Origin of the sequence: Actinomycetospora sp., from assembly GCF_036497585.1 — a bacterium.
GTDB lineage: Bacteria > Actinomycetota > Actinomycetes > Mycobacteriales > Pseudonocardiaceae > Actinomycetospora.
Genome location: NZ_DASXJD010000133.1, coordinates 1 through 54,724, shown reverse-complemented (window position 1 = coordinate 54,724; position 54,724 = coordinate 1). Strand labels below are relative to the sequence as shown.

Below are 54,724 nucleotides of genomic sequence, written 5' to 3'. Positions count from 1 at the left end.
ACCCCTCGAAACGCCCCGACGGTCCGCCCTGCGGCCGCCGTGGCAGGTACCGCGGCGTTCACCGCAGAGCCCTCGGTGCTGAGACGGCTGATCGACGGACTACGTCGTCTGTCCTGACCCCCGTCGTCCTCCGGCACCGGGGACGGCGGCGGGGGCACGACGACGACGGACGCGAACAGGCTGCCCGGCAACCGCGGGGCCGGGACCGCGGGCGCGGGCCGGTCCTCGGTCGAGGTGCGCGCCGCCGGGAGGTCGGGCGCCGGCACGACCAGGTTGGGCCCCGTGGGCGGCCCCAGCTCGGCCATGTCCGCCCGCTCGCCGCGCCCGGACCACCAGGTCGCCTGCCGCACCGTCAGGGGCAGACGCCGCGACGACGGCGAGTCGGCGGTGCCGCGGTCCGGGTCGGCGTCCACGGGGTCCGAGCGGCGCGCCTCGGGCCCCACTCCCCCGCGCTCGCGCTGCGGCCGCTCGGACGGCCCGGACCCCCGGCCCGGGTCGGCCGCGGCATCCCGGTCGTCGCGCCGCGGCGCCGGCACGTCGGCGGGCCGGGCGTCGACGCTGCCGGCGGGCGCCGGCATGGCCGCGGGGAACCCGCCGGTGGCCGGGCCCGCCGCCGGGCTGTCGGGTCGAGCCGGTCCGCGGGACGAGGAGTCGGACGAGGCCCCGGACCCCGAAGTCGGCGAGAACCACGACGACGGCGCCGAGGGTCGCCGGGCCGGCCGCTCCGGGGCGGGCGAGGACGATCCGGTCGCCGAGGAGAAGGGCGTGAACCAGGCCCGGCCGGACGAGGGCTCGACCGGCTCCATCGGCTCTGGCTCCAACGGCTCCGGGCCCGCCGGCGACGACGCCGCGGGCGACGGCCGGGACGGGCCGGTGGGCATCGCCGCGGACGCCCCGGACGTGGGCAGCGACGCCCCGGGCCGGGACGCCGTCGGGGGCACGGAGCGGGCCGGTCCCGACGACGGAGCCGGAACGGTGCCGGCCGGGGTGCGGATCGGGGCGAACGGCTCGGGCGGGGTGGACGGGCGCGACCCCGGGGTGCCGATCGGGGCGAACGGCTCGGCCGGGGTGGACGGGCTCGACGGCGTGGACGGGCGCGACGGCGTGGACAACTGCGGGCCCGCCGTGATCGCCCGCGGGCCGGGCACCGTCCCCGGCGCCCCCAGGCCCGCCAGCGCCCGCCGCGACCACGCGAGGTTGCCGCGCGACCGGTCGACGCGCACGCTCACCCAGAGCGGCGCGGGGTCGCGCTGGTCGTCGGCGGCGGGGGGCGCGACGAGGCGGACCAGGTGGAAGGCCGTGTCCGTCGTCAGGACGAGATCCTCCAGCTCGTGGCGCCGCCCGTGCGACACCTCCGCGACGCGACGCGCCCAGTCGATCACCGCCATCGCCGGTCCGGGCGGTCCGCCCCACTCGCCGCGCACCCGCTCGCCCCCGGCGTCGACCGCGAGGACGTACTCCGCACCCGGCAGGGCGGCCAGCCCCTCGAGGAAGCGGGTGATCGGCTCCGGGACGGATTCGCGCTCGGGCTCGACGGCGGCAGGTGCCGCCCACCCGTGTGCGACCAAAGCCATGCCTCACTGCTCCCGGGGTCGTGGACCGGGGAACGGTAAGGATCGCACCCCGTGACCGGCAACGGGCCCGTTCAGCCCAGCGCGGTACCGTTCCTCCGGGCTGGACATGACTGCCTGTTCTTGCTTCGTGTCGCTTGCAGACACGCCGTGCAGCTGCACCGAACGTCGGCATGTGCAAGGCGTCCGGGTGTCACCCCCGCCGGGCAACCGCCGAGTAGATCGAGCCGAAGAACGCAGCGATCGTTGGCCGGAAAGCGCACGATCCGCGTCCGGACGGCAGGGTCATCCCAGCGTGATCACGCCGCCACCGTTCGCGAAATGCACCGGTTCGGAGCATCGATGTTCAACCGGACGCCGCGTCGAGAACCGCCACTCGTCGTGATCAGCCCGCTCCGGGCGGTCGATTGTGCACGTTCGATGGACAGCGGGAATACGTCAGCGGGCCAGCGGCGAGCACGCGACCTCGGCCAGCACCGGGTCGCGGGGGAAGCGCAAGGCGGTCCGCGCTGGGGCGCCGACGAGATTGTCATGGAATCGTGACCAGGACAGCGGGGCCGACACCGAGTCCTCGAGCTCGCGGATGGCGGGACAGCGCAGGGCCCGCGCCGCGGCCGCGACGTCGTCGGACCGCACCGCCCGGTCGTCGGGCGCCACGCCGCCGCCCCGGGCCACGGACCAGGCCGCGGGCAGGTTCTTGTCGTGCCCCACCCGGCCGTCGGGGACCATCACCGTGTGGGCCGCGAGCGGCTCCGCGAGCCCGACGGTGTCGGTCACCCGCACGTCGAGCGGGGTGAGCGCGCCGGCCGCCCCGAGGTTGAGGAACACCATCCCGCTGGGCTGCCCGGGCGCGAGCGGCACCGTCTCCCACTCCGGGCCCGCCGGGCCCTTCCCGCGGGCCTGGAGGGCCAGGACGGGCACCGGGCTCTGGGCGATGAGCTTGGCGCCACCGGCGACGTAGGGGTGCCCGCGGTAGTCGTCGGCCGTCAACGGGTGGGGGGTGCCGAGGAGCTGCACGTAGAAGTCCCGCTCGTCGGCGATGCCGGACGCGGAGATGCCGTCGTAGCCGATCCGGGCGTGGGTCCCGACGGCGAGCCCCCACACCAGCAGGGCCGCGAGCGGCAGCACCGTGCGGCGCCGCACCGGCAGGGCCATCACGGGCAGGAGCAGGCAGAACACCGACGGGAGCAGCATCCGGGCGTGCATGAAGTCGCCGCCGACGCGCACCACGTACAGCGTCGTCGCCAGCCCGCCGACGACGGGGGCGAGCGCGACCGCCGCGGTCCCGGCCCGGTCCCAGGCCCGCGTCGCGCGCACCGATGGGTCGGGCGCGTCGGACACGGGTGGCTCACCGTCCCCGGCCCGGCCCCGCTGCCGGGCCCACCACGCGCTGCGGGCCAGCCGCGGGCCCGCGACCCCGGCCGCCGCCGCCAGCAGCAACAGCGCCGCGACCGGCAGCCAGTACGTGGTGACGGTGTCGCGCAGGTACGAGTAGCCGCGGGCCCAGAGCGCGACCCCGGCCTCCTTCGCCAGCGCCGTGGAGGGCAGCAGCAGGCCGTAGTAGCCGGCGCGGAACACCTCGTACCCGGCCGCCGGCGCGACGCAGAGCGCGCCGAGCCCGACCACCCGCAGCCACCCGCGGCGGTCCCGGGGCTGCTCGAGCACCGCGAGCGCGAGCCCGGCGGCGGCCGAGACGAGCGCCAGGTCGGGCCGCACGAGCGGGCCGAGCCCGACGACGAGGGCGGTCGGCCACGCGGGCCCCGGCCGCCGGCGGGCCCCACGTGGCGCGAAGAGCCGGGGCTCGCGCTGGGAGCGCCGCACGAGCAGCCACCAGGTGAACGCCAGCCACCAGAACGCCAGCCCGGTCTCGAGGCCCGAGGTGCCGAAGTCCCAGAAGGGCGGCATCGCGAGCACGACGAGCCCGCCCGCGGGCACCACGACCCGCCCGAGCCCGGTCAGCCTCCGGGCGCCGTCGAGCGCGAGGCCCAGCGCGGCGGCCGAGAGCACCATCCCGGCACCGATCGAGGCGTACTCGAGCCGCACCGGCAGCCAGGCCAGCCCGAGCAGCACGACGGTCCACAGCGTCGAGGTGTTCGTCTCCACCCGTTCGCCGACGTTGAACACCGGGCCGTTCCCGGCGAGGATCTGCCGCACGGTCCGCAGGAAGATCAGCCCGTCGTCGGACATCCAGCGCCGCTGCCACATCACCACCAGGTCGAGCACGACGGCGAGGCCGAGCACGACCGCGGTCGTCGTCACCGGACGGCGCCGGGCGCGGCCCGCGAGGTCGCCGGTGAGCTCGGCGGCGCGGGTGGTGGCGGGGTGCCCGGGGCGGCGGGCCGCCCCGGGCACCTGGGTGGTCCCCGACACGCCGGCCGTCACCGGTCCTCCCCCCGCCGCTCCTGACCTCATCCCGGTACCAGCCGGCGCGGCCCGGCTCCGTCCGACGCGAGCCGCTCCGACCACGAGCGGGCCTGCGCGTCGGTGAGGACCGCGACCTGGTCGACGGCGACCCGCAGCCTCGCGGCGGCATCCCCCGCAGCGTCCCACGCCGGGCGGAAGGCCGGGCCGAGCGCGCCCGGCGCGCCGTCGTGCAACCGTCCGACCAGGTCGGTCAGCAGGGCCCGCTCCCGCGCCTGCGCCTCGAGCCGGACCGGGTCGGACATCACCCAGCGCACGGCCGCCGCCTTGAGCAGCGTCACCTCCGCCCGCGCCCACGCGGGCACCACGAGGTCGTCGTCGGGACCGGGCGTGTCCCCGGTGACGTCGAGGGTCGCCTCCACCGCGGCCGAGACGAACCGGCCGACGAGGTCGCTGGTCAGGCGCTTGAGCGCCACCTGCGCGGCGAGCGTCCCCGGCTCGCCGCGCCGTCCGGCCTCGCGGGCGACGGTCCGCAGCGGCGGGTGGTCGGCGAGGCGCCCGGCCGCGCCCTGGAGGTCCGCGGTGGCGGCGCCGAACGCGGCCGCGGCGAGCGCGACGAGGCCGTCGTCGGGGCGGGCGAGCAGCGCGGGGTCGATGCGGCCGGCGAGGACGGCGTCCTCGACGTCGTGCACCGAGTACGCCACGTCGTCGGCCCAGTCCATGGTCTGGGCCTCGAGGCACGGCACCCGGGCGCGCTCCGCGGGGACGCCGGCGCGCACCCAGGTGAACACCTCGGCGTCGTCGTCGTAGACGCCGAACTTGCCCGGGCCGCGCCCGTCCCGGGGCCAGGGGTACTTGGTGCAGGCGTCGAGGGTGGCGCGGGTGAGGTTGAGCCCGCGGCAGCGCTCGTCGTCGAGGGTCTTGGGCTCGAGGCGGGTGAGCAGCCGCAGCGTCTGCGCGTTGGCCTCGAATCCGCCGGCGTCGGCCATGACCTCGTCGAGCGCGTGCTCGCCGTTGTGCCCGAACGGCGGGTGCCCGATGTCGTGGGCGAGCCCGGCGGTGTCGACGACATCGGGGTCCAGGCCCAGGTCCTCGGCCATCCCACGGCCGATCTGCGCGACCTCGAGGGAGTGGGTCAGCCGGGTCCGCGGTACGCCGGTGACCTCGGCGTCCTCGCCCGGGCCGACCACCTGCGTCTTGCCGGCCAGGCGGCGCAGCGCCGCGGAGTGCAGCACCCGGCCCCGGTCGCGGGCGAACGGCGAGCGCCGGTCCCGGCCGCCCTTGGGCTCCTCGGGGAAGAACCGTTCGCGGGAGTCTCGCCTGACGGTGGTCACTGCAGGCTCGGGTCGGAGAAGTCCGACGAGGCGTGGGCGAGGTGGTAGTAGAGCAGCCCCGCGGTCTCGCGGACGATGTAGAAGAACTGCGTGCGCCGGGTCTGCGACACCGGGCCGCCCTTGGCGGGCGAGGTGGTGGCGTCGAGCCCGACGTCGCGGGCCATCGTGCGCGACCGCAGCGAGTGCCATGGGTCGGAGACGATCACCGCGGACGTCCAGCCGTGCTGGGCCGCGACCGAGCCCACGGCCTCGAAGCTCTCCAGGGTGTCGCGGCCCTCGTCGATCGGGAGCACGTTGCGGTTGGGGACGCCGTGCTCGGTGAGCCAGCGGTCGCCGCTCTCGGCCTCGGAGAACTGGTCGCCCTGGGCCGCCCCCCCGACGGTGACGATCCGCGGCGCCACGCCCTGCTGGTAGAGCGTGAGCGCGTGCTCCAGCCGGGCCTGCAGCACCGGGGAGGGCCGGCCGTCGTACTGGGCGGCGCCCAGCACCAGGATCACGTCGGCGGGGGCGCGCTCGTCGACGCGCCCGAGCTCCCACACCCGGAACGCGGTGCCGCCGACGAGCAGCAGCCCGACCACGATCGCGCCGACGACGACACGGGGCGCCCAGGTGAGCGCGGCACGGGGGCGGCTGTGGGTCCGGGTGGGGGCCGGTCCGCTCCGGGTCATGCGCCGATCTGCCCCCGCCCGACCGAGAGCGCCGCGGGTTCGCGGTTGCTGCGGGCGGCGATGACCTCGGCGACGATCGACACCGCGGTCTCGGCCGGGGTGCGCGCGCCGAGGTCGAGGCCGACCGGGCCGTGGATGCGCGCGAGGTCGGCCTCGGTGACGCCGGCGGTGAGCAGGCGCTCCCGGCGGGCGGCCTGGGTGCGCCGCGACCCGAGCGCGCCGAGGAAGCCGCGCCCGCCGCGCAGTCCGGCGAGGAGGGCCTCGTCGAACCCGGGGTCGTGGTCGAGCAGGACCAGTACGTCGGCGTCGGTGAACGCCGCGACGGCAGCCGTGGTCTCCTCGATGGTCGACACCTGCCGGTGGCCCCAGCCGAGGACGCCGGCCTGGGCCTCGAGCGCGTCGGCGATGGCGCCCGCCCCGACGACGAGCAGCGAGGGCACCGGCACCCACAGGTCGACCAGCACGTCGGTGCCCGCGAGCTCGGCACGGTCGGTGGTGGTGGCGCCGCGGCGGGCCAGCCTGCGGACGTGCGCGAGGACGGCCTCGTCGAGCGCCGCGTCGCCGAGCGAGCCATGGACCTCGTCGAGGTCGGTCCCGACGACGGCGAGGGCCGCGACCCCGTCGGCGGTCGAGACCAGCGCGGCGGGGACGCCGGCGGCGAAGGCCTGCGCGAGCGCGCCGGCCGGGTCGGTGCCGAGCGGGTGCGCGAGCAGGGTGGCCCCGCCCGCGCACGCGAGCCCGGCGGCCACGGCGTCGTCCTCGGCCACGTGGGCCTCGGTGGTGCCCGGGGCGGAGAGCGCGCTGCGCGCGAGGTCGGCCGCCGGGGCGTCGAGCGCGCCGCGCAGCAGGTCACCGGCCGTGACGACCTCGCCGAGCAGCGTGCCGCGCGCGGCCAGCAGCTGGCCCGGTTCGACGGTGCCGAAGCCGTGCCGTGCGAGGACCCGCACCACGCTGACCGGAGCAGCCGGATCGTCTCCTCCGGCGAGGACGTCGCTCAGCTGACTCACGGGCTCCAGGGTAGGCGGTCGGGCTGACGCCCTCGTGCGCCGCTAGGCGCGAACGGTGGCGTGTCGTGGCTGCCGGGGGCGGCGTCGCAGGGCGCCGCGGACCCGGAGGGCCGCCCGTCCGGCCCGGCGTGCCACCGGGCTCGACGACGTGGCCCGGCGGGAGTTCGCGAGCGACCGCCGCACAGCCGCGTACCCCCAGTCCCGCATCTGCGCCTCGTAGGTCGCGATCGCGGGCACCAGGGGGGCGCCGTCGCGGGCGGCGAGGAGCTGGTCGGCGAGAGCGGCGGCGTCGCGGAGGGCGCTGTTCGCGCCGAGCCCGCCGACCGGGGGCATGTTGTGGATCGCGTCACCGAGCAGGGTGACGATGGTGCTGGTCCAGGGGCCGACGAGGGTGGAGTGCCGGAACCGCATCACCCCCGTCGAGGCAGGATCGGAGTCGGCGATGAGCCGGCGCAGGGCCGGGCTCCATCCCCGTGTCAGGTCGAGGGCGGCGTCGCGAAGGGCGCGACCGTCCGCGGCGTCGTCGGGGAGGACACGGGGGTCGGCGATGACGCTCCACAGCACGTAGTCGTCGCTGTGGTCGAGCAGCGTGTCCTGGTCGAGACCGCGGCCGTCGAGCCCGACGCCGTCGGAGATCGCCGCCGTCAGCGCGTCGCGGCCGGGGAAGGCCGAGGTGAACATCGAGGCGGGGCCCGACGGCGGCATCACCAGCGTCATCCCCTCGGTGAGCGGCCTGGGCAGCCAGGCGCGGGTCCCGTCGTCGAGCGGGAGCCGGGCGCCGATCCCGCCGGCGTCGGCCGGGACCCGCTCGGCGTGGGGCAGGTACTGGCGGCGGACGCGGGAGTTCGCGCCGTCCGCGCCGACGAGGACGTCCGCCGCGATGGCGGCGCCGTCGGCGAAATGCGCGGTGACGGTGCCGTCGGCGGCCACGGTGTAGCGCTCGAACTCGGCAGCGAACCGGATGCGGTCCTCGAGGCCGGTGAGCAGCAGCGTCCGCAGGACCCGCCGGCTGACGCCGTACTGCCCGTCGGCGGGATCGGTGGAGCCGCGGATCATGTCCTCCCGGGTGACGGTGAACAGCTCGCGCAGCTGCTCGGTGCGGAAGGAGATGCCGCCCGGTGGGGTCGGGGAGGTGGCCACGAAGGCCTCCCACAGCGGCGTCGGGAGGCACCGGTGCAGGGCCCGCGAGCCGTCGGGGTTGATGTTGAGGCGGTAGCCGTCGAGCCAGGCGGCGGCGTCGGGGTTGCGCTCGGCGATCCGGACGTCCACACCGCCCGCAGCGACGAGGGCCTGACCGAGGGCGAGGCCCCCGATCCCGGCACCGACGATCAGGACGCGCAAGGGGTGGTCGGTCATCACAGGGTCTCCTGGTCAGCGGGGGTGAGCGCGGTGGGCAGCTCGGCGAGGACGTGGTCGTGCCAGGCGATCTCGGCCTCGAGGCGCATCGTGAGGTGGTCGAAGCTGAGGGGCTCGGTGCCGCGCATGTGGGGCCCGGCCTCGGCGCGCAGGTGCCGCCACGACTCGAGCTCGGCGGCCAGCGCGGCCCGGCGGTTGCTGAAGGCGGCGACGAGTGCGTCGACGCCGAGGGCGGCGCTGTACTGCAGCGCCAGGTCGACGGGGTCGGGGCGCAGCCGGACCTCGCGCAGGGCGTCGCCGCGCAGGACGGCGAGCTCCTGGCGGCCGATGTCGGTGATCGCATAGACGGTGCGGGCCGGCATGCTGCCCGCCCGCTCGGTCCGGACGGCCTCGATGATGCCCTCGTCCGCCATCCGACCGAGGGCGGCGTAGAGCGATCCGACCTTGACGTCGGCCCAGAGCTCGGTGCGGTTGGTCTGGGCCTCGCGCCGGATCTGGTGGCCGTGCATCGGCCCCAGCTCGGCGAGGGCCCCGAGGATGTACAGCCGGACGCCGCTCATGGGCACCACTCAAGCACGAGTACTCGTTCTAGCTCAAGAGGTGAGTACTCGCGCTTGAGTAGGTGGCATTCGGCCTCGTGAGCACTTTCCGGGGCGATAACCCCTGAAAGTGCTCACGGGCCGCTAGGCACCTATGAGCCGGGCCGCCAGGTAGCCCTCGAGCTGGTCGAGCGCCACCCGCTCCTGGGTCATGGCGTCGCGGTGGCGCACCGTGGCGGCCTGGTCGTTCAGCGAGTCGAAGTCGACCGTGACGCAGAACGGCGTGCCGATCTCGTCCTGGCGCCGGTAGCGGCGGCCGATGGCCCCGGCGTCGTCGAAGTCGACGTTCCAGTGTTGTCGCAGCGTCTTGGCCACGTCACGCGCGACCGGCGAGAGGTCGGCGTTGCGGCTCAGCGGCAGCACCGCGGCCTTGACCGGCGAGAGGCGCGGATCGAGCTTGAGCACCGTGCGCTTGTCCACCCCGCCCTTGGCGTTCGGGGCCTCGTCCTCGGTGTAGGCCTCGAGCAGGAACGCCATCATCGGGCGCCCGACGCCGGCCGCGGGCTCGATGACGTAGGGCTTGTACCGGGAGTCGGTGGTCTGGTCGTAGTAGGACAGGTCGACCCCGGAGTGGTTCGAGTGCGTGGTGAGGTCGAAGTCGGTGCGGTTCGCGATGCCCTCGAGCTCGCCCCATTCCTGCCCGGCGTTGAACTCGAACCGGTACTCGACGTCGACGGTGCGCTTCGAGTAGTGGGAGAGCTTCTCCTTGGGGTGCTCGTAGTGGCGCAGGTTGTCCCGGGAGATGCCCAGGTCGGTGTACCAGCGGGTGCGCTCGTCGATCCAGTACTGGTGCCACTGCTCGTCCGAGCCGGGCTCGACGAAGTACTCCATCTCCATCTGTTCGAACTCGCGCGTGCGGAAGATGAAGTTCCCGGGCGTGATCTCGTTGCGGAAGCTCTTGCCGATCTGGCCGATGCCGAACGGCGGCTTCTTGCGGGCGGTCGACATGACGTTCGCGAAGTTCACGAAGATGCCCTGCGCGGTCTCCGGGCGCAGGTAGTGCAGGCCCTCCTCGGACTCCACCGGCCCGAGATAGGTCTTGAGCATCATGTTGAACTCGCGCGGGGGGGTGTACTGGCCGCGGTTGCCGCAGTTCGGGCACGGCACCGTCGAGAGGTCGTAGACGACGTTGCCCTCGGCGTCGGTGGATTCCAGCGACGGGCCGCCGGTGCGCTCGGAGAAGTCCTCGGCGAGCTGGTCGGCGCGGAAGCGGCGGTGGCAGTTCGTGCACTCGACGAGCGGGTCGGTGAACACGTCCACGTGGCCCGAGGCGACCCACACCTGCTTGGGCAGGATCACGCTGGAATCGAGCCCGACCACGTCGTCGCGAGCCGTCACCATGGAGCGCCACCACTGGCGCTTGATGTTGTCCTTGAGCTCGACGCCGAGGGGCCCGTAGTCCCAGGCCGACCGGGTACCGCCGTAGATCTCCCCCGAGGGGAAGACGAACCCGCGGCGCTTGCACAGGTTCACCACGGTCTCGATGCGGGCGCTTCCGGTGGGGGTCGGCACTTCTGTCTCCCGACGGCGGGCGCGCGCCCGCCGGACTCGCTGGTCGTCTGGCCTACCCAGCGTAGCGAGCGGACCTCGTCACCCCAGGATGCTGGGGCTCTCCACGATCTCGCCGTCGTCGCCGGGGCCGTGCAGCCGGCGCTCGAAGGTCGCCGGGGCGTCGGTGCGGGCGGCGGAGAGGAAGGGCACGACGTGCTCGCGGACGTCGAAGGGCTGCAGCGCACGACGGTAGTCGGTGAGCGAGGCGAACACCGCGACGAGGACCCACTGCCCCGGCTCCTCGACGGCGCGGCCGAGCTCCACCCGCTCGCACCCGGCTTGCGCGGCGAGCAGCGCGACGGGGTGCCGGGCGCGCTCGAGGAAGTCGTCCCCGGCGTCGTCGAACCGGCACACGAGCAGCACGACGCCGACCTTATCGACACCGGCTGTCAGTATCGGGAGGAGGTGGGAGACTGGTGGACGGCGCCCGGCGGACCGGCCGGCGCGGTGGAGAGGCGGTGGACGACGGTGCCGACGCGAGGCGGCGGGTCCCCGGGCGGGGCGGGTGCCCGCCGGGGTTTCCGGCGGGGCGACATGCGGCGTCCGCTGCTGCCCGGGTCGGGCCCGCTGGCCGGGGTGTCGCCGGTGCTGGCGTTCCTGGTGGTGGCCGCGGTGTTCGTCGTCGCGGTCGTCGTCGGCGGGATGGTCGGGACGGTGCTGCTGGCGCTGCTCGCCGTCGGGGTCGCGGTCCTGCTCGCGACGACGTGGCAGCGGCTCTCGCCGCCGGAGCGGCTGGCCCGGACGCTGGTGCTGGCCGTGCTCGTGGCGGTGACGATCGGGGTGGCGCTGCGATGAACCCCGCCACCGTGGACCCCGCCACCGTGGACCCCGGTGCCGGGGTCGCCGGTTCTGATGAGCTCCCCGGGGACCACCCGCCCGTGGACGCCCCCGCCCCGCCGCCCGGGGAGACGCTGAGTGCCGCCGGGGAGCTGCTGCGGGCCCTCGCCGCGCCGGTCCGGATCGCGGTGGTGCTGCAGCTGCGCTCGTCGCCGCGCTGCGTGCACGAGCTGGTCGACGCCCTCGGCGTCACCCAGCCGCTGATCAGCCAGCACCTGCGCGTGCTCAAGGCCGCCGGGGTGGTGCGGGGCGAACGGCGCGGCCGCGAGGTCGTCTACCGCCTCGTCGACGACCACCTGGCCCACATCGTCGTCGACGCCGTCGAGCATGCCGAGGAGGACGCGTGAGCGCGAGTCACACCGACGGCGCGGGACGGCCGACCGTCGTGCCGGGGCAGCGCGCCACCCGCCAGCGGGCCGCCATCGGCGACCTGCTCGACCAGCTCGACGACTTCCGCTCCGCCCAGGACATCCACGAGGAGCTGCGCCGCCGCGGCGAGGGCATCGGCCTGACCACGGTGTACCGCACGCTGCAGGCGCTCGCCGAGGCCGGCGAGATCGACGTGCTGCGCACCGCCGCCGGCGAGGCGTCCTACCGCCGCTGCTCGGACACCCACCACCACCACCTGGTGTGCCGCCGCTGCGGACGCACCGTCGAGGTGGAGGGACCCGCCGTCGAGCACTGGGCCGAGAAGGTGGCCGCCGAGCACGGCTTCGCCGAGATCGACCACACCGTGGAGATCATCGGGGTGTGCGCCGCCTGCCGGGCGGCGTGACGCCCGGCCCGCGCCGGTCAGCCGGACCCGACGAGGTCGTTCCGCACCTGCGAGGCCGTGGAGACGACGAGCATGAGCAGCGTCCCGAGCGGGTCCGCGGCCAGGCCCTCCGCCGGGAACGCGTAGCGCAGCGTCACATCCCACCCGGCGTCGGTGGAGATCGCGCCCAGGGTGCCGAAGAGTCCCTGTCCGGCCCGCTCGGCGACCTGCCCCGGGACGTCGTCGCCGGTGAGGTCCCACGCGACCACGCAGGTCAGCGACAGCACGGCCAGCCCCTCGACCAGCTCGATGCCCTGCACCGCGCAGGGAACGTCGCCGTGCCGGAACGACAGTGCCCCGTCGTCGTCGACACGCACCTCGACGAACTTCTCGAGCGCCTCCCGGGCGGTGATGAGCACCGATGCGGTCGTGGCGGCCTCGCGGCTCACGGGCTCTCCTCGGCGTGCGCGTCGGTGGGGGTGTCCGCGGCACCGCCGTAGCGGCGGTCCCGGGAGGCGTAGATCTCGCAGGCCTGCCAGAGGTGGCGGCGGTCGAAGTCGGGGAAGAGCGTGTCGAGGAAGACCATCTCGGCGTAGGCAGACTGCCAGAGCAGGAAGTTCGACGTGCGCTGCTCCCCGGAGCTGCGCACGAACAGGTCGACGTCGGGCATGTCGGGCTCGTCGAGGTGGCGCGCGATCGCCCGCTCGTCGATGCGTTCAGGGTCGATCTCGCCGCGGGCGGCTCGTCGGGCGAGCTCCCGGGCTGCCTGGACGATCTCGGCCCGCCCGCCGTAGTTCACGCACATGGTGAGGGTGACAACGTCGTTGTCGCGCGTCAGGTCCTCGGCGATCTCGAGCTCCTTGATGACGCTGCGCCACAGCCGCGGGCGCTGCCCCGACCAGCGCACCCGCACCCCCATGGCGTGCATCTCGTCGCGGCGGCGGCGGATCACGTCGCGGTTGAAGCCGAGCAGGAAGCGGACCTCCTCGGGGCTGCGGCGCCAGTTCTCGGTGGAGAATGCGTAGGCGCTGATCCACTTGACGCCGACGTCGATGCAGCCGCGGACGACGTCGAGGAGCTGCGCCTCGCCGTGGCGGTGCCCCTCGATCCGCGGCAGCCCGCGCTGGTTCGCCCAGCGGCCGTTGCCGTCCATCACCAGCGCGACGTGGTTCGGGACCAGCTCGGGCGGGATGGGCGGCGGCGTGGCGCCCGACGGGTGCGGGGTCGGCGGCATGATCGTCGGGTCGCCGGGGCCGCGGAGCGGGCGACCGGAGCGACCGGTGCCGTTGCGGTTGGTGCCGTTGCGGTTGGTGCCGTTGCGGTTGGTGCCGTTGCGGTCGGCGCGCTGACGGAGGGGGCTCACGGTACGACTCCGGCGTCGTCGGGGGCTCGTCGTTCTGAGCGAAGGGCACCTTCGCTCGGTTCTATCGATCGAAGGGCACCTTCGCTCGGATCGGGGTGGGGAACCCCGTCCTGGCCAGGGGCGCCCTCGGCCGGTTCTATCGACCGAAGGGCACCTTCGCTCGAATCGGGCAGCCCGTCCTCGAGATCCACCCGGGGCACCCCTCGACGGTCGACCAGCGGCAGCGACCGCAGCCGGCGCTCCAGGTGCCACTGCAGGTGCGCCGCGACGAGCCCGGCGGCGTCCCGCCGGGCCTCGGGCGGGCTCTGCTCGGCGGCCTCCCAGTCGCCGTCGCGCAGCGCCTCGAGCAGCCGCCACGTCCACCACGACGGCACGACGGCGCCGCCGGGCCGGCACCGGTCGCACACCGCGCCTCCCGCCGTCACCGCGAAGCGGTGGTGGAAGCCGTGGGTGCCCTCCGGGGCGTCGAGCGGCGTCTCCGGCTCGGTCCCGCAGCGGGCGCACTCGGTGATCGCCGGCGCGTACCCGGCGATGACCATGGCGCGCAGCAGGTAGGCGTCGAGCACCAGGTGGGGGTCGCGCCGTCCGGTCGCGAGCCCCCGCAGCGCACCGACGAGCAGCAGGAACAGCTCGCGGGCGGGCTCCCCTTCCTCGGGGGTGAGCCGGTCGGCGGTCTCGAGCAGCGCGCAGCCGGCGGTGTAGCGCGGGTAGTCGACGACGAGGTCCCCGCTGAACGCGTCGATCGTCTGGACCTGCGTGATGATGTCGAGGCTCCGACCGGTGTGCAGCTGCAGGTCGACGTGCCCGAACGGCTCCAGCCGCGCCCCGAACCGCGACGTGGTGCGGCGGACGCCCTTGGCGCTGGCCCGCACCTTGCCGTGGCGCTGCGTCAGCAGGGTGACGATGCGGTCCGCCTCCCCGAGCTTCTGACACCGCAGCACCACTCCGGTGTCGCGGTAGAAGCTCACGGACCCATCCTGTCACCAGGTGGCCGTCGGCCCTGTGAGCACTTCCGGGGCTATGACCCCGGAAAGTGCTCACAGGGGCTTCGCCCACCTAGAACCCCAGCCGACGCAACTGCCGCGGATCCCGCTGCCAGTCCTTGGCCACCTTGACGAACAGGTCGAGGTGCACCTTCGTGCCGAGCATCGCCTCGATCTGCTGCCGCGCGTTCGTCCCGACCTCCTTGAGCCGCGACCCCCCGCGCCCGATGACGATCGCCTTCTGGGACTGTCGCTCCACGAAGATCTCGGCGCGGATCTGCAGGGTCTTCCCCTCGGTCATCTCCTCGACGACGACGGCGAGCGAGTGCGGCAGCTCGTCGCGCACCCCCTCGAGGGCGGCCTCGCGGACGAACTCGGCGATCATCGTCGTCTCGGGCTCGTCGGAGAGCTCGCCCTCGGGGTAGAGCGGCGGGCCGGGCGGCATCTGGGCGAGCAGCAGGTCGGCCAGCAGCGAGACCTGGTCGCCCTTCGTCGCGGACACCGGCACGATCTCGGCGAACTCGGCGAGCTGCGAGAGCGCCAGCAGCCGCTCCGCGACCACGTCCCGGCTCACCAGGTCGGTCTTCGTGAGCACCCCGACCAGCGGCGTCCGGTCCGCGACCTTGCGCAGCTCCGAGACGATGAACCGGTCGCCGGGCCCGATCGCCTGGTCGGCCGGCACGCAGAACCCGACGACGTCGACCTCGGCCCACGTCGTCCGCACGACGTCGTTGAGCCGCTCGCCGAGCAGCGTCCGCGGCTTGTGCAGCCCCGGGGTGTCGACGAGCACGAGCTGGCCGTCCTCGCGGTGCACGATCCCGCGGATCGCGTGCCGCGTTGTCTGCGGGCGCGACGAGGTGATCGCCACCTTCTGCCCGACGAGCGCGTTCGTCAGGGTCGACTTCCCGACGTTCGGCCGCCCGACGAAGCAGGCGAACCCCGACCGGAACTCCTCGGGCCACTCGGGCATCACGCTGCGGCCACGTCCTTGCCCTCCAGCCGCGCGACGATCTCCCGCCCGATCGGCAGGGCCGCCGTCGCCGCCGGGGAGGGCGCGTTGAGCACGTGCAGGACGGTGGGCTCGTCCGCCGCGGCGGCGGTGGCCGACCCGTCCTGCACGAACAGGAAGTCGTCGACCAGCGACCCGTCGGGCCGCACCGCCTGAGCGCGCACCCCGGCGCGGCGCATCACGTCGTGCGGCGGGTGCAGGTCGTCGGCGGTGGTCCCGGGCAGCATCTTCGAGACCGCCTTCGCCATCGCCGCTCGCGACAGCGACCGGTGCATCTCCCCCAGCCCGTAGCGCCACTGCTTCGCCGCCAGCGAGAGGAACCCGCTGTCGGTCAGGGTCCCGGCGAGCTCGCGGAGCCGCAGCGTCCGCCAGTCGTAGCCCTCGCGGGCCAGGGCGAGCACCGCGTTCGGCCCGACGTGCACCGAGCCGTCCACCCCGCGCGTGGCGTGCACGCCGAGGAACGGGAACGCCGGGTCGGGCACCGGGTAGACCAGGCCGCGCACCGCCTCGGCCTTCGGACCGCGCAGGTCGGAGTACTCACCGCGGAACGGCACGATCCGCACCCCGGGGTCGAAACCCGAGGCGCGGGCGATCTCGTCGGAGCGCAGCCCTGCGCAAACCACGACCTGGCCGGCGAGCAGGTCCCCGCCGTCGGTCCGCACGACGACGTCGCGGCGCCGGCGCACGGCCGAGCGCACCGCCCGGCCGGTGTGCAGCGCCGCGCCCCGGGCCACCGCCAGCTCGGCGAGCCGGCGGGTGATCGCCTCGTAGTCGCAGATCCCGGTCGAGGGCACCCACAGCCCGGCCACCGCCGACACCGCCGGCTCCCGCTCCCGCACCCCGGCGGCGTCGAGCTCGTGCACCTCGACGCCGTTCGCTCGCCCGCGACGGACCAGTTCGGCCATGCGGCCCAGCTCGGACTCGTCGGTGGCCGCGACGACCTTCCCGCACTCCGCGTAGGGCAGACCCTGCTCCGCGCAGAACGCCTTGGTCTCGGCGCACCCCTCGACCGCCAGCCGCGCCTTGAGTGAGCCCGGGGCGTAGTACAGCCCGGAGTGGATGACGTTCGAGTTGCGGCCGGTCTGGTGCGCGGCGAGCGAGGAATCCCGCTCCACCAGCGCGACGGAGGTGTGGCCGGCGTCGAGCAGGGCGGTGACGACGGCGAGCCCGACGATCCCGCCCCCGACGACGACGACGTCGTGGCGCGGGCTCGGGCCCGGCACGGATCCGGTGGTCCCGGCGCGCGGCGCGTCAGCCACGGTGCTCCTCCCCCCGGGCGACGACCAGCCCGGACTCGTGGGTCTCCTGCTTGTCCCCGGCCTCCCCACCCTGCCCGTCGGCGCGGTCGTCGTCCGCCTCGGGGGGCGGGTCGGGGTCCCACACCAGCACCGAGACGATCCGCATCCGACCCCGGGCGTCCTCCCCGCCCTCGGCGCGAAGCCGCAGGCCACCGACCTCGGCCTCGGCGCCGGGCAGCGGCACCCGGCCGAGGCGCTGGGCGAGCAGGCCGCCGACGGTGTCGATGTCCTCGGTGTCGAACTCCACACCGGTCGCCTCCTCGAGGTCCTCGACCGGCAGGCGCGCGGAGACCCGCAGCGACCCGTCGTCGAGACGCTCCAGGGGGCGGTGCTCGGCGGTGTCGTACTCGTCGGTGATCTCGCCGACGATCTCCTCGAGGATGTCCTCGATCGTCACCAGGCCGGCGATGCCGCCGTACTCGTCGACGACGAGGGCCATGTGGTTGCGGGTGCGCTGCATCTCACGGAGCAGGTCGTCGGCCTGTTTGGAGTCCGGAACGTACGCGGCCGGCCGCATGATCTCGGTGACCGCGCCCTGGTGGTCGGCGGGGGCGTTGCCCGGGTCGTTGGCGCGCGCAGTGGTGAAGCGGACCATGTCCTTGAGGTAGACCACCCCGACGGTGTCGTCGACGTTCTCGCCGATCACCGGGATCCGGGAGTAGCCCGAGCGCAGCGCGAGCGCGAGCGCCTGGCGCACGGTCTTCTCGCGCTCGATCCACACCATCTCGGTGCGCGGCACCATGACCTCGCGGACCAGGGTGTCGTCGAGCTCGAACACCGACTGGATCATCGAGCGCTCGTCGTCGTCGACCAGCCCGCGCGCCTCGGCCATGTCGACCATCTCGCGCAGCTCCACCTCGTGGCTGAACGGTCCCTCGCGGAAGCCACGGCCGGGGGTGATGGCGTTGCCGACGAGGATGAGCAGGTTGGCCAGGGGGCCGAGCAGCCGGACCAGCGCACGGATCGGCAGCGCCACCGCGAGGCCGACCGAGTAGGGGTGCTGCAGGCCGATCGTGCGGGGCCCGACGCCGATGAGCACGTAGGACACGACGATGACGACGACCGCGGCGATCGTCACCGCCAGCCCGTCGATGACCACGAACTGCAGCGCGAAGTACGCCCCCAGCACGGTCGCGACCGCCTCGCAGGACAGCCGCAGGAGCAGCACCAGGTTGAGGTGACGGGGCTTGTCGGCCACCACCGCCGCGAGCGCCCGCGCCCCGGTCCGCCCCTCGCGCACCAGCTGGTCGACCCGGGCCGGCGACATCGTCGTGATCGCCGCGTCCGCGGCCGCGAACACCCCGGCCAGCGGCACCAGGAGCAGCGCCACGACCAGCTCCGCGGCCTGGGCCCCGGTCACGACGGGTCCGGTCCGCCGCGTTTCGTGGTCGAGCTCCGCTGCGCTTCGTCTTCGGGAGGCTCGTCGAGACCGACGGTCCCGAGGAGCTTCGCGTCCGCGGCCCGCTGGCGTTCGCGGGTGAGCCGCTCGCGCTCGGCGCGGGCCCGCTCGGCCACCTCGGCGCGCCAGCCGCCGAGCAGCTCGCCCTGTAGGCCGAACATCTCCTTCTCCTCGTCCGGCTCGGCGTGGTCGTAGCCCAGCAGGTGCAGCACGCCGTGCACCGTGAGGAGGTGGAGCTCGTCGTCGAGCGAGTGCCCCGCCGACGCCGCCTGGTCCCGCGCGAACGCCGGGCACAGCACGATGTCCCCGAGCAGGCTCGGACCGCTCGGCGGCGCGTCGGGGCGCTTGGCGGTGTCGAGTTCGTCCATCGGGAAGCTCATGACGTCGGTGGGGCCCGGCTCCTCGAGCCACCGCTCGTGGAGCTCGGACATCGGCTCGAGCTCCACGAGCAGGATCGAGAGCTCCGCCAGCGGGCTCACACCCATCTGCTCGAGGGCGTAGCGGGCGACGTCGACGATCGGCGCCTCGTCGACGTCGACGCCGGATTCGTTGGCGATCTCGATGCTCATCGCGTTCAGCGTCCCCGGCGGTCGCGACGGGTCTGCGGCGGGCCGTTGCGCGGCGCGTTCGGCACCGCCTTCGGACCGTTGTTCCGCGCGTCCCAGCGCCCGTAGGCGTCGATGATGTCGGCCACCAGCCGATGGCGGACGACGTCGGAACTCGTCAGCTCGGCGAAGTGCACATCGTCGACGCCGTCGAGAATCTGGCGCACCACCTGCAGGCCCGACATCTGACCGCCCGGCAGGTCGACCTGCGTGACGTCACCGGTCACGACGATCTTGGAACTGAACCCGAGGCGCGTCAGGAACATCTTCATCTGCTCGGGCGTCGTGTTCTGGGCTTCGTCGAGGATGATGAACGCGTCGTTGAGCGTGTTGTGGGTGACGAGGTAGCCATCGGTCACGTAGAGCGAGTCCTCCGCAGCGACAGAGATGCAGACGCACTCCGCCTCGCCCGCGGGCAGGATGCTGTCGATGTAGCGACGCGGCCGTCCCCCGCCCGCCTGGTCGTACGCCTCTCGCTTGCGCGTGAGGCGGAACGGCGCGATCTCCTGGGGAAGGCGGATGTCGAGGACGTGCGCGTCGGCGCGGTAGTGCACCGGCCGTGCCGCAGTACCACCGGGCCGCCGTCCCGCGGCGTGCCGCGTCCGCCACGTCGCCACCCCACCGAGCGACTGCACCAGCTGGACCACATCGTCCCGGAGCTGTGGCGAGCAGGTCGTGTACTGCACACGGCAGGTGCGACCGCCCTGGCGGACGGGGACGCCGTCGGTGTCGAGCAGCCCCTGGAGCAGGGCACGGCGCACGTCGACGCTGTTGTCGAGGTATGCCTTCGGCACGAACTTCGTCTTCGAGTTGGTGCCGGCGAGCTCGAGGTCGCGCAGCACAGCCGTCACGGGATTGGCGGTGATCAGCCCGCCGCGACCACCGCCGCCGGGCCGCTTGAGCACGTAGTCGATCCCGGACTTGAACGCGACCTCGGCGTACGGCAACGCCGCGTCCAGCGCTTCCGCCAGCTCCGGATCGTTCGTCGAGAAGCTGGGAGTGGTTGCCGTGGTGATGCACCCGTCCCCGAGGAGCAGGCCGAGGGCGTAGGGGTCCATCGGGACGTCCTGGCGAGGGATCTCGACCGGGTCGACGAGCGGCAACTCGTAGCGGTGGGCGTGCGACCACCGCAGGTTGCCCATCATCTCCTGTGTCTGCAGCACCCGGCCCGCCTCGCCGTGCCGGCGGTCGTCGGGCGTCGTCACGAACCACAGGTGCTCACCGCAGGCTCGCGTCGAAGCGCCGTCCTGGGTGTGGACGCGGTAGATCTGCTTGCGGCCCTGCGGGTGCACGCCCGACACGGGAGTCGGCCTGCCGTCCCGCCCTGTCACGAGATCACCGACCCGGAGCTCGCCGATCGGGCGGAAACCGTCGGGGGTGAGGACCGGAGAGTCGACCGGCTGCGCGCGCCCCCGCATGTAGGCCAAAGGGGCTATCTCGATGGTCCCTGCGGCCATCAACTTGGGCACCGACTCCTGGTCGAGCATGTCGTGCAGCGCGTCGTAGAGCGGGCGCAGGTACGGGTCGATCTTCTCCGAGAGCGTGCCGGGCAGGAAGCCGAGCCGCTCCCCCGCCTCCACGGCCGGGCGCGTGAGGATGATCCGGGTGACCTGCTTGGCCTGCAGCGCCTGCACCGCCTTGGCCATCGCCAGGTAGGTCTTGCCGGTACCGGCCGGGCCGATCCCGAAGACGATCGTGTTGACGTCGATGGCATCGACGTAGCGCTTCTGGTTCAGCGTCTTCGGCCGGATGGTGCGCCCGCGGCGGGACAGGATGTCCAGGCTGAGCACTTCCGCCGGCGACGGCCCCTCCGCCTCGGAGAGCATCCGCACCGTGCGGCGCACCGCGTCCGGGTCGATCTGCTGGCCCCGGCTGGCGAGCACGACGAGCTCGGCGAACACCCGCTCGGCGAACCCGACGTCGGCCGGATCGCCGGTCAGCGTGAGCTCGTTGCCGCGGACGTGGACGTCCGCGTCGAGCAGGTCCTCGGCCTCACGGAGGTTCTCGTCGCGCTTCCCGAGCAGCGCCAACAGGGCGGATTCGGGGACGACGACGCGCGACTCGCCGGACGTGGTCGCGCTGCCGGGCGTGGGGTCTGGCGTGGGTCCCTGGCCGGTCACGTGCAGATCGGTCCTGCTTCCTGCCTGGGAGCGGCCTGCGCCCCCCGCGTCGTCGGTGACCGCGGCGTGTCGAGCTGCAAGGGCCGCGGTGTCACTGTCACCACCCACTCTAGCCGTCACCCCCGACAGTGTTCTGCGCGCGTGAGGCGGGTCGGGCGCCGCCGAGTGCCGACGTCGGCCCGTCCCACCGGGCGCGCAGCCACCGGTCGTGCGAGGTGACGACGACGGTGCCCGGCGCCCGGCCGAGCGCCTCCTCCAGCTCCGAGGCGAGCCGCAGCGAGACGTGGTTGGTCGGCTCGTCGAGCAGCAGCAGGTCGGGACCCACCGCGACAGCGACCGCGAGTGCCAGCCGCCGCCGTTGCCCGACCGACAGCCCGCCGACCGGTGTGCCGTGCTCGCGCGGATGGAGCAGGCCGAGGGTGCGCAGGGGCACCTCCTCGGCCGTGGCCGCCCCGACCAGCGCCGCATAGGCGGCGCCGGCCGTCCGGTCAGGGGGCCCGACGTCGGGATCCTGCTCCAGGAACGCGACCCGCCGTGCCCTGACGTCCACCCGCCCGGCGTTGGGGACGAGCCGGCCCGCCAGCACCGCGAGCAGGGTCGACTTCCCCGACCCGTTCGGCCCGGTGACCAGCAGTTTCCCGCCCGCGGGCACGTCGAGCCGGTCGACGACGACCCGCGGCGGGGCCCCGTCGTCGCCGTCGACCCGCAGCCCCCGCACGCTCACCGCGAGCCCGGCGTCGGCCCCGGCGGTCAGCTGCGCGCGGAACCGCAGCGGCTCGGGCGGCTTCGGGACGGCGGCGCGCTCGGCGACCTCGAGCCGGCGCTCGGCGTCGTGCACCCGCCGGGCCCGGGCGCGCTCCACGTTCGCGCCCTTGAAGGCGTGGATGAACTTGTCGTTGTCGGTGGGGCCGCGGCCGGCCGCGATCGACCGCAGCTCGACGTGGGTCTTCTCCCGCAGCCGCGCGATCTCCTCCTGCTGCGCGGCCCACGTCTCCTCCCACCGTCGTCGGCCGCGGGCCTGCTCGTCGAGGTACGCGGTGAAGGTGCCGCCGAACCGGCGCCCGCCCTCGCCGTCGGTGCCGAGGACGCCCGCGTCGAGGTCCACGAGCTCGGTCGCGACGCTGTCGAGGAACGTCCGGTCGTGACTGGCCGCCACGACGACGCCGGGCAGGTCCACCAGCGACCGTTCGAGCAGGTCGAGCGCCTCGTCGTCGAGGTGGTTGGTGGGCTCGTCGAGCAGCAGGCACGCCGGTCGGCGGACGAGGGCCGCCGCGAGGGCGAGCCGGGTCCGCTGACCGCCGGAGAGCGTGGCGATCGGGCGGGCGCGGTCGAGGTCGGCGACGCCGAGCGCGGCCGCGGTGATGTCGGCGCGCCGGTCGGCGTCCCAGGCGTCGTGGCCGACGGCCCAGGCGAGGACGTCGTCGTAGGTCCCGGCGACGTCCTCGCCACGGGCCATCGCCTCGGCGAGGTGCTCGAGCTCGGCGACCGCCTCGTGCAGCGGGCGCAGGGCGTCGTCGAGCACCCGCCCGACGGTGCTGGTGCCGGCGCCCTCGGGCTCCCGGCCTGATGGTCGAGCTCCCCTGTCGGCGTGCTCCCTTGTCTGCTGCGTCTCCTGCGGCAGGTACACGACGTCGTCGGGAACCTGCACCGACCCGGCGTCGGGGAGGTCGCGGCCGGCGAGCAGCCGCAGGAGGGTGGACTTGCCGGCGCCGTTCTCGCCGATCAGCCCGACGCGCGTACCGGGCGCCGCGACGAGGTCGACGCCGGCGAGGACCGGGCGCGCGGCGAAGGTCCGGACGAGGCCGCGGGCGACGACCGGCGCGAGGGTGGTGGTGGGAGCAGACATGCGCGACGTCTCCGGGAACGGAGCGAGGACCCCGGCGGGCGCGTGGATGGGCCGCGGCCGGTGGTCGGGACGTCGTCAGAGCTCCATGATGCGATCGACGCTACCGGGCGGGGGCGGGTGGTCAACGCGATTCCGCCGGCGCTCCCCGGAGCGAGCGGGCCGATCGGGCGCACAGAAGCAGCGAGAGTGCCGTTCGCTCCGCCGGGCTGGCCCGGATCAGCCGAGGAGGCCCATCACCTCGTCGCGCACCACGAGCCAGGCCGGGTCGGCGGGATCGATGAGCCGGAAGTGGTCGACCCCGTCGAGCAGCCGCAGCCGGGCCTGCCCGTGGGCCGCGAGCGCCGCGTCGACATAGCGGCGGCTCTGGTCGGGTGGCACGGTCACGTCGGCGGTGCCGTGCACGCAGACGACGGGGCACGGGGCCGGGACGAGTGCCATCGGGGAGGCGACCGCGTACCGGGCCGCCTGCGCGGTCGGCGGGCCGCCGAGGAAGTCGACGACCGCACCCGCCCCGAGCCCCTGGTCGGCGGCCGCGACGAGGTCGAGCACGCCGGCCTGCGAGACCACCCCGCGCGGGACGACCCGCGGCCCGGCCCCGGGAGCGGGTGGCTGCAGCCGCGCACGCGACGCCGCCCAGGCCGCGAGCTGCCCGCCCGCCGAGTGGCCGAGCAGGACGACGCGCTGGAGGTCGAGGCGCCGTCCGGCGCGGCGGGCCGCCTGGATGGCCGGCCCGGCGAGCAGGTCGACGGCGGCCGCGACGTCGTCCAGCGTCGTCGGGAACCCGCCTCCCGTGCTGAGTCGGCGGTACTCGACGTTGAGGGCGGCGACGTCGTTGTCGGTGAGATCGACCGCGAGCGGCGTGCCCAGCTCCAGGCCGTACTGCGCGCGCCAGTAGCCGCCGTGCAGCACGACGACGACGGGCAGCGCGCCCTCGCCGCCACGGGCACCGCCACCGTCGGCGGGGCCGCCCGGGGGCAGGTGCAATCGCGCGTACTGCGCCGGGTCGGGGCCGTAGCGCAGCGTGGTGGGCGCCGGGGTGCCGGGCCGGGCGCTCGGGACGGCGCCGCCGGGACCGCTGCACGCGGCCAGCACCCCGCCGGCGAGCGCGGTCAGGACGGAGAGCGCGGTGCGCCGGGGCATCACCGCCGGCCCCACCGCGCGGTGCGCACCCCGAGGGCGCCGAGCGCGACGGCGGCGGCCGAGGAGGTCCGCAGGACGTCGGGGCCCAGGCGGACCGGGGTGGCGCCGGCCTCCGCCAACCGTGCGGCCTCGGCGTCGGTCACCCCGCCCTCGGGGCCGACGACGAGGACGACCTCCCCGGCCTCGGGCAGCGCGACCGTCGCGAGGGACTCCGCCGCGGTGGCCTCGAGGAGCAGCGTCGTGGCGTCCGCCACCCGACGGGCCAGCTGCGGCGTCGTCACCGGCTCCTCGACCCGCGGGATCCGGGGGCGCCGCGCCTGCTTGGCGGCCTCGGTGGCGGTGGTGCGCCAGCGGGCGAGGGCCCTGCCGCCGCGGGGCCCGTCGTCCCACCGCGTCACGCAGCGCTCGGCGCGCCAGGGTACGACGGCGTCCACGCCGGCCTCGGTGGCCAGCTCGACCGCGAGCTCGCCACGGTCACCCTTGGCCAGCGCCTGGGCGAGTGTGATCGTCACGGCGGGGGGTTCGTCGTAGCGGCGCTCCCGGATCGTCGCGGTGACGCTCCCCTTCGTCACGGCGGTGACCTCGGCGCGGGCCCGCGTGCCGGCCCCGTCCCCGAGGAGGATCACCTCGCCCCGCGTCACCCGCTTCACGTCCGCCGCGTGCCGGCCCTCGGCGCCGCCGACGACGACCTCACCGGCCTCGGGCACCGCGTCGACGAGGAACAGCGCCGGCCGGGACCAGGCCGCGGCGTCGTCGCCCGTCACGGTCGACCGACGTCAGGGGTGCGCCGTTGCTGCCCCGGGTGGGCGCAACCGCACGGGTGAACGGCGCCGTCCTGGCGTCCGACGCCAGGAACGTGCCGTTGCTGCCACCGGGAGGTACGGAACCCCGAGCTCACCGACCCCGACCGGCCGTCTTCCGTCGCCCGAACAGCCCGTTACGGTGCTGCCCCGCGTACTCGGGCTGCTCCTCGCCGCGCAGCGACGCCAGCTCGCGGAGGAGCTCGGTCTGGCGGGCGTCGAGCTTCTCGGGCACCCCGACGTCGAGGTGCACGAGCAGGTCGCCGCGGCCCTCGGCGCGCCCCGACGAGCGCAGCCGCGGCATCCCCTTGCCCCGCAACGTGTAGACGGTTCCGGGCTGGGTGCCGGGCTCGACGTGCAGCTCCTCGTCGCCCTCGAGGGTCCGCTGGCGCAGCGTGGTGCCGAGCGCCGCCGCCGTCATGGGCAGCGTGACATGGCAGTGCAGGTCGACGCCGTCGCGCTCGAAGTAGTCGTGGGGCTCCTCGGAGACCTCGACGTAGAGGTTGCCGGCCGGGCCGCCGCCGGGGCCGACCTCGCCCTGCCCGGCCATCCGGATGCGCATCCCGTCGCCGACGCCGGGCGGGACCTGCACGGTGACGGTGCGCCGCGCGCGGACCCGACCGTCGCCGCCGCACTGCTGGCAGGGGTTCGGGATGATCTCGCCGAGCCCCCGGCAGACCGGGCAGGGCCGCGCGGTGACGACCTGGCCGATGAACGACCGCTGCACGTTCTGGATCTCGCCGCGCCCGCCGCAGGTGTCGCAGGGGATCGGGTGCGAGCCCTCCTCGGCGCCGCTGCCGTGGCAGCGCTCGCAGAGCACGGCGGTGTCGACGGTCAGCTCGCGGGCGACCCCGGCCGCGCACTCCTCGAGAGTGAGGTCGATGCGGATCAGGGCGTCCTCGCCGGGCTGGACCCGCCCGCGCGGCCCGCGGCCGCCTCCGCCGCCGGCGGCACCGAAGAACGCGTCCATGATGTCGCCGAGCCCGCCGAAGCCGGCACCGCCGAACCCGCCGCCGAAGCCCCCTCCGCCGCCGCTGCCCGCGGTGGCCAGGGGGTCGCCGCCGAGGTCGACGATGCGGCGCTTCTCGGGGTCGGAGAGCACCTCGTAGGCGCTCTTGACCTGGTGGAAGCGCTCGGCGGCCTCGGGGTTGACGTCGGGGTGGAGCTCACGGGCGAGCTTGCGGTACGCCCGGCGGATCTCCGCCTCGTCGGCCTCCCGGCTCACGCCGAGGATGTCGTAGTAGTCCGTGGCCACGCTGGTGTGTCCTCGTCGTCCTTCGTCGTCGTGCGGGCGTCCGGAACGCCCCGGGGAACGGATGGGGGGTGCGGGTCAGTGGCCGCCGACGATCTCCCCCACGTAGCGTGCGACGGCCCGGACCGCCGCGATCGTGCTCGGATAGTCCATGCGGGTGGGCCCGACGACACCCATGCCGCCCAGCGCCTCGCCGGGGGTGGACAGGGGGCCGTAGCCGATGGAGATGGTGGAGGTCGCCCACATCTCCTCGGCCTCGTTCTCCTCGCCGATGCGCACCGTGACCTGCGCCGGGTCGCTCGACGCGGTGAGCAGGCGCAGCACCACCACCTGTTCCTCCAGCGCCTCGAGCACCCCGCGCAGCGAGGTGGCGTCGGCGCCCTGACGGGCCAGGTTGGCGGTGCCGCCGAGCACGAGGCGCTCCTCGGGGTGCTCGACCAGCGACTCGACCAGCACCGACGAGAGTGTGGTGATCACCTGGCGCAGGTGGTCCGGTCCGTCCTCGGGCAGGGCGACGACGCGGGCGGCCGCGGTCGTGAGCGGCTGCCCGACGAGCACGCTGTTGAGCAGGGCGCGCAGGAGCCCCACGTCGTCCTCGGTGAGCACGTCCCCGAGGTCGACGACCCGCTGGTCCACCCGGCCGGTGTCGGTGATGAGCACCAGCATCAACCGCGCGGGGGTGAGCGCGACGACCTCGAGGTGGCGCACCGTCGAGCGCGACAGCGTCGGGTACTGCACGACGGCCACCTGGCGGGTGAGCTGTGCGAGCAGTCGCACGCTGCGCCGCAGCACGTCGTCCAGGTCGACCGCGCCCTCGAGGAACGTCGAGATCGCCTTGCGCTCCGCCGCGGAGAGCGGCTTGATCTGGGCGAGGCGGTCGACGAAGAGCCGGTAGCCCTTGTCGGTGGGGATCCGCCCGGCGCTGGTGTGCGGTTGGATGATGTAGCCCTCGTCCTCCAGCGCCGCCATGTCGTTGCGCACCGTGGCGGAGGAGACGCCCAGGTTGTGCCGGTCGACGATGGCCTTCGAGCCCACGGGCTCGTTGGTCGCCACGAAGTCCGCGACGATCGCGCGCAGCACCGCGATACGGCGTTCCTCGGCGTTCATCGTCGTCGGACCTCCTCCCACCGGTCGTGGCGATCCGAGGGTCCATCCTAGGCGAGACGCGCTCCCCGGGTCGGACGCGTGTGAGCCGGGGCGGCTCAGGTCCGGGGAGCCGTCACCCGGTCCCGACGGGCACCGGCCGCGCCGCGAGCAGCCCTTCGACGCTGCGCACGACGACCCGGGCGGTCTCGGTGGCGTCCCGGTCGGCGAACGGATCCTCGGCGCGGGCCCGCCACCCGGCCAGGGTGGCGAGCGCCACGGCGCGCAGCTCGCCGTCGCCGACGGCCTCGTCGAGCCCCAACCGCGCGCACGAGTACTTGTGGTGGCTATAGCGACCACAAGTACTCACGCGGCGTCAGCCACCCAGGCGCACGGCGGTGATCCCGTGGTTGGTCGGGAGGAAGAGCGCGTTGCCGCTGTAGGCGGGCGTGGCGAAGCGGGTCGCGTCCCCGGCTGAGACCCGCGCCCGCTCCGCGCCGGTCGCGGCGTCGAGCCCGACGAGGGCGCCGTCCTGCTGGAGCGACCACACCGTGGTCCCGACGATCAGTGGGGAGCCGGAGACCTGGGACGGCGCCTGCCAGCCCTTGGTCAGCTGACCGTCGGGGCCGACGCGGACCTGGAGCAGCCCTGACGAGCACGGCAGGTAGGCCACCGACCCGCCCCCCTGCACCGGTGCCGCCGCGCCGCCGCCGTACGCCTCGCAGCCGTCGAGCTGGCCCTTCTGGCCGCTGACCCCGCCCATCCCCGCGAGGTCGACGAGGAATACCCCGCCACCCTTGCCCGCGGCGATCACGAAGTGCGTGCCCGGCAGCAGCACCGGACCCATCGAGCCGAGGTCGGCGTCGGTCGAGTTCTCCTCCGCCCACTGTTGCGGGGCGAAGCCGTCGACGAGCGCCAGGTTCGAGCTCAGGCGTAGGACGGAGTCGCTGTGGTCCCAGTTCCCCGACGTGGCCTCGCCGTTGCCGGTGGTCACGATGACGTCGCCGTTGGGCAGCGCCGCCGGTCCGGAGGCGGCCCAGATCCCGCCCTCGCGCGGGGTCGGGACGACGAAGAGCTTGGCCGCGCCGGTCCCCGTCGTCGGGAGCCCGACGACGCTGCCGCGGTACTGCCCGCAGTCGCCGTAATTGCCGCCGTAGGGGACGTAGACGGTGCCGCCGGAAACGAGCAGGGCGCCGCGCTGCAGGTAGGTGGCGGGGTCGACCCCCGGCACGTCGGCGTTCCGCTTGCTGCGGACCCCGCCGTTCACCGGGTCGATCCCGTAGAGCTGGTGCACGACGCCGGCCTCGGTGGTCGCGACGAACACCTGGCCGCTCGCCGGGTCGAGCGCGGGCGAGGAGGTCACGCTGATCGGGTCGATGTTCCCGCAGGGCAGCGCCGATCCCGGGACCGGGTCGGCGAGGTGGGTGCGCCACCGCACGGCGCCGGTGACCGCGTCGAGCCCGTAGACCGACCCGCCCTGGGTGGCCGCGACGACCTCGCCCGCGACGACCACCGGGCTGCCGTACACCTTCCCGTCGAGCGGGGTCTGCCAGGCCACCGCCGGGTTCGCCGGGTCGGGACCGGTAGGCACGTATCCCGCCCGGGTGGCGTCCCCGTGGTAGGTCGGCCAGTCCGCCCCGGGCCGCACGCCCCCGGACGGCGCGGGCGGCGGCGCCGGCGCCCCGGCCACCGCGGGCAGGACGAGACCGGCGCCGGACGCGGGCACCGACGGCGCGGGGTACGCAGCGACGGTGGCCGGGGCCGGGGCGGGCGATCCCGCGGAGTCGTCGGAGCCCGACGAGCACCCCGCCAGAACCATCACCCCGACGACGAGCGGCACGAGCCCCGCCGCCCACCGCTTCCCCCACCCGAGTGCGCTCACGACGTGGATGTTGCTCCGCCGGTCAAGAGGTGCCTGCGGCTCGCGAGCAGAAATCCGCGCTCTAGCACGGAAAGTGCTCACGAGCGCGGAGCGCACCTAGACGTCCACCGACGCCGCCTCCGGATCAGCCGACGCCCCGCGCACCGGCAGCGACGCGAAGAACGACGGTGGCTCGGCCCACGGGTCCACCACGGTCCCCGCCTCGGCGTCCCGCACCGCCCGCCACACCCGGTCCGGGGTGAGCGGCATGTCGAGGTGACGGATCCCGAGCGGGGAGAGCGCGTCCACCACGGCGTTCTGCACCGCGGGCGTGGACCCGACGGTCGCCGCCTCGCCGATGCCCTTGGCGCCGAGCGGGTTGTACGGGGTCGGGGTCTCGGTGCTCGCGGCCTCGAACGGCGGGACCTCGACCGCGGTCGGCAGCAGGTAGTCCGCGAACGAGCCCGTGACCGGGTTGCCGTCCTCGTCGTAGGAGTAGCGCTCCCACAGCGCCTGCGAGATGCCCTGCGCGAGCCCGCCGTGCTGTTGGCCGGCGACGAGGGTCGGGTTCAGTACCCGGCCGCAGTCGTCGACCGCGACGTGGCGGAGCGGCACCACCCGCCCGGTGTCGAGGTCCACCTCGACCACCGAGACGTGCGCGCCGAACGGGTAGGTCGCACCCGGCTGGGACTCGTCGCGGGCCTCGGCGAGGGACACCCTCTGCTCGTGCGCGGCCGCCGCGACGTCGCGCCACGTCAGCGTCCGATCCGGCACGCCCGCGATCCCGAGCGTGCCCTCGTCGGTGACGACGACGTCGTCGGGCGAGGCCTCCAGCGCGGAGGCCACCACCTCGCGGGCCCGCTCGAGCACCGTGTCCGCCGCGACGAGCACGCTCGACCCGGCCAGCTGCAGCGACCGCGACCCGCCGGTCCCGCCACCGTGGGGGACCAGGGCGGTGTCCGACTGCACGAACCGCACCTGCTCCATCGGAATGCCGAGCCGGTCGGCGACGATCATCGCGAACGACGTCGCGTGCCCCTGCCCGTGCGCGGAGGTCCCGACGGAGACCGTGGCCCCGCCGTCGTCGTCGACCGACACCTTCCCGTACTCCTGCGCCCCGCCACCGGCGGTGACCTCGACGTAGACCGCGAGCCCGATGCCGAGTGCCACGCGGTCGCCGCGATCCCGACGGCGGGCCTGCTCGGCCCGCAGCTCGTCGTACCCGGCGAGCTCCAACGCCTTCTCGAGCGACTTCGCGTACTCGCCGGAGTCGTAGAGCGAGCCGGTGACCGTGGTCAGCGGGAACTCCTCGGGCGCGAGGAAGTTCCGGCGGCGGATCTCGGCCGGGTCGAGGTCGAGCTCGACGGCCGCCATGTCCATCAGCCGCTCGAGCATCGCCGCCGCCTCGGGTCGGCCGGCGCCGCGGAAGGCGCCCATCGGCGTCGTCGTGGTGAGCACGGCGGCGGCGTCGTAGGCGATCGTCGGGATGCGGTAGACGCCCTGGGCCATGTTGCGGGTGGGCCCGAGGGCGAGCGCGCCGCCGAAGCCCGCGTACGCCCCGGCGTCGCCGACCACCCGGGCGCGGAGCCCGACGATCGTCCCGTCGCGGCGCAGCCCCAGCTCGGCGTACTGCACCTGCCCGCGGCCGTGCGGCATCGCGGTGAGGTTCTCGCTCCGGGTCTCGGTCCAGGTCACCGGCCGGCCCAGGCGGCGCGCGGCCTCGATCACGACGGCGTGCTCGGGCGCCAGGCCCGCCTTGCCGCCGAACCCGCCGCCGACATGCGGCGCGACGACGTGGACGCGCTCGGGCTCCCAGCCCCACTGCCGGGCGACCTGGTCGCGCAGCCCGTGGGGCATCTGGGTGGAGACCTGGACGGTCATGTCGTACGTGTCGTAGGCACCCTCCCCCGTCGCGCCGCTCGCCCCACCGGGCAGCGCCGTCACCGAGTTGCCCTCCATGGGCGCGACGGCGAGGCGCTGGTTGAGGATGCGGGCGCGCACGACGACGTCGGCGCCGTCGAGGGGGCGGACGTCGTCGGGCTCGCGGAAGCCGGCCGCGAGGTTGGAGTCGAGCTCCTCGAACTGCAGCGGGGCGCCGTCGGCGAGGGCCGCCTCGGGGTCGACGACGGCGTCGAGCGGGTCGTAGTCGACCTCGACGAGCTCCGCGGCGTCCACGGCGTCGGCGCGGCTCGTGGCGACGACGGCGGCGACCATGTCCCCGACGAAGCGCACCTTCCCGCGAGCGAGCAGGGGGCGGGCGCAGGCGTCGTTGAGCACCATGAACGGCCGGTGGTCGGGGACGTCGGCGAGGTCGGCGCCGGTCAGCACGGCGACGACGCCGGGCGCCTCGCGCGCCTTCGCGACGTCGACGCCCTCGAGGCGCGCGTGCGCCAGCGGCGAGCGGACGAAGACCACGTGCAGCGCCCCGGGGGGCACGATGTTGTCGACGTAGGTCCCGCGACCGCGGATGAGATCGGGGTCCTCGACGCGGCGGACGGACGTTCCCAGGATCGAACCAGGCACAAGGGCGACGCTATGCCTTCGAGTGCGCTCGAACGCAACGTTCGACCTTCGGTCCTGTGCGTGCGTTCCCGTGCTCCAGCACGGAAACGCACGCACAGGACCGAAGGTCAAACGATGGCCGGCAGCACCTGCGAGATGCCGCCGCGGAGCACGACGCTCGCGATCCGGTCGTAGGGGGTCGGCTCGGCGTTGACGATGACCACCTCGGCGCCGGCCATGGCCGCGATGTCGACGAGCCCGGCGGCGGGGTGCACGCCGAGCGAGGTCCCGACGGCGAGGAAGACGTCGCACGCGAGGGCGGCCTCGCGGGCCCGCCCGAGCACCTCGACGTCGAGCATCTCGCCGAACATGATCGTCGTGGCCTTGAGGACACCGCCGCAGTGCGGGCAGCGCGGGTCGTCCTCACCGGCCCGGACGCGGTCGAGCGCCTCGACCATCGGCGTGACGGCCCGGCAGGTCAGGCAGACCGTGTGGTGGTTGCTGCCGTGCAGTTCGAGCACCGAGTCCGGGGAGGAGCCCGCCGCCTGGTGCAGCTCGTCGATGTTCTGGGTCAGCAGCGCGACGAGCTTGCCGGAGCGCTCCAGGGCGACGAGCGCGTCGTGCGCCGGGCCCGGCCGCGCCGTCCACATCGGGTGCTCCACCCGCTCCTGCCAGGCCGCGCGCCGCACCTCGTCGTCGTCGCGGTAGTGCTCGAAGGTCCAGATCCGCTCCGCCGCGGGGTTCTTCGTCCACACGCCCTGGGGGCCGCGGAAGTCCGGGATCCCGGAGTCGGTGGAGACGCCCGCGCCGGTCAGCACGGTGACCCGCCCGGCTGCCGAGAGCAGCTCCCGGGCCTGCTCGAGCCCCGCCTGCTCGGCGTCCTGCTCGGTGTCCCGTTGTGCCACGGCCCCCACCGTGCCACGCGGGCGACGGCTCAGCCGTGCCCGACCTCCCCGGCCAGCCGCAGCAGCGTCGTCGCCACCTCCTGCGGGTGTCCGAGCGCCACCAGGTGCCCGCCCGGGACGACCTCGGTGTCCACCCCGAGACGTCGCGACGCCAGACGCTGCACGAGCGGGAGCGGGAAGAGGCGGTCGTCGCGGGCGGCGACCACGCGGGTCGGGACGTCGGGCCAGCGCTGCAGCGGGTAGGGCGCCGAGAAGATCGTGCCGGCCTGCAGCGGGGCGCCCTCGGCCTCGAGCTCGGCGACGAGGTGGGCGGGCAGGTCGTGGAAGAACGTGGTCCGGGGCTCGCGCACCGGGTCGAGCCGGGCCGGGTCGAGACCCAGCTCCGCGGCGTGGGCCTCGACCGCCGCCCGGTGGCCGGTGGCGTCCCACCAGGCCCCGGCGGTCTCCCGCGGCGCCGGGATCATCGGCGCGAGCAGGACCAGCAGCACCGTCGGGATCCGCGCCGCCACGAGCGGAACGGTGAACGCGCCCATCGACTGCCCGACGAGCACCACCGGGCCCGCCCGCTCCCCCACCGCCGTGACGACGGCGTCGGTGTACTCCGCCCACCTGGCGGTCTCGTCGCTCACGGGCAGGTCGGGGGTGACGACGCCGTGGCCGGCGGCGGTGACGAGCGGTGCCACCCGGGACCAGTAGCGGTGGTCCGAGGACGCGCCGTGGACGAGCACGAAGGTCGTCATGTCGCAGGTCCTCCGGGAGGTCGGCGGTGCTCGCGGGGGTGTCGAGGCCGATCCCGGGGGCTCGACACCTACGACACCGAGGACGCCTCGAGGGTGGCCATCGCCTCCGCGTCGAGCTCGACGTCGCCGGCGGCGAGGTTCTCCTCGAGGTGCGCGACGCTGCGCGTGCCCGGGATGAGCATTGTCTGCTCGGCGTGCGCCAGCAGCCACGCCAGCCCCACCTGCGCGGGCAGCACCCCGAGGCGCGCGGCGGTCCCCACGACGGCGGGGAGGTCGGTCACCCGGCGCTGACCCGGCCAGCCACCGCCCAGCGGGAAGTACGGCGCCCAGGCGATGCCGTGCTCGCGACAGAGGTCGAGCACCGGCTCGGCGGAGCGGTCGACGAGGCTGAAGGCATTCTGCACGCAGACGATCCCGACGGGCAGCGCGTGGCGCAGCTGCTCGGCCGAGACGTGGGAGAGCCCGATCGCGCCGATCTTGCCCTCGTCGCGCAGCGCGGTCAGGGTCGCGAGCTGGTCGTCGAGGTCGACGATCTGGTCGCCCCCGGCGATGAGCCCGGGTGCGACGTCGGCGCGGCGCAGGTTGACGACGTCGAGGCGCTCGACGTCGAGCGAGCGCAGGTTGTCCTCCACCTGGGCGCGCAGCTCCGCGGGCTGCTGCGCGAGCCGCAGCTCGATCTCCGCGCCCGGGTTCGGCGTCGCGCCGACCTTGGTGACGACGACGAGGTGGTCCGGGTAGGGCGCGAGCGCGGCGCGGATGCGGCGGTTGACGACGCCGTCGCCGTAGAACTCGGCGGTGTCGAGGTGGTCGACGCCGAGCTCGACGGCCCGGCGCAGGACGGCCACGGGCTCGTCGTCGGACTCCGCCCAGCGCAGCTGCATGGCGCCGTGGCCGACCCGGGCGACGGAGCGGCCGGCGAGGGTCGCGAGGCCGCCCGGGTGGGGGCGGGCTGCCACGTCGGAGATTTCGGGGGTGCGGGTCATGGTGGTTCTCCTCGCGGGGTGCCAGACTCGAGAGCGAAACGGAGGCACCTCCGTTCCCACTGGCCGACGCTAGCACAGAACCGGAGGCACCTCCGTTTGGTTGACGACGACGGGTCCCCGCCACTGCGGGCCGACGCCCGCCGCAACCGCGACGCCCTGCTGCGCGCCGCCGCCGCGGGCTTCGCCGCCGGGGACGCCCCCACGCTGGAGAAGATCGCGCGCGACGCCGGGGTCGGCATCGGCACGCTCTACCGGCACTTCCCGACGCGCGAGTCCCTCGTCGAGGCGGTCTACCGCACGGAGCTGGCGGCGGTGTGCGCGAGCGTCGACGGGCTGCTGGCGTCCCACGAGCCGGCCGACGCGCTGCGCGAGTGGATGGACCGGTACGCCGAGTTCGTGACCACCAAGCGCGGGATGGCCGAGACGTTCCGGGCGATGGTCGCCGACGGGACGCTGGCCGCCGCGGACACCCGGGCCGCGATCGACGGCGCCGTCGGGACGCTGCTGGCCGCGGGGGTGCGGGCGGGGACGCTGCGCGCCGACGTGGAGGCCGACGACGTCGTGACGGTCCTCGTCGGGATCTTCGTGGCGACGCAGGGGTCGGACGACCGGGCCCGGCTCGGGCGGCTGTTGGACCTGGTGGCCGCTGGGTGCGCTCCGCGCTCGTGAGCACTTTCCGGGGCTATAACCCCGGAAAGTGCTCACGGGCGCGCAGCGCACCTCTAGGGGTAGCTGCCGTCCCCCGTCGCGACGCCCTTGTACGGCACGCTGTGCACCTGGGAGTACTGCGTCGACCCGACGACCGACTGGACGAACACCACGACCTGCTGGCCGGCGCTCGCGAGACCCGAGGCGAGGTTGCTCGTGGTGTTCGCCGCCGTGGCCGGCTGGGAGATGATGGCGTACAGGACGAGGATGGTGACCAACCACCCGATCACTCGTCCCATGGGGAAATGATGACCCCGGTCACTGGATCTCACACCCCTCGGGTCGCTCTTTTCGCAGCTCAGCGGCCATTCGCAGGCTGTGACACCGCCGAACGGCGGTAAGCGGGCTCCCCCTCACGCCGTGGGCCGGTGCAGGTAGCGCCCCGTCGGTTCGCCGACCACGGCCCCGTCGGCGAACACCGTCCGCCCGCGCAGGAACGTCCGGGACACCGTCGACCCGATCTCCAGGCCGCGGAACGGGCTGTACTCCTGGGTCGACTCGGACGCCGCCGGGTCGACGGTCCAGGAGGTGTCGGGGTCGACCAGGGCGATGTCGGCGTCGAAGCCCGGGGCGAGGTCGCCCTTGGTGCCGAGGCCGAAGCGGCGGGCGGGTGCTCCCGAGACGAGGTCGGCGACGCGGCCCAGCCCCAGACCCCGCTTGAGCCCCTCCCCCACCAGCCCGGGCAGCAGGTACTCGGTGCCGCCGAACCCGGACTTGGCCGCGAACACGTCCTCGTGATCAGCACCGTCGTCCCCGAACTTCGTCGCCTCCTTGCAGCAGGCGTGGTCGGAGACGACCCACGACACGTCGCCGGCGAGCACGTGGCGCCACAGCGCCTCGACGTCCTCGCGCGGGCGCAGCGGCGGGTTGACCTTGCCGCCGATGCCGTCGGCGGTGTGCACGTCGGCGAGCAGGTGCCCGACGGTGACCTCCCGGCGGAAGTCGACGTGCGGGAACGTCGTCGCCATGAGCATCGCCGCCTCGAGCGCCTTGGCCGACGACAGGTGCAGCAGGTTGATCGTCGGGAGCCCGGTCTCGTGGGCGAGGTAGGAGGCGATGGTGACCGCGAGCCCCTCGGAGTGCGGCGGGCGCGAGGCGCTGTAGGCCTCGAGTCCGGAGAGCGTGCCCTCCTGCTCGACGAGCTTCGTGTACGCCGTCATGATCTCGGCGGTCTCGCAGTGCAGCGACAGCGAGATCTCCTCGGCGATGTCGGGGCGGGCCTCGCGCGCCCGCTGGACGCCGCGCATGACGAACTCGAAGTGTGCGATGTCGTAGCGCTCGCCCTCGGGGATCATGAGGAAGTCGTTCTGGGAGTTCGAGCGCCCGTGCAGCCCGTGGCTGCCGTAGAACATGAAGATCTTGAACGACGTGACGCCGTGCTCCTCCACCAGCATCGGGATCTCGTCGATGTGGCTGGCCTGCATCGGCGCGAGGTGGAATCCGTAGTCGACGTGCGAGCGCCCCTCCGAGGCGGCGAGCACCTCGGGGTAGACGTCGGCGTAGGAGCCGCCCTTGTTCAGGTAGTACTGCCCGGTGCGCATGTAGGTCAGCGACGTGGTGACCCCGCCCTGCGCGCACGCCCGGCTCTCCGTGGCGGTGTCCTCGGAGAGCGGGTTGTAGATGCCCCAGTGCTGATGGGCGTCGACGACCCCGGGGAAGGCGAGCTGCCCGCCCCCGTCGTGCACCTCGCCGGCGTCGGTGCCGAGGTCGGGTCCGATGTCGGTGATCCGCCCGTCGTCGACGGCGATGTCGGCGAGCGGGGTCTCCTCGGTGCCCGGCCGCACCACGCGGACGTTGCGGACGACGAGGTCGTGGCTCATGCGGGGATCTCCTTCTCGGCATGCGCGGACGCGAGGTGGTCGGCGGCCCGGTAGGCCAGGCCGAGGGCGGGCAGCAGGCCGTTGCCCGCGAGGTAGCCGGCGGCGCCGTGGCCGGACATGCCGACCGCCGCGCCGCCCGACGCGTAGAGGCCGCCGAGCGGGCGCCCGGCGGGGTCGAGGGCGCGGGCGTGCTCGTCGACGGCGAGCCCGCCCTGGGTGTGGAAGAGCGCCGGGACGATCTCGACGGCCGCGAAGGGCGGCTCGAGCGCGGCCGCGACGTGCCGCCGTCCGACCCGGTCGACGACCGCCTCGCCGCGTGCGACGGCGGCCGCGTCGTCCAGTTCGCCCTGGAGCACCTCGGCGTCGACGCCGATGCGCGCCGCGAGCTCGGGCACGGTGCCCGCCCAGCGCAGCGCCCCGGCCTCGACGACGTGGCGGTAGTCGAGGAACCCCTGCGTGGCGGCGTCGATGCGGCCGTCGAGCACCACCCAGCCGCGGGCGCCGGGCCGGCCGGCGAGCATTGCGGCGTACTCGGAGTAGCCGACGGTCTCGTCGCCGAAGCGGTGCCCGTCGGCGTCGACGACGACGGCCCCCGCCATCACGGTCGTCCAGGTCACGAGCGTGCGCGCCGCGGCCGAGAGCCCGGCGTGGCCCTGGTAGGCGTCGAGGGCGCTCACCGCGGCCCCGTGCGCGGACCCGAGACGCAGCGCGTCGCCGGTGGCGTACTCGCTGCCGTGGTAGGCGGCCCCGGCGATCTCGGGGAGGTGCCGCGCGACGAGCGTCGGGTCCGCGCCGTAGCCGCCGGTGGCGAGCAGGACCGACCGGGCGGTGAGCTCCTCCTCGGCGCCGTCGGGACGCCGCAGCCGGACCCGCCACGCCCCGGCGCCCGCCGGGGCGAGCGCTACCAGCCGCGCCGGGACCAGCAGGTCGATCCGCTCCGACGCCTCGGCCGCCTCGACCAGTCCCCGCAGCAGCGCGGAGCCGTGCCGCCCGGGGACGGTGTGCACCCGGCGCACCGCGTGCCCGGGGTAGTCGACGTCGGCCAGCTCGATCGGGAGCCCGACGTGGTCGGCCAGCCACTCCACCAGCGGCGCGCCCACTCGGGCGAGGGTGCCGGCGACGGCGGGGTCGGCCTGCCCGCGGGTCTTCGCGGCGACGTCGGCGAGGAAGCGCTCCGGGGAGTCCTCGATCCCGGCGGCGCGCTGGAAGCGGCTCCCCGGGCCCGGGACCATCGCCGTCGACATCGCGGTGTTGCTGCCCCGCCGGTGGTGCGGGTCGGCCTCGGCGACGACGACGTCGAGGCCCGCCTGCGCCGCGCGCAGCGCGCCGGCCAGGCCGCCGCCGGCGCCCGCGACGAGCAGGTCGACGTCCGGCATCCGTTCCTCCGTTCCGCCGACAGAAACGCTCGTGCGCATCGCTCCGCCGACATCTGAGCAGCTCACCGCGTCGGATGCAACGGCGCGGCTTGACGTTCGGCGGGCCCACGGGTCAGGCTTCGTTTCGATCAGCGGTACGAGGTGGCGGGAGGTCGGCACGGTGGTCGAGACCAGCGGCGGCACGGAGGGCACGTCCCGGGTGGCGGACGTGCTGCTCCTCTTCGTCGACGGCCCCTCGACGCTGGGGGTCTCCCGGATCGCCCGCGAGCTCGGCCTCTCGAAGGCCGTCGTGCACCGCATCCTGGTCTCGCTCGCGGGCCGCGGGATGGTCGCGCTCGACCCGGTCACCCGCGAGTACCGGCTCGGACCGGCGGCGGCGGCGATCGGGGCGCGGGCCCTGCGCGAGTCCGACCTGCGCGGCGCCGCGCTGCCGCTGCTGCGCGAGCTGCGCGACGCGACCCACGAGACCGTCACGCTCTCCACCCCGGTGCCGCACGGCCGCGTCTACCTCGACCAGGTCGTCGGCACCCACGAGATCAAGATGACCGTGGAGCTGGGCCGCCGGTTCCCGCTGCACGCCGGCAGCTCCGGCAAGTGCATGCTCGCCTTCCTGGACCCCGAGGAGCGCGAGGAGGTCCTGGGCGCCGGCCTCGCCGCGCTCACCCCGGGCACCGTCACGGACCCCGACGTGCTGCGCGCGGAGCTCGACCGCATCGCCGAGCGCCGCTACGCCGTCTCGGCCGGGGAGCGCCAGGCCGACGCCGGGTCGGTGGCCGCCCCGGTGTTCGGGGTCTCCGGCGAGGTCATCGGGGCCATCTCGGTGTGCGGGCCCCGCTACCGCGTCACCGACGAGTTCGTCGCCGCCCTCGCACCCCGCGTGGTCGCGGTGGCCGACCGCATCTCCCACCGCCTCGGCGCCGCCCCGCGCCGCACCCCCGTCGTCGCCGGCGCAGAGAGGACCGCTCGATGACGAGCTCCGCCCATCCCACCGTCCACGAGTCCGGCGCCCTGGCCGGCCTCAAGGTCCTCGACGTCGCCACCCTGTTCGCCGGTCCGCTCGCGGCGACCCTGCTCGGCGACCACGGCGCCGAGGTGATCAAGGTCGAGCACCCGCGCGGCGACCCGTCGCGGACCCACGGCGCCTCGCGGGACGGCGTCGGGCTGTGGTGGAAGATGCTCGGCCGCAACAAGAAGTCGATCACGCTGGTGCTCTCCACCCGCGAGGGCCAGGAGGTGTTCCGCGAGCTCGCCGCGGACGCCGACGTCGTCATCGAGAACTTCCGCCCCGGCACCCTGGAGCGGTGGGGCCTCGGGCCCGACGTGCTCCAGGAGCGCAACCCGGGGCTCGTCGTCGGCCGCGTGACCGGCTTCGGCCAGACCGGGCCCTACGCGAACCGCCCGGGCTTCGGCACCCTGGCCGAGGCCATGAGCGGGTTCGCCGCCATCACCGGTGAGCCGGGCGGGCCACCCACCCTGCCGCCCTTCGGCCTCGCCGACGGCGTCACCGCCCTCACCACCGCCTTCGCGGTGATGACCGCGCTGCGCGCCCGGGAGACGACGGGTCGCGGGCAGGTCGTCGACATGGCGATCATCGAGCCGCTGCTCACGGTGCTCGGACCCCAGCTGATCGCCTACGACCAGCTCGGCGAGCTGCAGTCCCGCCACGGCAACCGCTCGTCGAACAACGCCCCCCGCAACACCTACGAGTGCGCCGACGGACGCTGGGTCGCGGTCTCGACGAGCGCTCAATCGATCGCGGAGCGGGTGATGCGGCTGGTCGGGCGCCCGGAGGTGATCGACGAGCCGTGGTTCGCGGCCGGCTCCACGCGCGCCCAGCACGCCGACGAGCTCGACGCCGCCGTCGGGGCCTGGATCGCCGAGCGCGACCGGGACGAGGTGGTCGCGGCCTTCGAGAAGGCCGAGGCGGCGGTCGCGCCGATCTACACCGCGGCCGACGTGCTGGCCGACCCGCAGTACACGGCCCTGGAGAGCGTCGTGACCGTCGACGACGACGAGCTCGGCCCGGTCCGGATGCAGAACGTCCCGTTCCGGCTCTCGGAGACCCCGGGCCGCGTCCGCACCTCCGGCCCCCCCTTGGGAGCCCACACCGCCGAGGTCCTCGCCCGCCACGGCGTGGACGCCGGCCGGCTCGCGGCCCTGCGCGCCGCCGGAGCGGTGTGAGTACGACGGGGCTGGGCGTCGCCCGGAGCTGGCTCTACGCTCCCGGCCACCGCCCCGACCTCGTCGCGAAGGCGCTGGCCGGGGACGCGGAGGCGGTCGTCGTCGACCTCGAGGACGCCGTCGGGCCGGACGCGAAGGACGCCGCCCGTGCCGCCGTCCCCGACCTCGCCGCCGGCCCGCGCTCCCGTCCCCTGTGGGTCCGGATGAACGCCCCCGACGGCAGGTGGGGTCCGGCGGACACGGCGGTGCTGGCCGGGGCCGCGGTCGACGGGGTGCGGGTCCCCAAGGCCGCCGACCCGGACGCCGTGGCCCGGCTCGCCGACCGGCTCGGACACCCGCTGCACCTGCTCGTCGAGTCGGCCCTCGGGGTCGAGCGGGCGTTCGCCCTGGCCACGGCACACCCGCTGGTCGCGGCGGTGTCCCTGGGCGAGGCCGACCTCGCCGCGGACCTGCGGGTGGCCGACCGGGCCGCGCTGGAGTGGGCGCGCCAGCGGGTGGTCGTCGCGAGCCGCGCGGCGGGCCTGCCGTCCCCGCTCGCCCCGGTGTGGACCGACCTGCCCGACCTCGACGGCCTCGCCGCCGACAGCCGCACCGCGCGCGCCCGCGGGTTCTGGGGCCGTTCGGTGATCCACCCGCGGCAGGTTCCGGTGGTCCACGACGCCTTCACCGCCACCCCCGACGAGCTCGCCCGCGCCCGCGGGCTGCTCGCCTCGCTCGAGTCCGCCGGTGCCCGCGGCGAGACCGCCTACCGCGACGCCGACGGCCGCTTCGTCGACCCCGCCGTCGTCGCCGGCGCCCGCACCGTCCTCGACCGTGCCCGCCCCGAGAGCAGGGAGACCCCGTGAGCGCCCCGACCACTGCCACCCGCACCCTGCTCGACACCGTCGCCGGCGGCCTGCGCACCGTCGAGCTCGGCCAGCCGCTGTTCACCGGTATGCCCTGCTCGCCGAACCACCCCGGGTTCCGGATGACCCTCATCCGCCGCCACGGCGACGCGGTCCGTCCCGACGGCGGGTCCGCGTCCAACGAGATCCTCGTGACCGGCGGGCACGTCGGCACCCACGTCGACGCACTGGCCCACGTCAGCCACGAGGGCTGCCTGCACGGCGGGGTCGACGCGCTCCAGGGCCAGGTCGGTGGCGCGCACTCCGAGCACGGCGCCGAGCGCATCCCGCCGATGATCACCCGCGGGGTGCTGCTCGACGTGGCCGCCACCCGCGGCGTCGACGTGCTCGATCCCGGCGAGGGCGTCACCGCCGACGACCTCGCCGCGGCCGCCGAGCGCGCCGGCGCCGAGCCGGGCCGCGGCGACGTCGCCCTGGTCCGCACCGGCTGGGCGCGCCACTTCGCCGACGCCGAGGTCTACCTCGGGCAGTCCGACGGCGTCCCCGGGGTCACCGAGGACGGTGCGCGCTGGCTCGCCGACCGGGGTGTGGTCGCGGCCGGCGCGGACACCACCGCCTTCGAGCGCATCCCGCCCGGCGCCGGGCACCGGGTGCTGCCGGTGCACCGCATCCTGCTGGTCGAGCACGGCATCCACATCGTCGAGCACCTGGCCCTGGAGGACGCCTCGGCCGAGGGCCTGGGCGAGTTCCTGTTCGTCATGGCCCCGCTGCGGATCGTCGGCGGCACCGGCTCGCCGGTGCGGCCCCTGGCGGTGCTGGCGTGACCGCGGTCGCCTCCCGCACCCCCGCCCAGCAGGTCGCCGACCTCGCCGCCCGGGTCGCCGTCGAGGGCCTGCCCGCCGAGCTGCGCGACGACATGGCCGCCCGCACCGTCGACCTGCTCGGCAACTGCCTGGCCGCCCGCGCCGAGGAGCCGGGGCGGATCGTCTCCGCCGTCGTCGACGACTGGGGCGGGACCGGCGCGGCGACCTCGTTCGCGACCGGGGAGCGCCTTCCCCCGCCCTCGGCCGCGCTGGTCAACGGCACCCTCGCCCACAGCCTCGATTTCGACGACACCCACCTGCCCTCGGTACTGCACCCGTCGTCGGCGGTGCTCCCCGCGGCGTTCGCGGTGGCCGAGGCGACCGGCGCGAGCGGTCCCGCCTTCCTCGACGCGGCCACCGTCGGGGTGGAGCTGACCTGCCGGCTGGGCATGGCCGGGTACGACGAGGCCGCGGGCACCTCGGTGTTCTTCGAATGGGGTCAGCACGCCACCGCGATCTGCGGCGCGGTCGGCGCGGCGCTCGCCGCCGGGATGCTGCGCGGCCTGTCCGCCGACCAGCTGACCTCGGCGATCGGGATCGCGGCGAGCATGGGCAGCGGCGTCATCGAGGCCAACCGCACCGGCGGCACGATCAAGCGGGTGCACTGCGGCTGGGCCGCCCACGCCGGGGTCGCGGCCGCCGACCTCGCCCGCCACGGCCTGACCGGTCCTCCGACGGTCCTCGAGGGCGGCTTCGGCTTCCTGCGCGCGTTCTGCGGGGACCGCGTGCGGATCGAGGCCGTCACCGACGGGCTCGGCGAGCGCTGGGAGACGCCCGGAATCTTCTTCAAGCCCTACCCGTGCAACCACTTCACCCACGCCGGCATCGACGCGGCCCTCGCGCTGCGGGCGCGGGGAATCCGTCCCGACGACGTCGAGCGGCTCGTCCTGGGCGCGCCGGCGCCGGTGCTGCGCACGATCGCCGAGCCGCGGTCGGCCAAGATCCGGCCGAGCTCGGGATACCACGCGGCGTTCAGCGGGCCCTACACGGTGGCGGCGGCGCTGTGCGGTGGGCAGAACGGGCTCGGGGTCTTCCACGCCGACTTCACCGACGACGCGGCCGCTGACGACGCCCGCCTCGCGCTGGCGGCCCGCGTCGAGGTCGTCGCCGACGACGAGGCCACCGCCGGCTTCCCGCACCAGTTCCCGGCGGTGCTCACCGCGCACCTGCGCTCCGGGGAGACGGTGACCGAGCGGGTGCGCGAGAACCGCGGCGGGCCCGGGCGGCCGCTGTCCGCCGCGGAGCACGAGACCAAGTTCGCCGGCAACGCCGCCCGCTCGGTCCCGGCCGACACCGCCGCCGAGCTCGCCCAGCTGGTGTGGGAGCTGCGGCGCGAGCTGCGCCCCGCGGACCTTGGCACACGCCTGACCGGGGCACTGGCCTCCTTGAATTGTTCCCCCCGGCGGAACGATGTCGAAAAGCCTCACAGGTGCTCGACCAGCGACCTTGACCCCGATCACACGAGACCGCCATTCTCGTCGTCCGACGGTATCCGTCGTTCGTTTCTTCCAGCGGAACGAACATCCATCGACAGGTGAAGACCATGCCGACCCGATTCCGGTGGGCCACGATCGCGCTGATCGTCGCCCTGATCGTCATCAACTACATCGACCGCAGTGCGATCTCGTACGCCGTCACGCCGCTCCAGAAGGAATTCGGGATCTCGACCGCGGAGTACGGCGTGGTCTCGAGCGTCTTCGCGATCGGCTACATGGTCTTCGCGTTCCTGTCGGGTCCGCTGGTCGACCGGTTCGGCACGCGGCGGGTGCTGCTCACCGCGATCATGCTGTTCTCGCTGTGCACCGCGCTGACCCCGCTCGCGGGCGGCTTCGTCGGCCTGCTGCTCATCCGCCTCGTGCTGGGCGCGGCCGAGGCGCCGGCCTTCCCGGCCGCGAGCCGGACCGCCAGCCGGTGGCTGCCGCGGGACGAGCGCGGGTTCGCCCTCGCCCTGATCGGCGGGGTCGCGGTCTCGGGCAGCCTGCTCATCGCCGGCCCGCTGCTCACCCAGCTCATCGGCGCCGTCGGCTGGCGGGGCACGTTCTGGACGATGTGCGGGCTCGGCCTCCTCTGGGCGGTCGTCGCCGTCGGCCTGCTGGCCGCCACCCCCGAGGACTCGCGCCGGGTGAACGCCGCCGAGCGCGCCCTCATCGCGGCCGGCCAGGACGCCGCCGAGCAGGACAGCGCCCCGCGGCGCACCGACTGGCGCTCGCTGTTCACCAACCGGAACCTCTGGATCGTCGCCGTCGGCTACTTCTCCTGGGGCTTCATGTTCTGGGGCTTCATGTACTGGCTGCCGCAGTACCTCGGCACGGCGTTCCACCTGAGCCTCAAGGCCGTCGGGGCGTTCGCGATCGCGCCGTGGGCGGCCGGGATCGTCGGCGCCCTCATCGGCGGATTCCTCGTCGACCGGGTCTACCGGCGCACCCGCAGCGTGCGCAGCCGCTTCACGATCATGGGCGTCGCGCTGCTGCTCTCCGGCGCGTCGCTGATCCCGGTGTTCCTCGACCCCTCGCTGACGGTCGCGCTGGTCTCGATCTCCTGCGGCGTCGGGTTCGGGTTCGTCACCGGCGGCATCTGGTGGGTCGCCTCGATCGACGCCGAGCCGGCGCAGCCTGCGACGGCGGCCGGGTTCGCCGACGCCGCGTTCGCGCTCGCTGGGATCGTCGCGCCGCTCGCGATGGGCTTCATCGTCGCGGGCACCGGCACCTTCACCAGCGGCTTCATCACGATGAGCGTCCTGGCGGTCGTCGGCGCGCTCGCGATGCTGCTCGGCACCCGCGAGCCGGAGCACACCGACCGCCCCGCCGTCCCGGCCGACGCCCCCTCGGAGGCCGAGTCGGTGTAGGTGCGCTCCGCGCCTGTGAGCACTTTCCGGGGTCATAGCCCCGGAAAGTGCTCACATGGCGTCAGCCACCCAGGGCGCCGGACGTGGTCGACTCGTGTGCCGTGGGCCCGGTCATCGGGTGGCTCCTTCCTCGACGTCGGCCGCAGGCGCGCCCGCCCCGTCCACGAAGTGCCGTTGGGGCACCGCTCGGATGAGCTCGTTGCACACGAACGCGACGACGAGCAGCCCGATCATGATCAGGAACGCGACGGTGTAGTGGCTGGCCAGGCTGCCGCCGATCACCCCGTAGCCGAGCACGACGAGCCAGAGCTGGCCGGCGACGATGCCCGGCGCCGCCACGAGTCCGCTAGGTGCACTTCGTGCTCGTGAGCACTAATCCGTCCTAGAGGGCGGGTTAGTGCTCACCTGGGCGGAGCGCACCTATGAGGCCCTCGCACGACCGCACCACCGCGCGCGCCACCTCGGCCGCCGCCCGCGAGGTCAGCGGGCTCTCCGCCCGCACCCGCCATCGGTCCAGCGCCTCCAGCGCCGCCGCCCGCACGTCGGAGCCGGCGCCGTCGTCGAGCCCCAGCCGCTCCGCCGCGCCCGGCCCCTCGCCTCCGAGCAGCCGCTCCGCCTCGCCCGCGGTCCCCTCGGGCAGGCCCACCTGACCCTGGCGCAGCGCCGCGAGCAGCCGCTGCTCGGTGAACGCGTGCGCCCCGGTCAGCAGCCGTTCGAGCTCGGCGGCCACCGGCCCGGCGTCGGGACGCGGCGCCCGCCCCAGCACCAGGTCGACGGCGAGCAGCGCCGACCGGGCCTGGTGCACGTCGCGGCGCCCGAGCACCCGGGACGAGAGCACGTCGCGCAGCTCGCCCAGCCCGCTGCGCCGCACCAGTTCTTCGGCCAGCGACGGCGAGTCGACCACCCCGCGCCCGGTCCGCGCGCCGCGGCGCAGCACCGTCGTCGCCGACCGGATGCCGAACACCCCGAACCGCTCCATGAGCCGGCGCCGGGTCGGCTCGTCCAGCCGCACTCCGTCCGGGTCGGACGCCAGGGCCTCCGCGACGACGGCGGGCGGCTCGGCCGCGGTGAACCGGTCCGCGGAGAGCAGCAGCGCGTCGACCTCGGCCCGCGGCGCCCGCGCGAGCGCGCGCAGCGCGGTGAACTCCGACTGCCGCAGCGTCCGCGCGGTCTCGGCCAGCAGCCCGTCGACCGCGACGACCGTCTGGCACAGCGGCCGCAGCGCCGGGTCCTCGCGGTAGGCCTGGGCGACCTGGCCCGCCGTCGTCACTGCGTCCAGGCCGCCGCCGCCGACCTCGTCGGCCCGCGAGAGCACCACGATCGTCCCCGACGCGCCGACCGCGCCGAGCCCGCCCGCGCCCCCCTGCGCGAGGTCGGCGAACGCCTCGAGGAACCCGACGTCGGAGCGGTGCGCGTGGCGCATGAGGTAGACGACGGCGTCGGCCCCGCTGGGCCGGTCGTCCGGGGTCACGAACGAGAGCGTCCGCCGCGAGTTGGTCTCGCGGATCGACTCCAGCCCGGGGGTGTCGACGAGCGTCGCGTCGGCCAACCCGCGCGAGGGCCAGTCCACGAGCAGGCGCCCGACCCGCGCCGGGTCACCGATCCCGCCCAGGTCGATCCGCAGGCCCTCCGCGTCGCGGGTGAACGGGACGGCGCCCCGCCGGCCGTCCACGTCCTCCCGCACGACGGCGGCGCTGGGCGCGTCGCGGTACCAGGTCACCAGCCGGGTGCACTCCCCCGCGTCGGTCGCCGCGATCCGCTCGCCGACCAGGGCGTTGAGCAGCGTCGACTTCCCCGCCTTGAGCGTCCCGGCCAGCGCGACCCGCAGCGGTTCGTCGAGCCGGGCGCGGGCGTCGTGCAGCACCGCGCGCGCCCACGCCGTCGCCGGGTCCGCGGGACCGGAGCCGTAGAGATGCAGCGCGCCGTCGACGACGCTGCGGGTCGCCCCGACGAGCCCGCTCGGATCGGGCGCGCTCACGCCCCGACCAGCCGCGACGGGCGCGACGACGACGAGCGTGCGGGACCCGCCGACGCGCGGGCACGCTCCCGGCGCGCGCGGTCGGCGAGGTGCTCGACCCGCTCCAGCTCGGCCTCGACGTCGGCCAGCCGCGCCGAGCGCTTCGCGCCGTCGGCCTCCACCGCGTGGGCCGCCTCGGCCGTCGCGGCCAGGGAGCGCTCGAGCTCCTCGGCGGTCGTCGTGAAGTGGTCGCGCAGCGTGCGCTGCACCTCGCGGAGCATGTCGCGGGAGTTCTTGCCGGCCTGGAAGATCACGTCGTCGACGTGGCGGCGGACCGCCTGCTTGGCCTCGGACTGCCGACGACGTAGGGCGCGCTTGCGCTCGTCCACCAGCGTCTTCGACCCGAGCAGCAGCCCCGCCCCCACGGAGAACGGGTTGAGCAGCGCCATGCCCCCGATCGTCGTCAGCATGCCGATCATCAGCACGCCCCCGTAGGACCCGCGCATCCCGATCATCAGCGACTGCGCGAACCCGAACTTCTCGTGGTCCGGCGCGGCGAGCATCCCCACCGGGTCGGCGACGAGCCCGGACCCGTCCGGCGAGGGCCCCACGGCGACCGGGGGCAGGACGCCCTCGCCGTCCTCGGCGAAGTGCGTGGCCACCCGCTCGGCGAGCCAGCGGGTGCGCTCCTCGGCCCACACGACGTTGGTCGACACCCCGGCCGAGACCTGCTGGTGCAGCCAGGGCGCGAACTGCTCCCAGGTCTTCGCGGGGTCGGTGTCCTCCAGGGCGGTCTCGGCGTCGGTGACGACGGCGCGCAGCCGGTCGCGCAGGTCGTACTCGATGTCGGAGACGAGGTCGGCGACGCCGTCGTTGAGGGTCTGCTGCCAACGCGCCGCCCGGTCGCGCAGCGCCGCCGCGCGCGCCCGGGAGTGCTCGACCTCAGCGGCGATCCGGTGCGCCCGCGCGGGGTCGGCGAGGGCGTCGCGCTCGGCGCGGAAGGTCGTCGCGAGCTGCTCGCAGGCGACGAGCACCTCGTCGGTGGCCATGCGGACGCGGCGGGCCTGCCGGCCGGCCACGACTTCGGACACGAGCAGCCGCCGCAGCTCCTCGATCCCGGACTCGGTGACGAGCGCCTGCGCGGTCTCGGCGGGGAGGTCGGCCTCCTCGGCGGCGTGCAGCGCGAGCGCGGCCGACGTCGGGAGCACCCGGACGGCACGCAGTCCTTCGTTGCCGTGTCCTCCCCCGCCGCTGCCCTCGCCCCTGCCCCGGTCCAGGTGGCCCCGGTCCAGGTCCGCGATCCGGCGCCAGTGCGGGTGCAGGTCGGTGCGGGTCAGCACGACGGCGACCGTCGGGCTCACCGCTGCGGCGGTCCGGACCAGGGCGAGCTCCGGGGCGGTGAGCTCCCGCCCGGCGTCGGCGACGACGAGGACCGCGTCCGCCCCCGGCAGCTCGGCCATCGTCGACAACGAGGCCGGCGACGCGAGCCCGCCTGCCCCCGGAGTGTCCACCAGCCGTAGGCCCTCGAGCACCGGGCGCGGCAGCGTCGCCTCGGCGTGCGACCAGCCCGCCCGGTTCTCCGGGTTGCCCTTCTCGGTGACGTGCTCGGCGAGCGCGCCCGGCGAGACCGGCTGCTGCTCGGTGCTCGCCCTCCCGTCCGGCTCAGCGACGCCCCGGACCAGCACGACCCCGGCCTGCTCGCCGTGCACGCACACGGTCGGCACCGTCGTCGCCCGGTGGGCGTCGGTCGGCAGCGCCCGGCCGCCGAGCAACGCGTTGACCAGCTCGGTCTTGCCCGCCTTGAACTCGCCGACGACGAGCACCCGGGCCCGGTCGTCGGCGACCGCGCGGGCCACGACCGCGAGCCGGCGCTCCAGGTCCGGGCGCTCGTAGGCGGTCGCCGCCCGGCGAGCCAGGGCGACGAGCTCGGTGAGCTCCCCACCCGTTCCCTGCTGGGTCATCCGTGCTCCCCCTGCCTCGTTCCCCCGCTATGACGACAGCCGGGACACGGCGCGTGTGCACCGTGCCCCGGCTGTGTCGTCACGCGGCCGACGTTACGCGGCCGTGACTCCCCCTCGTTGGTCGACCTCAGTGGTGGATCGCCGTGAGGTCGACGGAGTTGTCGTGGACGTTGAGGTGCTGCGAGTCGTCCGTCGCCGAGAACGTGTTGCCCGAGTGGCTCGAGTCCAGGTGGGACGAGTTGTCGGTGTCGAACGACCCGTGGTTGTTCGAGTTCGTGTTGTCGTGCGAGTCCGTTGACGTCTTCGTGACGTCGTGGGAGTCGGTCGAGTTGTTCGAGTCCGTGTTGTTGTGCGAGTCGGCCGTCGTCGTCGCGGCGTTCCCGTGCGTCGCCGTGGTGACGTTGCCGGAGCCGAACGCCTGCGAGTTGACGTGCTCCGAGTCGCCGGTGGCCGAACCGGTACCGGTGTTGATCGCGCCGCCGTCGCCGGTGCCGACGTGCGAGAGCGCCGAGCCGTTGCCGAACGACGTCGTCGAGCCGTCGCCGGACTGCTCGTTGCCGTTGCCGATCTGGTTGTGCCCGCCGGTGGCGACCGTGCCGTTGTTGTCGCCCTCGACGTCCACGCCTCCGGCGCCGACGTTGTGGGTCTCGTTGTTGACGCTGACGTCGGCGCCGTGGTCGGCCCAGATCTTGGTGATGTTGTTGGTGTTGTAGATCGTGTCGTGCGAGTCGAACGAGTAGTTGTTCGTCACGTAGTTGAGGTGCGTGACGACCTTGTCGATCTCGTTGTCGTGATCGGACCACTTGTGGTCGTCGTGGTCCCCGTGGCCATCGTCGTGGCGCTGACCGTGATGGTGGTCGCCGTGGTGACGCGGGGCGTCGTCGTGGTCACGGCCGGAGTCGCAGTCCTCCTCGTACTGCGCGCACTTCTGCGGGTCGACCTTCTCGAGGACGACGGGCATGAGGTCCTTGATGTCGTCGACGCAGACGTTCTGGAGGCCGGCCGCGTGCAGCGCCCCCTGCGGGTCGCGCTGGAAGTCGGCCAGCGCGTCCTTGTTGTTGAGCAGGTCCAGCAGGAACTGCAGCAGCGTCTTGTGCTCGCTCATGTCGTGTGCCCCCTGGCAGTCGGAGAGCGCCTCGGCGGTGCTGCCGGGCGGCGTGGTCACCACCGTGCCGCCCGGGGTCCCGCCGGCCATCGGGGCTCGCTCCGGGTTCGCGGTCGGGGCCCCTAGGGGGTCCGGGCCCACCCCCGGCTGCCACCCCCGGGGCCCGCCGTCACCGGGGGTGGCCACTACTCCCCGGGTCCTGCCGTGTCGTCACTCGGTCGAGCTACAACTGTGTAACGACGCTTCCGGGGGGGTCGATGATGCCCACGGATCAGCGACGCGCGGCCCCTCTCTCGAGGGGCCGCGGGAGCGGTGCGCGGGGTGCCCTCCGGGGCGCCGGGACGGGGGAGCTGGGAGTGCAGCACATGCCGGGACCGCACCAGGGATGGGCGCCGTGGCCGCCCGCGCCGCAGCACGCCGACAGCGTGGGCATCCCCTACGACCTGGGGATCGATCTCGGCACCACCTTCACCGCCGCCGCCGTGCGCGTCGAGGCCCGCCCCGGGAGCCCGGAACCGGGCGTGCGCGTCGTCGGCCTCGAGCGCGGCGCGGTCCAGGTCCCGTCTGTCCTGCTCGTCGACGACGACGGCGGCCTCCGGGTCGGCGCCGACGCCGAGGAGCGCGCCCCGTGGGCCCCGCAGCGCGTGGTCCGCGAGTTCAAGCGCCGCCTCGGCGACGACACCCCGATCGTCGTGGGCGGCGAGAGCTTCTCCGCCGACGGCGTGGCCGCCGAGATGGTCCGCTGGACCGCCGACCGGGTCGCCGAGACCCATGGCGCCGAGCCGCGCCGCATCGCCGTCGCCCACCCCGCCGGGTGGGGCGCCTACCGCCGCCGGGTGTTCACCGAGGCGCTCGCCGAGGTCGGCCTGCACGACGTCGTCCTGCTCACCGAGCCCGAGGCCGCCGCGGCCGCCCACGCCGCCGCCGGCCGGCTCCCGCTCGGCCGCACCGTCGCGGTCTACGACCTCGGGGGCGGCACCTTCGACGCCGCCGTCGTCCGTGGTGTGCCGGCGGGCCCGATGGCCCCGGTCGGCCTCACCGTCCTCGGCCGCGGCCAGGGCCTCGAGGCCCTCGGCGGGATCGACTTCGACGAGGCCCTCTTCTGGCACGTGTGCTCCGAGCTCGGGGGCGCCGTCGCCGCGCTCGACCCGGCCGACCCCGACACCGTCCGCGCCGTCGCCGGCCTGCGCCGCGCCTGCGTCGTCGCGAAGGAGACGCTCTCGGTCGACACCGAGGCCGTCGTCGAGGTGCGCCTGCCCAACGTCACCACCCGCGTGCGCGTCACCCGCGGCGAGTTCGAGGAGATGATCGAGCCGGCGCTGCGCCAGACCGTCGACGTGCTCGGCGAGGTGCTCGACTCCGCCCGCGTCACGGCGCGCGACCTCGACGGCGTGCTGGTCGTCGGCGGGTCGTCGCGCATCCCGCTCGTCGCCCGGATGCTCTCGACCGAGCTCGGCCGCCCCGTCGCGGTCGACCCCGACCCGACCACCGTCGTCGCCCGCGGCGCCACCTGGGCCGCTGCGGCCGCGAGCGGCGCGATCCGCCCCGCCGGTCCGCTCTCCGGCCCCTTCCCGACGCCGGGTTCGGTCCCGTTCCCGACGCCCGGCTCCGGTCCGTTCGCCGCGGTGCCACGTCCGGCCCTGCCCGGCGACGACGAGCCCCGCACCGAGGTCGTCGGCCGGGACGCGGCGCTGCTCGCGCACGCCCGCCACGCCGACGACCCCATGACGACGCCCGTGCGGCTCGATCTGCGCGCGGTCCAGTCCCGTCCTCGCGCGGGCGCGCCCGACCCGGTGACCGCGCCCATCGCCTCCCCCGGGCGCCCGACCGCCGTCTCCGCGACCCCCGGCGTCGCGGGTGCCGGGCCGCTGCAACCGCCCGGCACGCCCGACACCCGCAAGCGCCGGATCGCGCTCGGCGCCGGCGCCGCCGCGGTGCTGGTCGTCGGCGGCGCGGTCGCGGTGACCGTCCCGATGATCAGCAACACCGGCTCGTCGAGCGCCACGCTGGCCGCCCCCACGCCGGGCGCGCCGGCCGGGGTCACCGCCCAGCCCGCGGCCGCCGACGCCGGCACGCTCCCGGCGGGCACCCTCCCCGCCACGACGGACGCCGCGACCAGCACCGGCGCCGACCGGACCACCTCGGCCGCGAACAAGGCCTCCACCGAGGCCGCGCCCGCCGCCCACGCGGCCGCACCGGCCGCCGCGAGGCCCGGCGCGCCCGTGGCCGCCTCCGCGCCCGCTCCCGCCCCTGCCGCCCCCGCTCCGGCGGCGACGACGACCCCCGCCACCGGCGGGACGACGGGCACCACCACGACCACCCCGGAGCAGGGCAAAAGCGGCGGCACGCCCGGCGGAGCCGGCGGAACGACCGGCGGTGGCACCACCGGCGGGACGACCGGAGGCACGACGGGAGGCACCACCGGAGGAACGACCGGCGGGATCACGTCCACGCCGCCGACCTCCACCGCGCCCGTCGCCCCGGGCCCGACGGTATGACCGTGCTCGACGAGACCCTCGTGTACGGCGCCCTCGACCTGGTCGACGAGGCCGAGCGGGCGGTGACGGCCGGCGAACTGGTGGAGGCCGCCCGCTGCGCCGACGCCGTGCTCGCCGAGCCGGACGCCGAGCCGTCCCGGCTGGTCCGCGCCGCACACGTGCTCGCCGGGGTCCACGCTCACCGCGGCATGCTCGCCGACGCCGCCGACCTGCATGCCTGGGTCGCCGCCGTCGCCCCCGGCTCGGCCTCGCCCGCGGCCGCCGTCGCCCTCGTCGGCACCGGCCGCGGGACCGTTGAGCCCGCCACCGCCGCGGGCCGCCCGGCCCCGCCGACCCTGCGCGCGGGCGCCGAGGGCCTCGTCGGGCGGGCGGTGTCCGCGAGCGTGCACCCGGGCGGCTCGGCCGCCGCCCTCTCCGAGCTCACCCGCGCGGCCGCGATGCTGGAGTGCCGCGGCGGCGCGGTCCTGCTCGACGACTCCCCCGCCGCCCTGGGCGCGCTCGTCGCCCTGCACCGCGGCGAGCCCGACCTCGCACGCTCCCTCGCCGACCGCGCCGTCGCCGCCGACCTCGGCGGCGCGCCCCTGCGCCGCCGCCACCTGCTGCTGCGCGCCTGGGCCGACATGGCCGGCGGCGACCTCACCGCCGCCCGCGCGGGCCTCGACACCGCCGCCGCCCGCCCCGAGCCGGCCCACGCCCGCGACGAGCTCGTCGCCGTCGCCCTCGAGGCGGGCCTCGTCCGCCGGGCCGGCGACACCCGCGGCCTGCTCGCGGTGTGGACCCGCGCCCGCGAGGCGGTGCTGCACCACGCGGTCGACCTGTGGTCGCTGCTGGCGATCGGCGAGCTGGTCGTCGTCGCGGGCCGCCTCGGCCAGCAGGCCTGGCTCGCCCCGCACGCCGACGCCGTCGACGAGCTCCTCGCCGTCCTCGGCCGCCCCGTCCTGTGGGCCGCCCCGTGGCACTGGTGCGCGTTCCTCGCCGCGGTCGCCGCCGAGGACCCGCCCGCCGCCCAGCGCCACGCCGCCCACCTCGCCGACGCCGCCTCGGACCCGGCCGCCCAGGCCGGCTCGCTGGCCGCCGTCCTCGCCCGCGCCGCGCGGGTGTGGCTGCACGTGCTCGCCGGCGAGGTCGACCTCGACGAGGTCACCACTACGACGACGGCGCTGGCCGAGGCCGGCATGGCCTACGACGGGGCACGCCTCGCGAAGGAGGCCGCCGGCCGCACGACCGACAAGCGCGTCCTCGCGGCGATGCTCGGCCTCGCGCGCGGCCTGCTGGCGGGCCCGGCGACGGTCGAGGAGCCCGCCCCGGCCCCGGTGGCCACGCCGGCCGCCCCCGCACCCCGCGCGCCCGAGCCGCCGCGCCCGGCGTCGCGACCCGGCAGGCTCTCCGACCGCGAGCGCGAGGTCGCCGAGCTGCTGCTCGACGGCATGACCTACCGCGAGATCGGCGACCGGCTCTTCATCACCGCCAAGACGGTCGAGCACCACGTGGGCCGGATGCGGCAGCGCCTCGGGTCCGAGTCGCGCACCGACCTCTTCGCGGACCTCCGGGACGCCCTCGCGGCCTGAGCACGGACCCCGGCCGCCACATCGCCCGTCCGGCGGTGACCGTGCCATGCTCGTCGGGGAGAGGGGGCCGGGTGGACGCCGAGCGGTACACGACGAAGTCGAGCCCCTGGTCGGTTCCGGAGACCGTGGACCGGCTGACCGGGCTCATCGCCGCGCAGGGCATGACGCTCTTCGCCACGACCGACCAGCGCCCCGCTGCCCGTGGCGCCGGGCTCGAGCTGCTCGTCTGGGACGACGGCGGCCGCACGCGGGTGTCCTACGTGACGCCCGCCGCGCTCGCGGCCCGCCACGACCTCCCGCCGGAACTCGCGGCGCCCCTGGCCGGGATCGACGGACTGACCGACGCGGCGCTGACGGCGCCGTCGCACGACTGAGGAGGGCAGGAAGCGGATGGGTGTCCCGGCGCGGATCTGGCAGCGGGGCTTCGTGGGGCTGATGGCCGTGGTGCTCGCGTTCCTGGTGGGTTGCGGCATCTACGGCGCGACGGCCGTCGGGGCCGGGCCGCAGCAGGAGACGACCGCCGCCCCGCCACCGGCACCCGTCGTCACCCTCTCCCCCCGCGCCGGCACCGCGGACGTGCCGCCGAACCAGCCCGTCACGGTCACCGCCGACAACGGCCGCCTCACCGCGGTCACCCTGCGGACCCCCGACGGCACCCCCGTCGCGGGGACGGCGACCCCCGACGGGCGGAGCTGGCACGCGACCGGGGCGCTCGGGTACGGCACCTCCTACACGTGGTCGGGACAGGCCGCCGGGCCGGACGGCACGACGGTGCCCGTGACCGGCGCCTTCAGCACCCTCACCCCGGCCCGGACCACCCAGGCGCAGGTCAACATCGGCGACGGGGAGACGGTCGGGATCGCGGCGCCGATCATCGTGCAGTTCGACCGGCACGTGGCGGACAAGGCGGCCGCCGAGCGGGCGATGACCGTGCAGACCTCGGTGCCGACCACCGGCTCCTGGGCCTGGCTCGACGACGACAACGGCGGCTCCCGCGCCCACTGGCGACCGCAGAACTACTGGACGCCGGGCACGCAGGTCGCGGTCACCATCCACCAGTTCGGGACCGA

At 75.1% G+C, this 54,724-nt stretch carries 46 protein-coding genes and 5 pseudogenes; 14 read left to right on the top strand and 37 right to left on the bottom strand.

Translation table 11 applies throughout. The features are described from left to right. The 9 genes and pseudogenes from VGH76_RS13180 to VGH76_RS13140 form a co-directional block, all read right to left on the bottom strand. Positions 1-1,574 (bottom strand): annotated as a pseudogene (locus VGH76_RS13180) (hypothetical protein); the annotation flags it as partial. Positions 1,575-2,009: 435 nt separating this feature from the next. Then, positions 2,010-3,953, bottom strand: a complete 1,944-nt coding sequence (locus VGH76_RS13175; RefSeq protein ID WP_331557132.1) for a hypothetical protein — start codon at positions 3,951-3,953, stop codon at positions 2,010-2,012. A gap of 26 nt (positions 3,954-3,979) precedes the next feature. After that, on the bottom strand, positions 3,980-5,266 hold the full coding sequence (locus VGH76_RS13170) for a deoxyguanosinetriphosphate triphosphohydrolase (RefSeq protein ID WP_331557131.1): 1,287 nt from the start codon (positions 5,264-5,266) through the stop codon (positions 3,980-3,982). After that, entirely contained in the window at positions 5,263-5,934 is a 672-nt protein-coding gene (locus tag VGH76_RS13165) for a YdcF family protein (protein ID WP_331557130.1), read from the bottom strand. Before VGH76_RS13165 ends, VGH76_RS13170 begins: the two co-directional genes overlap by 4 nt. Continuing rightward, the gene (locus tag VGH76_RS13160) at positions 5,931-6,941 is read right to left on the bottom strand and encodes an XdhC family protein (RefSeq protein WP_331557129.1); all 1,011 of its coding nucleotides are present in this window, start codon (positions 6,939-6,941) and stop codon (positions 5,931-5,933) included. The genes VGH76_RS13165 and VGH76_RS13160 overlap by 4 nt, the downstream gene beginning before the upstream one ends. Before the next feature lie 42 nt (positions 6,942-6,983). Next, positions 6,984-8,297 (bottom strand): FAD-dependent oxidoreductase, encoded by a 1,314-nt coding sequence (locus VGH76_RS13155; RefSeq protein WP_331557128.1) that lies wholly within the window; start codon positions 8,295-8,297, stop codon positions 6,984-6,986. Next, positions 8,297-8,857 carry a PadR family transcriptional regulator gene (locus VGH76_RS13150; RefSeq protein WP_331557127.1) on the bottom strand — a complete coding sequence of 187 codons (561 nt, stop codon included), beginning with the start codon at positions 8,855-8,857 and terminating at the stop codon, positions 8,297-8,299. The genes VGH76_RS13155 and VGH76_RS13150 overlap by 1 nt, the downstream gene beginning before the upstream one ends. Positions 8,858-8,980: 123 nt before the next feature. After that, positions 8,981-10,408 carry a glycine--tRNA ligase gene (locus VGH76_RS13145; protein WP_331557126.1) on the bottom strand — a complete coding sequence of 476 codons (1,428 nt, stop codon included), beginning with the start codon at positions 10,406-10,408 and terminating at the stop codon, positions 8,981-8,983. A 78-nt stretch (positions 10,409-10,486) separates the two neighbouring features. Continuing rightward, positions 10,487-10,810 carry an antibiotic biosynthesis monooxygenase family protein gene (locus tag VGH76_RS13140; protein ID WP_331557125.1) on the bottom strand — a complete coding sequence of 108 codons (324 nt, stop codon included), beginning with the start codon at positions 10,808-10,810 and terminating at the stop codon, positions 10,487-10,489. 42 nt (positions 10,811-10,852) lie between these two features. Here VGH76_RS13140 and VGH76_RS13135 point away from each other — a divergent pair, with 42 nt between their 5' ends. Genes VGH76_RS13135 through VGH76_RS13125 form a run of 3 tightly spaced genes read left to right on the top strand, consistent with a single transcriptional unit; the run spans position 10,853 to position 12,059 of the window. Further along, positions 10,853-11,242 (top strand): DUF6703 family protein, encoded by a 390-nt coding sequence (locus tag VGH76_RS13135; protein WP_331557124.1) that lies wholly within the window; start codon positions 10,853-10,855, stop codon positions 11,240-11,242. Further along, positions 11,239-11,631 carry a metalloregulator ArsR/SmtB family transcription factor gene (locus VGH76_RS13130; RefSeq protein ID WP_331557123.1) on the top strand — a complete coding sequence of 131 codons (393 nt, stop codon included), beginning with the start codon at positions 11,239-11,241 and terminating at the stop codon, positions 11,629-11,631. Before VGH76_RS13135 ends, VGH76_RS13130 begins: the two co-directional genes overlap by 4 nt. Then, the gene (locus VGH76_RS13125) at positions 11,628-12,059 is read left to right on the top strand and encodes a Fur family transcriptional regulator (RefSeq protein ID WP_331557122.1); all 432 of its coding nucleotides are present in this window, start codon (positions 11,628-11,630) and stop codon (positions 12,057-12,059) included. Before VGH76_RS13130 ends, VGH76_RS13125 begins: the two co-directional genes overlap by 4 nt. Before the next feature lie 17 nt (positions 12,060-12,076). On the opposite strand, the gene VGH76_RS13120 is transcribed toward VGH76_RS13125, so the two are convergent. The 21 genes and pseudogenes from VGH76_RS13120 to VGH76_RS13020 form a co-directional block, all read right to left on the bottom strand. Then, entirely contained in the window at positions 12,077-12,487 is a 411-nt protein-coding gene (locus tag VGH76_RS13120; protein ID WP_331557121.1) for a hypothetical protein, read from the bottom strand. Continuing rightward, on the bottom strand, positions 12,484-13,272 hold the full coding sequence (locus VGH76_RS13115) for an isoprenyl transferase (RefSeq protein WP_331557134.1): 789 nt from the start codon (positions 13,270-13,272) through the stop codon (positions 12,484-12,486). The genes VGH76_RS13120 and VGH76_RS13115 overlap by 4 nt, the downstream gene beginning before the upstream one ends. A 233-nt stretch (positions 13,273-13,505) precedes the next feature. Continuing rightward, positions 13,506-14,369: pseudogene (recO, locus tag VGH76_RS13110) on the bottom strand (DNA repair protein RecO); the annotation flags it as partial. Positions 14,370-14,457: 88 nt separating this feature from the next. After that, positions 14,458-15,354: a GTPase Era gene (gene era / locus VGH76_RS13105; protein WP_331557133.1), complete on the bottom strand. Its 897-nt coding sequence runs from the start codon at positions 15,352-15,354 to the stop codon at positions 14,458-14,460. Then, positions 15,354-16,652 (bottom strand): L-2-hydroxyglutarate oxidase, encoded by a 1,299-nt coding sequence (gene lhgO / locus VGH76_RS13100; RefSeq protein ID WP_331557120.1) that lies wholly within the window; start codon positions 16,650-16,652, stop codon positions 15,354-15,356. The genes era and lhgO overlap by 1 nt, the downstream gene beginning before the upstream one ends. Next, positions 16,645-18,051, bottom strand: a complete 1,407-nt coding sequence (locus VGH76_RS13095) for a hemolysin family protein (RefSeq protein ID WP_331557119.1) — start codon at positions 18,049-18,051, stop codon at positions 16,645-16,647. The genes lhgO and VGH76_RS13095 overlap by 8 nt, the downstream gene beginning before the upstream one ends. Next, positions 18,048-18,659, bottom strand: a complete 612-nt coding sequence (gene ybeY, locus VGH76_RS13090; RefSeq protein ID WP_331557118.1) for an rRNA maturation RNase YbeY — start codon at positions 18,657-18,659, stop codon at positions 18,048-18,050. Before ybeY ends, VGH76_RS13095 begins: the two co-directional genes overlap by 4 nt. A 5-nt stretch (positions 18,660-18,664) precedes the next feature. Then, a pseudogene (locus tag VGH76_RS13085) lies at positions 18,665-19,024 on the bottom strand (PhoH family protein); the annotation flags it as partial. Positions 19,025-19,282: 258 nt separating this feature from the next. Further along, positions 19,283-19,753, bottom strand: a pseudogene (locus tag VGH76_RS13080) (LAGLIDADG family homing endonuclease); the annotation flags it as partial. A 348-nt stretch (positions 19,754-20,101) separates the two neighbouring features. Beyond that, positions 20,102-20,815, bottom strand: a pseudogene (locus VGH76_RS13075) (PhoH family protein); the annotation flags it as partial. A gap of 109 nt (positions 20,816-20,924) precedes the next feature. Further along, positions 20,925-22,661, bottom strand: a complete 1,737-nt coding sequence (locus VGH76_RS13070) for an ABC-F family ATP-binding cassette domain-containing protein (RefSeq protein ID WP_331557117.1) — start codon at positions 22,659-22,661, stop codon at positions 20,925-20,927. Between the two features lie 216 nt (positions 22,662-22,877). After that, complete coding sequence (locus tag VGH76_RS13065) at positions 22,878-23,801, bottom strand: alpha/beta hydrolase (protein ID WP_331557116.1); 924 nt, start codon at positions 23,799-23,801, stop codon at positions 22,878-22,880. Then, positions 23,801-24,565, bottom strand: a complete 765-nt coding sequence (locus VGH76_RS13060) for a 16S rRNA (uracil(1498)-N(3))-methyltransferase (RefSeq protein WP_331557115.1) — start codon at positions 24,563-24,565, stop codon at positions 23,801-23,803. Before VGH76_RS13060 ends, VGH76_RS13065 begins: the two co-directional genes overlap by 1 nt. Before the next feature lie 130 nt (positions 24,566-24,695). Next, complete coding sequence (dnaJ, locus tag VGH76_RS13055; RefSeq protein WP_331557114.1) at positions 24,696-25,856, bottom strand: molecular chaperone DnaJ; 1,161 nt, start codon at positions 25,854-25,856, stop codon at positions 24,696-24,698. A 75-nt stretch (positions 25,857-25,931) separates the two neighbouring features. After that, positions 25,932-26,960: a heat-inducible transcriptional repressor HrcA gene (hrcA, locus tag VGH76_RS13050; protein WP_331557113.1), complete on the bottom strand. Its 1,029-nt coding sequence runs from the start codon at positions 26,958-26,960 to the stop codon at positions 25,932-25,934. A 112-nt stretch (positions 26,961-27,072) separates the two neighbouring features. Further along, entirely contained in the window at positions 27,073-27,306 is a 234-nt protein-coding gene (locus VGH76_RS13045; RefSeq protein ID WP_331557112.1) for a hypothetical protein, read from the bottom strand. 6 nt (positions 27,307-27,312) lie between these two features. After that, positions 27,313-28,818, bottom strand: a complete 1,506-nt coding sequence (locus VGH76_RS13040; RefSeq protein ID WP_331557111.1) for a PQQ-binding-like beta-propeller repeat protein — start codon at positions 28,816-28,818, stop codon at positions 27,313-27,315. A 96-nt stretch (positions 28,819-28,914) separates the two neighbouring features. Beyond that, a complete protein-coding gene (locus tag VGH76_RS13035) occupies positions 28,915-31,320 on the bottom strand; it encodes a xanthine dehydrogenase family protein molybdopterin-binding subunit (RefSeq protein ID WP_331557110.1) in 2,406 nt (801 codons plus the stop codon). 107 nt (positions 31,321-31,427) lie between these two features. After that, the gene (locus VGH76_RS13030) at positions 31,428-32,204 is read right to left on the bottom strand and encodes a Sir2 family NAD-dependent protein deacetylase (protein ID WP_331557109.1); all 777 of its coding nucleotides are present in this window, start codon (positions 32,202-32,204) and stop codon (positions 31,428-31,430) included. Between the two features lie 29 nt (positions 32,205-32,233). After that, entirely contained in the window at positions 32,234-32,944 is a 711-nt protein-coding gene (locus tag VGH76_RS13025) for an alpha/beta fold hydrolase (protein ID WP_331557108.1), read from the bottom strand. A 68-nt stretch (positions 32,945-33,012) separates the two neighbouring features. Continuing rightward, a complete protein-coding gene (locus VGH76_RS13020) occupies positions 33,013-33,927 on the bottom strand; it encodes an aldo/keto reductase (protein ID WP_331557107.1) in 915 nt (304 codons plus the stop codon). A 96-nt stretch (positions 33,928-34,023) separates the two neighbouring features. On the opposite strand from VGH76_RS13020, the gene VGH76_RS13015 reads away from it, so the two are divergent. Beyond that, on the top strand, positions 34,024-34,596 hold the full coding sequence (locus VGH76_RS13015; protein ID WP_331557106.1) for a TetR/AcrR family transcriptional regulator: 573 nt from the start codon (positions 34,024-34,026) through the stop codon (positions 34,594-34,596). Positions 34,597-34,649: 53 nt separating this feature from the next. Here the strand turns inward: VGH76_RS13015 and VGH76_RS13010 are convergent, their stop codons facing one another. The 3 genes from VGH76_RS13010 to VGH76_RS13000 all read right to left on the bottom strand — a co-directional run bounded on the left by VGH76_RS13010 (position 34,650) and on the right by VGH76_RS13000 (position 37,831). After that, positions 34,650-34,874 (bottom strand): hypothetical protein, encoded by a 225-nt coding sequence (locus tag VGH76_RS13010; protein ID WP_331557105.1) that lies wholly within the window; start codon positions 34,872-34,874, stop codon positions 34,650-34,652. Between the two features lie 114 nt (positions 34,875-34,988). Continuing rightward, positions 34,989-36,455, bottom strand: a complete 1,467-nt coding sequence (locus VGH76_RS13005; protein ID WP_331557104.1) for a dihydroorotase family protein — start codon at positions 36,453-36,455, stop codon at positions 34,989-34,991. Then, a complete protein-coding gene (locus VGH76_RS13000; RefSeq protein WP_331557103.1) occupies positions 36,452-37,831 on the bottom strand; it encodes an FAD-dependent oxidoreductase in 1,380 nt (459 codons plus the stop codon). The genes VGH76_RS13005 and VGH76_RS13000 overlap by 4 nt, the downstream gene beginning before the upstream one ends. 160 nt (positions 37,832-37,991) lie before the next feature. On the opposite strand from VGH76_RS13000, the gene VGH76_RS12995 reads away from it, so the two are divergent. From VGH76_RS12995 to VGH76_RS12970, 6 genes are read left to right on the top strand one after another with little or no spacing between them, the layout of a single operon-like run. Further along, positions 37,992-38,801: an IclR family transcriptional regulator gene (locus tag VGH76_RS12995; protein WP_331557102.1), complete on the top strand. Its 810-nt coding sequence runs from the start codon at positions 37,992-37,994 to the stop codon at positions 38,799-38,801. Next, positions 38,798-40,012: a CoA transferase gene (locus VGH76_RS12990; protein WP_331557101.1), complete on the top strand. Its 1,215-nt coding sequence runs from the start codon at positions 38,798-38,800 to the stop codon at positions 40,010-40,012. Before VGH76_RS12995 ends, VGH76_RS12990 begins: the two co-directional genes overlap by 4 nt. Then, positions 40,009-40,857 (top strand): CoA ester lyase, encoded by an 849-nt coding sequence (locus VGH76_RS12985; protein ID WP_331557100.1) that lies wholly within the window; start codon positions 40,009-40,011, stop codon positions 40,855-40,857. Before VGH76_RS12990 ends, VGH76_RS12985 begins: the two co-directional genes overlap by 4 nt. Then, positions 40,854-41,681 carry a cyclase family protein gene (locus VGH76_RS12980; protein WP_331557099.1) on the top strand — a complete coding sequence of 276 codons (828 nt, stop codon included), beginning with the start codon at positions 40,854-40,856 and terminating at the stop codon, positions 41,679-41,681. Before VGH76_RS12985 ends, VGH76_RS12980 begins: the two co-directional genes overlap by 4 nt. After that, positions 41,678-43,258, top strand: coding sequence for an MmgE/PrpD family protein (locus VGH76_RS12975; RefSeq protein ID WP_331557098.1), 1,581 nt, complete (start codon positions 41,678-41,680; stop codon positions 43,256-43,258). The genes VGH76_RS12980 and VGH76_RS12975 overlap by 4 nt, the downstream gene beginning before the upstream one ends. A 5-nt stretch (positions 43,259-43,263) precedes the next feature. Continuing rightward, positions 43,264-44,565 (top strand): MFS transporter, encoded by a 1,302-nt coding sequence (locus tag VGH76_RS12970; protein WP_331557097.1) that lies wholly within the window; start codon positions 43,264-43,266, stop codon positions 44,563-44,565. A gap of 111 nt (positions 44,566-44,676) precedes the next feature. On the opposite strand, the gene VGH76_RS12965 is transcribed toward VGH76_RS12970, so the two are convergent. The 4 genes from VGH76_RS12965 to VGH76_RS12950 form a co-directional block, all read right to left on the bottom strand. Next, on the bottom strand, positions 44,677-44,904 hold the full coding sequence (locus VGH76_RS12965) for a hypothetical protein (protein WP_331557096.1): 228 nt from the start codon (positions 44,902-44,904) through the stop codon (positions 44,677-44,679). Between the two features lie 55 nt (positions 44,905-44,959). Beyond that, positions 44,960-46,543 (bottom strand): dynamin family protein, encoded by a 1,584-nt coding sequence (locus VGH76_RS12960; RefSeq protein ID WP_331557095.1) that lies wholly within the window; start codon positions 46,541-46,543, stop codon positions 44,960-44,962. Next, a complete protein-coding gene (locus VGH76_RS12955) occupies positions 46,540-48,483 on the bottom strand; it encodes a dynamin family protein (RefSeq protein WP_331557094.1) in 1,944 nt (647 codons plus the stop codon). Before VGH76_RS12955 ends, VGH76_RS12960 begins: the two co-directional genes overlap by 4 nt. Positions 48,484-48,610: 127 nt before the next feature. After that, positions 48,611-49,678, bottom strand: a complete 1,068-nt coding sequence (locus VGH76_RS12950) for an IniB N-terminal domain-containing protein (protein WP_331557093.1) — start codon at positions 49,676-49,678, stop codon at positions 48,611-48,613. A 275-nt stretch (positions 49,679-49,953) separates the two neighbouring features. On the opposite strand from VGH76_RS12950, the gene VGH76_RS12945 reads away from it, so the two are divergent. The 4 genes from VGH76_RS12945 to VGH76_RS12930 form a co-directional block, all read left to right on the top strand. After that, complete coding sequence (locus VGH76_RS12945; RefSeq protein ID WP_331557092.1) at positions 49,954-52,086, top strand: Hsp70 family protein; 2,133 nt, start codon at positions 49,954-49,956, stop codon at positions 52,084-52,086. A gap of 2 nt (positions 52,087-52,088) precedes the next feature. Then, positions 52,089-53,654, top strand: a complete 1,566-nt coding sequence (locus VGH76_RS12940; protein WP_331557091.1) for a helix-turn-helix transcriptional regulator — start codon at positions 52,089-52,091, stop codon at positions 53,652-53,654. Positions 53,655-53,725: 71 nt separating this feature from the next. Beyond that, the gene (locus tag VGH76_RS12935; RefSeq protein ID WP_331557090.1) at positions 53,726-54,028 is read left to right on the top strand and encodes a DUF302 domain-containing protein; all 303 of its coding nucleotides are present in this window, start codon (positions 53,726-53,728) and stop codon (positions 54,026-54,028) included. Between the two features lie 16 nt (positions 54,029-54,044). Further along, on the top strand, positions 54,045-54,724 hold a 680-nt coding region (locus tag VGH76_RS12930; RefSeq protein ID WP_331557089.1), incomplete at its 3' end, for an Ig-like domain-containing protein.

Bases quoted from the DNA above. Each gene is read 5' to 3' on its own strand.
- VGH76_RS13070 (WP_331557117.1), bottom strand. From the start codon at position 22,661: ATGTCTGCTCCCACCACCACCCTCGCGCCGGTCGTCGCCCGCGGCCTC.
- VGH76_RS12955 (WP_331557094.1), bottom strand. From the start codon at position 48,483: ATGACCCAGCAGGGAACGGGTGGGGAGCTCACCGAGCTCGTCGCCCTG.
- VGH76_RS12945 (WP_331557092.1), top strand. From the start codon at position 49,954: ATGCCGGGACCGCACCAGGGATGGGCGCCGTGGCCGCCCGCGCCGCAG.
- VGH76_RS13165 (WP_331557130.1), bottom strand. From the start codon at position 5,934: ATGACCCGGAGCGGACCGGCCCCCACCCGGACCCACAGCCGCCCCCGT.
- ybeY (WP_331557118.1), bottom strand. From the start codon at position 18,659: ATGAGCATCGAGATCGCCAACGAATCCGGCGTCGACGTCGACGAGGCG.
- VGH76_RS13150 (WP_331557127.1), bottom strand. From the start codon at position 8,857: ATGAGCGGCGTCCGGCTGTACATCCTCGGGGCCCTCGCCGAGCTGGGG.
- VGH76_RS12970 (WP_331557097.1), top strand. From the start codon at position 43,264: ATGCCGACCCGATTCCGGTGGGCCACGATCGCGCTGATCGTCGCCCTG.
- VGH76_RS13130 (WP_331557123.1), top strand. From the start codon at position 11,239: ATGAACCCCGCCACCGTGGACCCCGCCACCGTGGACCCCGGTGCCGGG.
- VGH76_RS13020 (WP_331557107.1), bottom strand. From the start codon at position 33,927: ATGACCCGCACCCCCGAAATCTCCGACGTGGCAGCCCGCCCCCACCCG.
- VGH76_RS13065 (WP_331557116.1), bottom strand. From the start codon at position 23,801: ATGCCCCGGCGCACCGCGCTCTCCGTCCTGACCGCGCTCGCCGGCGGG.
- VGH76_RS13155 (WP_331557128.1), bottom strand. From the start codon at position 8,297: ATGACCGACCACCCCTTGCGCGTCCTGATCGTCGGTGCCGGGATCGGG.
- VGH76_RS13115 (WP_331557134.1), bottom strand. From the start codon at position 13,272: ATGCCGCCGACCCCGCACCCGTCGGGCGCCACGCCGCCGCCCATCCCG.
- VGH76_RS13000 (WP_331557103.1), bottom strand. From the start codon at position 37,831: ATGCCGGACGTCGACCTGCTCGTCGCGGGCGCCGGCGGCGGCCTGGCC.
- VGH76_RS13025 (WP_331557108.1), bottom strand. From the start codon at position 32,944: ATGACGACCTTCGTGCTCGTCCACGGCGCGTCCTCGGACCACCGCTAC.
- VGH76_RS13005 (WP_331557104.1), bottom strand. From the start codon at position 36,455: ATGAGCCACGACCTCGTCGTCCGCAACGTCCGCGTGGTGCGGCCGGGC.
- VGH76_RS13010 (WP_331557105.1), bottom strand. From the start codon at position 34,874: ATGGGACGAGTGATCGGGTGGTTGGTCACCATCCTCGTCCTGTACGCC.
- hrcA (WP_331557113.1), bottom strand. From the start codon at position 26,960: ATGAACGCCGAGGAACGCCGTATCGCGGTGCTGCGCGCGATCGTCGCG.
- era (WP_331557133.1), bottom strand. From the start codon at position 15,354: ATGCCCGAGTGGCCCGAGGAGTTCCGGTCGGGGTTCGCCTGCTTCGTC.
- VGH76_RS12950 (WP_331557093.1), bottom strand. From the start codon at position 49,678: ATGGCCGGCGGGACCCCGGGCGGCACGGTGGTGACCACGCCGCCCGGC.
- VGH76_RS12990 (WP_331557101.1), top strand. From the start codon at position 38,798: ATGACGAGCTCCGCCCATCCCACCGTCCACGAGTCCGGCGCCCTGGCC.